General features: G+C 67.8%; 44 protein-coding genes (1 of these 44 cut by a window edge). 24 read left to right on the plus strand and 20 right to left on the minus strand.

Going from position 1 to position 57,671, the window contains the following annotated elements; all coding sequences use genetic code 11:
- Positions 1 to 311: 311 nt before the first annotated feature.
- The 3 genes from MYF83_RS29165 (at position 312) to MYF83_RS29175 (ending at position 3,724) form a co-directional block, all read left to right on the plus strand.
- Positions 312 to 1,172 carry a hypothetical protein gene (locus MYF83_RS29165; protein WP_248963940.1) on the plus strand — a complete coding sequence of 287 codons (861 nt, stop codon included), beginning with the start codon at positions 312 to 314 and terminating at the stop codon, positions 1,170 to 1,172.
- Positions 1,162 to 2,922: a DUF4012 domain-containing protein gene (locus MYF83_RS29170; RefSeq protein ID WP_248963941.1), complete on the plus strand. Its 1,761-nt coding sequence runs from the start codon at positions 1,162 to 1,164 to the stop codon at positions 2,920 to 2,922. The genes MYF83_RS29165 and MYF83_RS29170 overlap by 11 nt, the downstream gene beginning before the upstream one ends.
- Positions 2,923 to 3,145: 223 nt before the next feature.
- Entirely contained in the window at positions 3,146 to 3,724 is a 579-nt protein-coding gene (locus tag MYF83_RS29175) for an arsenate reductase/protein-tyrosine-phosphatase family protein (RefSeq protein ID WP_248963942.1), read from the plus strand.
- Here the strand turns inward: MYF83_RS29175 and MYF83_RS29180 are convergent.
- The 3 genes from MYF83_RS29180 to MYF83_RS29190 form a co-directional block, all read right to left on the minus strand.
- Positions 3,690 to 5,066: a tyrosine-protein kinase domain-containing protein gene (locus MYF83_RS29180; RefSeq protein ID WP_248963943.1), complete on the minus strand. Its 1,377-nt coding sequence runs from the start codon at positions 5,064 to 5,066 to the stop codon at positions 3,690 to 3,692. The genes MYF83_RS29175 and MYF83_RS29180 overlap by 35 nt on opposite strands.
- Before the next feature lie 4 nt (positions 5,067 to 5,070).
- A complete protein-coding gene (locus tag MYF83_RS29185; protein WP_248963944.1) occupies positions 5,071 to 6,042 on the minus strand; it encodes an MraY family glycosyltransferase in 972 nt (323 codons plus the stop codon).
- 62 nt (positions 6,043 to 6,104) lie between these two features.
- Positions 6,105 to 7,121, minus strand: a complete 1,017-nt coding sequence (locus tag MYF83_RS29190) for a GDP-mannose 4,6-dehydratase (protein WP_248963945.1) — start codon at positions 7,119 to 7,121, stop codon at positions 6,105 to 6,107.
- Positions 7,122 to 7,412: 291 nt separating this feature from the next.
- On the opposite strand from MYF83_RS29190, the gene MYF83_RS29195 reads away from it, so the two are divergent.
- From MYF83_RS29195 to MYF83_RS29215, 5 genes are all read left to right on the plus strand, one after another.
- Positions 7,413 to 8,381: an NAD-dependent epimerase/dehydratase family protein gene (locus MYF83_RS29195; protein ID WP_248963946.1), complete on the plus strand. Its 969-nt coding sequence runs from the start codon at positions 7,413 to 7,415 to the stop codon at positions 8,379 to 8,381.
- A gap of 86 nt (positions 8,382 to 8,467) precedes the next feature.
- Positions 8,468 to 9,856 (plus strand): O-antigen ligase family protein, encoded by a 1,389-nt coding sequence (locus tag MYF83_RS29200; RefSeq protein ID WP_248963947.1) that lies wholly within the window; start codon positions 8,468 to 8,470, stop codon positions 9,854 to 9,856.
- A gap of 10 nt (positions 9,857 to 9,866) precedes the next feature.
- Positions 9,867 to 11,048 (plus strand): glycosyltransferase, encoded by a 1,182-nt coding sequence (locus MYF83_RS29205; protein WP_248963948.1) that lies wholly within the window; start codon positions 9,867 to 9,869, stop codon positions 11,046 to 11,048.
- A complete protein-coding gene (locus MYF83_RS43945; RefSeq protein ID WP_248963949.1) occupies positions 11,045 to 12,352 on the plus strand; it encodes a lipopolysaccharide biosynthesis protein in 1,308 nt (435 codons plus the stop codon). Before MYF83_RS29205 ends, MYF83_RS43945 begins: the two co-directional genes overlap by 4 nt.
- A gap of 9 nt (positions 12,353 to 12,361) precedes the next feature.
- A complete protein-coding gene (locus tag MYF83_RS29215) occupies positions 12,362 to 13,345 on the plus strand; it encodes a glycosyltransferase family 2 protein (protein ID WP_248963950.1) in 984 nt (327 codons plus the stop codon).
- Here the strand turns inward: MYF83_RS29215 and MYF83_RS29220 are convergent.
- The 4 genes from MYF83_RS29220 to MYF83_RS29235 form a co-directional block, all read right to left on the minus strand.
- The gene (locus MYF83_RS29220; RefSeq protein ID WP_248963951.1) at positions 13,308 to 13,715 is read right to left on the minus strand and encodes a glycosyltransferase family protein; all 408 of its coding nucleotides are present in this window, start codon (positions 13,713 to 13,715) and stop codon (positions 13,308 to 13,310) included. The two genes, MYF83_RS29215 and MYF83_RS29220, sit on opposite strands and share 38 nt — an antisense overlap.
- 146 nt (positions 13,716 to 13,861) lie before the next feature.
- The gene (asnB, locus tag MYF83_RS29225; RefSeq protein WP_248963952.1) at positions 13,862 to 15,718 is read right to left on the minus strand and encodes an asparagine synthase (glutamine-hydrolyzing); all 1,857 of its coding nucleotides are present in this window, start codon (positions 15,716 to 15,718) and stop codon (positions 13,862 to 13,864) included.
- Between the two features lie 47 nt (positions 15,719 to 15,765).
- Positions 15,766 to 16,905 carry a glycosyltransferase gene (locus tag MYF83_RS29230; protein WP_248963953.1) on the minus strand — a complete coding sequence of 380 codons (1,140 nt, stop codon included), beginning with the start codon at positions 16,903 to 16,905 and terminating at the stop codon, positions 15,766 to 15,768.
- A gap of 435 nt (positions 16,906 to 17,340) precedes the next feature.
- A complete protein-coding gene (locus tag MYF83_RS29235; RefSeq protein WP_248963954.1) occupies positions 17,341 to 19,488 on the minus strand; it encodes a hypothetical protein in 2,148 nt (715 codons plus the stop codon).
- 1,059 nt (positions 19,489 to 20,547) lie between these two features.
- On the opposite strand from MYF83_RS29235, the gene MYF83_RS29240 reads away from it, so the two are divergent.
- The 4 genes from MYF83_RS29240 to MYF83_RS29255 all read left to right on the plus strand — a co-directional run bounded on the left by MYF83_RS29240 (position 20,548) and on the right by MYF83_RS29255 (position 26,417).
- On the plus strand, positions 20,548 to 21,807 hold the full coding sequence (locus tag MYF83_RS29240; protein WP_248963955.1) for a nucleotide sugar dehydrogenase: 1,260 nt from the start codon (positions 20,548 to 20,550) through the stop codon (positions 21,805 to 21,807).
- Positions 21,808 to 22,062: 255 nt separating this feature from the next.
- On the plus strand, positions 22,063 to 23,025 hold the full coding sequence (locus MYF83_RS29245; protein ID WP_248963956.1) for an ice-binding family protein: 963 nt from the start codon (positions 22,063 to 22,065) through the stop codon (positions 23,023 to 23,025).
- Positions 23,026 to 23,743: 718 nt separating this feature from the next.
- On the plus strand, positions 23,744 to 24,076 hold the full coding sequence (locus MYF83_RS29250) for a hypothetical protein (RefSeq protein ID WP_248963957.1): 333 nt from the start codon (positions 23,744 to 23,746) through the stop codon (positions 24,074 to 24,076).
- A gap of 193 nt (positions 24,077 to 24,269) precedes the next feature.
- A complete protein-coding gene (locus MYF83_RS29255) occupies positions 24,270 to 26,417 on the plus strand; it encodes a DUF4082 domain-containing protein (protein ID WP_248963958.1) in 2,148 nt (715 codons plus the stop codon).
- A 134-nt stretch (positions 26,418 to 26,551) separates the two neighbouring features.
- On the opposite strand, the gene MYF83_RS29260 is transcribed toward MYF83_RS29255, so the two are convergent.
- Positions 26,552 to 30,052 (minus strand): DUF4082 domain-containing protein, encoded by a 3,501-nt coding sequence (locus MYF83_RS29260; RefSeq protein ID WP_248963959.1) that lies wholly within the window; start codon positions 30,050 to 30,052, stop codon positions 26,552 to 26,554.
- A gap of 531 nt (positions 30,053 to 30,583) precedes the next feature.
- Between MYF83_RS29260 and rffA the strand changes: the two genes are divergently transcribed.
- Both rffA and MYF83_RS29270 read left to right on the plus strand, forming a co-directional pair.
- Positions 30,584 to 31,744 (plus strand): dTDP-4-amino-4,6-dideoxygalactose transaminase, encoded by a 1,161-nt coding sequence (gene rffA / locus MYF83_RS29265; protein ID WP_372500271.1) that lies wholly within the window; start codon positions 30,584 to 30,586, stop codon positions 31,742 to 31,744.
- Positions 31,744 to 32,526, plus strand: coding sequence for a GNAT family N-acetyltransferase (locus MYF83_RS29270; RefSeq protein ID WP_248963961.1), 783 nt, complete (start codon positions 31,744 to 31,746; stop codon positions 32,524 to 32,526). The genes rffA and MYF83_RS29270 overlap by 1 nt, the downstream gene beginning before the upstream one ends.
- Positions 32,527 to 32,547: 21 nt before the next feature.
- Here the strand turns inward: MYF83_RS29270 and MYF83_RS29275 are convergent, their stop codons facing one another.
- Positions 32,548 to 33,483, minus strand: a complete 936-nt coding sequence (locus MYF83_RS29275; RefSeq protein ID WP_248963962.1) for a glycosyltransferase family 2 protein — start codon at positions 33,481 to 33,483, stop codon at positions 32,548 to 32,550.
- A gap of 89 nt (positions 33,484 to 33,572) precedes the next feature.
- Between MYF83_RS29275 and MYF83_RS29280 the strand changes: the two genes are divergently transcribed.
- The 3 genes from MYF83_RS29280 to rfbB are packed head-to-tail and all read left to right on the plus strand — an operon-like array spanning position 33,573 to position 36,129.
- Positions 33,573 to 34,091 (plus strand): GtrA family protein, encoded by a 519-nt coding sequence (locus MYF83_RS29280; protein WP_248963963.1) that lies wholly within the window; start codon positions 33,573 to 33,575, stop codon positions 34,089 to 34,091.
- The gene (locus tag MYF83_RS29285; protein WP_248963964.1) at positions 34,088 to 35,155 is read left to right on the plus strand and encodes a glucose-1-phosphate thymidylyltransferase; all 1,068 of its coding nucleotides are present in this window, start codon (positions 34,088 to 34,090) and stop codon (positions 35,153 to 35,155) included. Before MYF83_RS29280 ends, MYF83_RS29285 begins: the two co-directional genes overlap by 4 nt.
- Entirely contained in the window at positions 35,152 to 36,129 is a 978-nt protein-coding gene (gene rfbB, locus MYF83_RS29290; RefSeq protein WP_248963965.1) for a dTDP-glucose 4,6-dehydratase, read from the plus strand. Before MYF83_RS29285 ends, rfbB begins: the two co-directional genes overlap by 4 nt.
- Positions 36,130 to 36,231: 102 nt before the next feature.
- Here rfbB and MYF83_RS29295 read toward each other — a convergent pair whose 3' ends face one another.
- The 3 genes from MYF83_RS29295 to MYF83_RS29305 form a co-directional block, all read right to left on the minus strand.
- The gene (locus tag MYF83_RS29295; protein WP_248963966.1) at positions 36,232 to 37,167 is read right to left on the minus strand and encodes an FkbM family methyltransferase; all 936 of its coding nucleotides are present in this window, start codon (positions 37,165 to 37,167) and stop codon (positions 36,232 to 36,234) included.
- A 181-nt stretch (positions 37,168 to 37,348) separates the two neighbouring features.
- Complete coding sequence (locus tag MYF83_RS29300; RefSeq protein ID WP_248963967.1) at positions 37,349 to 37,960, minus strand: dTDP-4-dehydrorhamnose 3,5-epimerase family protein; 612 nt, start codon at positions 37,958 to 37,960, stop codon at positions 37,349 to 37,351.
- A 239-nt stretch (positions 37,961 to 38,199) separates the two neighbouring features.
- Positions 38,200 to 38,949, minus strand: a complete 750-nt coding sequence (locus MYF83_RS29305; RefSeq protein ID WP_248963968.1) for an SDR family NAD(P)-dependent oxidoreductase — start codon at positions 38,947 to 38,949, stop codon at positions 38,200 to 38,202.
- A gap of 497 nt (positions 38,950 to 39,446) precedes the next feature.
- Here MYF83_RS29305 and MYF83_RS29310 point away from each other — a divergent pair, with 497 nt between their 5' ends.
- A complete protein-coding gene (locus MYF83_RS29310; RefSeq protein ID WP_248963969.1) occupies positions 39,447 to 39,680 on the plus strand; it encodes a hypothetical protein in 234 nt (77 codons plus the stop codon).
- Between the two features lie 176 nt (positions 39,681 to 39,856).
- Here the strand turns inward: MYF83_RS29310 and MYF83_RS29315 are convergent, their stop codons facing one another.
- On the minus strand, positions 39,857 to 43,192 hold the full coding sequence (locus MYF83_RS29315; RefSeq protein ID WP_248963970.1) for an ATP-binding protein: 3,336 nt from the start codon (positions 43,190 to 43,192) through the stop codon (positions 39,857 to 39,859).
- Between the two features lie 155 nt (positions 43,193 to 43,347).
- Here MYF83_RS29315 and MYF83_RS29320 point away from each other — a divergent pair, with 155 nt between their 5' ends.
- Positions 43,348 to 44,715, plus strand: a complete 1,368-nt coding sequence (locus tag MYF83_RS29320; RefSeq protein WP_248963971.1) for an FAD-binding oxidoreductase — start codon at positions 43,348 to 43,350, stop codon at positions 44,713 to 44,715.
- A 222-nt stretch (positions 44,716 to 44,937) separates the two neighbouring features.
- Here MYF83_RS29320 and MYF83_RS29325 read toward each other — a convergent pair whose 3' ends face one another.
- Positions 44,938 to 45,909: a pirin family protein gene (locus tag MYF83_RS29325; protein ID WP_248963972.1), complete on the minus strand. Its 972-nt coding sequence runs from the start codon at positions 45,907 to 45,909 to the stop codon at positions 44,938 to 44,940.
- A 244-nt stretch (positions 45,910 to 46,153) separates the two neighbouring features.
- Between MYF83_RS29325 and MYF83_RS29330 the strand changes: the two genes are divergently transcribed.
- On the plus strand, positions 46,154 to 46,837 hold the full coding sequence (locus MYF83_RS29330) for a hypothetical protein (RefSeq protein ID WP_248963973.1): 684 nt from the start codon (positions 46,154 to 46,156) through the stop codon (positions 46,835 to 46,837).
- Positions 46,838 to 46,854: 17 nt separating this feature from the next.
- Positions 46,855 to 50,067: an AAA family ATPase gene (locus MYF83_RS29335; RefSeq protein WP_248963974.1), complete on the plus strand. Its 3,213-nt coding sequence runs from the start codon at positions 46,855 to 46,857 to the stop codon at positions 50,065 to 50,067.
- Between the two features lie 117 nt (positions 50,068 to 50,184).
- Here the strand turns inward: MYF83_RS29335 and MYF83_RS29340 are convergent, their stop codons facing one another.
- The 5 genes from MYF83_RS29340 to MYF83_RS29360 all read right to left on the minus strand — a co-directional run bounded on the left by MYF83_RS29340 (position 50,185) and on the right by MYF83_RS29360 (position 54,699).
- Entirely contained in the window at positions 50,185 to 51,726 is a 1,542-nt protein-coding gene (locus MYF83_RS29340) for an aldehyde dehydrogenase family protein (protein ID WP_248963975.1), read from the minus strand.
- Between the two features lie 159 nt (positions 51,727 to 51,885).
- The gene (locus tag MYF83_RS29345) at positions 51,886 to 52,077 is read right to left on the minus strand and encodes a CHRD domain-containing protein (RefSeq protein ID WP_248963976.1); all 192 of its coding nucleotides are present in this window, start codon (positions 52,075 to 52,077) and stop codon (positions 51,886 to 51,888) included.
- Between the two features lie 499 nt (positions 52,078 to 52,576).
- Positions 52,577 to 53,185 (minus strand): cupin domain-containing protein, encoded by a 609-nt coding sequence (locus MYF83_RS29350; RefSeq protein WP_308201514.1) that lies wholly within the window; start codon positions 53,183 to 53,185, stop codon positions 52,577 to 52,579.
- 98 nt (positions 53,186 to 53,283) lie between these two features.
- Complete coding sequence (locus MYF83_RS29355) at positions 53,284 to 53,853, minus strand: MFS transporter (protein ID WP_248963977.1); 570 nt, start codon at positions 53,851 to 53,853, stop codon at positions 53,284 to 53,286.
- Positions 53,854 to 53,892: 39 nt separating this feature from the next.
- The gene (locus MYF83_RS29360) at positions 53,893 to 54,699 is read right to left on the minus strand and encodes an MFS transporter (protein WP_248963978.1); all 807 of its coding nucleotides are present in this window, start codon (positions 54,697 to 54,699) and stop codon (positions 53,893 to 53,895) included.
- A gap of 292 nt (positions 54,700 to 54,991) precedes the next feature.
- Between MYF83_RS29360 and MYF83_RS29365 the strand changes: the two genes are divergently transcribed.
- A complete protein-coding gene (locus MYF83_RS29365; protein ID WP_248963979.1) occupies positions 54,992 to 55,129 on the plus strand; it encodes a hypothetical protein in 138 nt (45 codons plus the stop codon).
- Entirely contained in the window at positions 55,126 to 55,938 is an 813-nt protein-coding gene (locus MYF83_RS29370) for a site-specific integrase (RefSeq protein ID WP_248963980.1), read from the plus strand. Before MYF83_RS29365 ends, MYF83_RS29370 begins: the two co-directional genes overlap by 4 nt.
- Positions 55,939 to 56,352: 414 nt before the next feature.
- On the opposite strand, the gene MYF83_RS29375 is transcribed toward MYF83_RS29370, so the two are convergent.
- Positions 56,353 to 56,706: a VOC family protein gene (locus tag MYF83_RS29375; RefSeq protein WP_248963981.1), complete on the minus strand. Its 354-nt coding sequence runs from the start codon at positions 56,704 to 56,706 to the stop codon at positions 56,353 to 56,355.
- Positions 56,707 to 57,340: 634 nt separating this feature from the next.
- Between MYF83_RS29375 and MYF83_RS29380 the strand changes: the two genes are divergently transcribed.
- On the plus strand, positions 57,341 to 57,671 hold the start of the coding sequence (locus MYF83_RS29380) for an SWIM zinc finger family protein (RefSeq protein WP_248963982.1). It continues 1,412 nt past the right edge of the window; the window shows 331 of its 1,743 coding nt (coding positions 1-331); the start codon lies at positions 57,341 to 57,343; the stop codon falls past the right edge of the window.

Genomic DNA, 57,671 nt, shown 5'->3' on the forward strand with positions numbered 1-57,671 from the left:
GGCCGATAACTCAGAACTCCCTTCCCAACGAGAGACCCCCGCCGTGCACCCCTCCCACGGCGGGGGTCTCTCCATTGGTCAAGTCGGCGAAAACCGTCCCCGATCTTTGGGTAATTCGCGTGCGCCGGGCGGCGGCCATTCGGCTCAAGTGGATACAACGGTATCCATCGACATGTCGCTCGGTAGCCGGGCGATGTTTCTCATGGCCCGAATCATTGTCCATCGGGGAGTCCTGAATGGCTCGGAAATATACGATACCTATTCTTCTGGCGGCGACGCTCGCTAGCGGAGCCGCGACGAGTACGGTCGCGATGGCGGCCGTGGACACCCAGGCGCTGCGGTCGGCCGGGTACCGGCTGCCCGCTCAGCCGGACACCACGCCGCCGACCGCGCCGACCAACCTTCGCCTGTCCGAGCGTGGCCACTGGTGGATCACGCTGGCCTGGGACCCCTCCAAGGACGGGCCCGACTACCCGGTGCATCCGGGTGTGGTCGCCTACGACATCTACCGCAGCGGATCGCCGTTCCGGCTGATCGCGAGCGTTCCGGCCAACGTCCTGACGTACACCGACAGAGTGTCGATCTGCGAGACGGTGTCCTACTACGTCCGGGCGAGGGACGCGGCGGGAAACGTGTCGCCGCCCAGTAATGTCGTGAATCGTCCCGGTCGGGAGAAGTGCGACCATAAAGACGAGCACGACAAGCAGGACAAGCACGAAAAGCAAGACGAAACAGATGTGGTGACCACCGAGCCTGAGTCGTTGAACAAAGTCGATAAATTCGACAGGTACGACAAGTCGGACAACCATCATTCCGACGACGACGACGAGATCATCAAGGCCGACAGGTTCCTCCACCTCGAGAATGCGAACGACCACGGCGGCGGTCACCACAACTCGGACCGTGACCACCACTACGGCGGCCACGACTTCGGCGGGCACGAAGGCGGGCCCGGGGGCGAGGAATCCGGGGCGGAGGCGTCCGGCGGCCACAAGGGTGGTGGGCACGCGGGCGGCGGTCACGAGGCCGGCGGGCAGCAGGCGGCCAGGAGCCTGCCCTTCACGGGCGCGCCCGTGGCAGCGGTGGCCGGAGTGGGCAGCGCCCTGCTCGTCGCCGGAGCCGCCGGTGTCCTGATCTCGGTCCGGCGCCGCCGAACCACTGGTGCGCGCTAGACGACGACGCCGGGTCGTCGCCGGTTCGCTCGCCTCCGTGGTCGTCCTGGCGTCGTCCGCGGGATGGTCGGTGCATCGGGGCCTCGGCGTCCGCGACCACCTGCAGGCGACCAGGGACGCCCTGGTGCATCTCCGCGCGGTGATGAGCGCCCGTGACCTCGACCGGATCCGCGTGACGCTGGCCGACGCCCACCGTCACGCGGCCGAGGCACGGCGCCTCACCAGCGGGCCGGACTGGTCGCTGCTGACCCATCTGCCCGTGGTCGGAGACGGCGCCACGACCGTGCGGGGCCTGGCCGAGTCCGCCGCCGAGATCACCGACGTGCTGACCGGCGTCCAGGGTACCGGCACGTCACTCCTCACGGCGGGGTCGGGCTCCACCGACGACGTACATCAGCTCCTGGACGGTCTGAAGGCGGCGGCACCGGTTCTCGACGGTGCCACCGCCCGGCTCACGCGAGCGCACGGCGACCTGATGGCCACCCCGGCTCGCACCGGGGTGGCCTCCGTGGACCAGGCACGGGCCGCGGCCCTGTACGAGCTGGACCGGCTGCGCCGCTGGATCGGCGGTGCGGCCACCGCCGCGAACCTGATCCCGCCGATGCTGGGCAACGACGGCCCCCGCCGCTACTTCCTGGCCTTCCAGACCAACGCAGAATCGCGGGGAACCGGCGGCCTCGTCGGCGCCTTCGGCATCCTTTCAGCCGACCACGGCCGCATCCACGTCACGCGGCTGGCCGCCAACAACGGCCTGGGCACCAGCGCCCGCCCCGTCATCGACCACGGCCTGGAGTTCCGCGCCCGGTACGGCCCGGCCGCGACCCGGCTGCTCTCCGCTTCCAACGTCTCCCCGCACTTTCCCTACGCCGCGAAGACCTGGGCCGCTCTGTGGCAACGCCAGAGCGGCCGGCGGCTGGACGGCGCCATCGCGCTCGACCCGGTCGCCCTGTCCTACCTGCTCGGCCTGATCGGGCCGGTCACCCTCCCCGGCGGCGAGAAGGTCAGCGCCACGAACGTCGTCGATCTGACCGAGCGCGCCGCCTACGCCCGCTTCCCCGATCCCCTGGAGCGCAAGCGGTACCTCATCTCGATCGCCACGACCGTCAGCGAGGCGCTGCCCAAGTCCTTCGACGAGCCTTCCCGGATGCTGCCCGTGCTCAAGCCCATGCTGGAGGAGCGCAGGGTCCAGATCTGGAGCCGCCATGACGCCGAGGAACGGCGCCTGTCGGCCACCGTGCTCGGCGGCGTGCTGCCGCGCCGGCCCGGGCCGTACGCGGCGCTGGTGGTCAACAACTCGGCCGGCGGCAAGCTCGACTACTACCTGAACCGCTCCCTCGAGTACGAGCTCGGCCCCTGCCAGGACGGGCGGCGGTCCACGACGGTGCGAGTGCGGCTCACCAACGACGTGCCGAGCGAGCCGCTACCCTCCTACGTCACCGGCAGGCTGGACGACCCCGGGCACCCTCATCCTGTCGGGTCCAACCTGTTGTGGGTGTCGCTGTACGCCGGGGTGGGGGCCGAGATCAGGTCGGCGTCGCTCGACGGCCACCGGCTTTCGGTCATCAGCGAGGTCGAGCGCTCGCATCCGGTGTACTCCACCCTGCTGGAGCTCGGCCCGAGGCAGTCCAGGACGCTGGAGTTCGGCCTGGTGGAGCCCGCCTCCGGAGCCTCACCGGTGGTTCCGGTGCAGCCTCTGGCCCGTCCCCAGTACACCCGGGTCGTCCCGGACCGGCACGGCTGCAACCCCTGACATGCTCTAACGCCGGTACCGGCAGAAAAGCTTAAAGAGAAGCGCGTCGTGAGCGGTCCCCCGTTGAAGCCGATCTACCGTTGCCTTCATGGAGCGTTCGCCAGAATTCGCAGAAACCGGTCGGGTTGTGCAGATCCCGCCGTCAGAGGGCCAGACGCATGCTCCGTCAGGACGGCCACACGTACGAGTGGTGTCTGCGGCACGGCATGACACGCCTTTCCGCATGTTGTTCGTGTGCACGGGCAACCTCTGCCGCTCTCCGATCGCCGAGCGCCTGACCCGCGCCGCACTCGCCCGTCACTCGGCCATCGTGGTGGAAAGCGCCGGCACCCACGTGAGGCCAGGGGAGAGGATGACCTCCAAGGCGGTCCGCGCTCTGGAGAAGGCGGGGGTGCGGGCAGCGGATTCCGTGGCGCGGCAGCTCACCTCCCAGATGATCCGGGAGGCCGATCTCCTCCTGGTGGCCACACGGGCGCACCGGGCGTGGGTGGTCTCCGAGTGCCCGCGAGCCGTGGGACGGGTGTTCACCATCGCCGAGTTCGGCGCCCTGGCCGATGTCGTCTCCGCGGTCGAGGTCACCTGTCACGATGATCTCGTAAGGCGGGCCAGCACGCTGGTCACCGAGGTGCAGGCTCTCCGCGGGCTGGTCCAGGTGGACCAGCCCGACATCCCTGACCCCTACGGTGGTTCAGCACGTGCCTACCGGGCGACCGTCCGGCGCGTCCAGGCGGCGCTGGCGTCCCCGATCGCGATACTGACCGCCGAGGTCACACGCCGACCAGAGGTGCCGGCTGCTCGTTGACGTCTGTTCGGTACTCGCCGTATCCGTAGACTTCGCCTGACTTGTGGGGGACGAAGTTCAGCACGGCTCCGACCAGGTGCGCGTTGACGGACGACAGCAGCTCTCCGGCTCGGGTGACGTTCTCCCGCCGGGTCTTGCCGCACTTCGCGACGAGCAGTACGTCATCGCAGGTCGCCGCGAGAGCGGCGGCGTCGGTGACGGGAAGCAGCGGCGCGGTGTCGATGATCACGATGTCGTAGTCGGCGGTGAGCCCATTGATCAACTTGCGCATTTCCTGCGAACCGAGCAGCTCGCTCGGGTTCGGGGGAATCTTGCCGCTCGGCAGTACAGATAGCCTCGGCTCGCCCCAGCTCTGCACGGCGTCCGGCAGCTCCACGTCGCCGACCAGCACGTCGGTGAGACCCACCGCCCCCTCGATCCCGAGGTAGGCCGGCACATGTGGCCGGCGCAGGTCGCCGTCCACCAGGATCACCCGCCATCCCGCGTGCGCGAACGTGATGGCGAGGTTGGTGGCGACCGACGTCTTGCCCTCACTGGGCAGGCAGCTGGTGACCACGAGCGATCGCGGCTTGTGGTCGACGCTGACGAAGCGCAGATTCGTGCGCAGCGAGCGGAACGCCTCTGACCTGGACGATTGCCCATCGTGGCGAAGGATCAGAGGGTAACGTCGCGCATCGCGCTCGTACCCGATCACTCCGAGAACCGGGCTGTTCGACAGCCTGCGCAGCTCTTCTATCGACGTGACGGCGGTGTCCAGAACCTTGCGGACGGCGATCGCGCAGGCGGCGACCATCAGTGCGATGAGGAGGGCGATCGCCAGGTTGAGGAGCGGCCGGGGGCTCACCGGCTTCTTCGGGACTCCTGCCTGGTCCACCACGGTGACCTTGACGGTGGCCGGGCTGTTGGGAGTGACCCGCTCCATCTGGTCTATCAAGCGGGTGAACGCGGTCCCGAGGGCGTTGGCCAGCCGCGCGGCACGGGCGGGGTCGCCGTCGGTCACCGTGGCCTGGAGGATCACCGTGTCCGGCACGGCTTCCGCCGTGACGTTCGCCAGCAGCCGCCGGATCTCGTCCTCCCCTGAGGCGACACGGCTGACCAGCTTCCGGCTGGTCAGCAGCCTGGCATAGGACTTCACCCTCTGCGCCGACAGCAATGCGGCCTGGTAGGCGGTGGCGGTGCTGGTCTCCTTGTCGTGGGCCGACACGAGCATGGACACAGTGGCCGCGTAGCGTGGCGGCGTCTTCGCGGTGATCACGAGCGCCGTGGCCGCCGCGAGGACCATCGAGAGCAGGATGAGCAGCCAGTTACTACGTGCAAGTCGTAGGTAGTAGAGCAGATCCACCGGATCAGCGCCTTTCGCGGATTTTTGATGGGTGGTTGGGGCGCAGGGCGGACGAATAGACATGCACCCTCTGTGCCAGGCCAATGAGTACGAAGGCCACGCCGACCGTGGCGATGGTCAGGGTGAGCACCGGCGTCCACCGCAGGGCGCTCAGGAGACCCAGCGTGCCGGCGACGGCGGCGACGGCGGCGAGAGTGAGGGCTGTCAGCCTTGTGCTCAAACCGAGGTGGCGCAGGCGGTGTGACAGGTGGTCGGTGCCGCCGCTCAGCAGCGGACGGCCCGCCCGCTTTCGCGACACGAGCACCACACCCGTGTCGACGATCGCGACGAAGGTGGGCAGGATGAGTCCGGCGATCCCTGTCTCGGCACTCGTGCCGGTGACGAGCAAGGCGGCAGACGACGCCATGACGAATCCGATGAACAGTGACCCGGCATCGCCCATGAAAACCCTTGCCGGCGCCCAGTTGTGCCGCAGGAAACCCAGGCTGGCGAGGGCGAGCGTGACCAGGAGCAGTGCGAGCGTGGACTTGCCCTGCAGGGAGGCGGTCGCCGCGAGGCACGCGGCGCTGACCGTCGCGATGGCCCCGAGGGAGCCGTCCATGTTGTCGAGCAGGTTGAAGGAGTTGGTGATCACGATGATCCACAGTGCGGTGATGGGACCGTCCAGCCATCCCCCTGTGATCGACGCCTCGACTCCGCTCAGCACCACTCCGCCCGCCGCCATCGTTTCGACTGTCAGCCGGACGTGCAGCGACGACGGTGATAGATCGTCGATCAGGCCCAGTACGGCCACTGCCGTGGCGGCGAGGATGATCGCGATGCATTGGCGATCGTCGAAGCCTGCCAGCACCACTATGGGGAGCGTCGTGCCGAGCACGATCGCGACACCTCCCAAGTAGGGGACAGGCTGTGCGTGAGCCTTGTGGCCGCCCGGGCGATCGGTGATGTCCCAGAGCAGCGCGAGCCGCCCCAGCACTCCGGTGGCTCCCGTGGCCAGCAGGAAGGCGGCCGCTGCCGCGATGAGGACGGTGCTTCCGTTCACCGCTGTGACGCTGCCAGTTCGGCGCGGGCTTCCGCGATCGTCTCGGTCAGGACATCGTCCAGCGACCGCCGCGGCGTCCATCCAGTGAGCGCGTGGATCTTGGAGGTGTCGGGGACCCGCCGGACCATGTCCTCGAAGCCCGGGGCATAGGCCTCGTGATAGGGGATCATGTCGATGGCGGACGTGGAGCCGGTGTGCTCGATGACCAGCTTCGCCAACTCCAGGATGCTCACCTCGTCGGCGGAGCCGACGTTGAAGGTCTGTCCAAGCGCCGCGTCGTCGTCGAGCAACCGGAGCAACGCGTCGACGACGTCCGCGACGTGAGCGAAGCAGCGGGTTTGCGTCCCGTCTCCGAAGACCGTGAGGGCCGTGCCCCGGAGTGCCTGCCGCACAAGGCGCGGGATGACCATGCCATAGGCGGGGCTTTGTCGTGGTCCCACGGTGTTGAACAGCCTGACGGTGATCGTGGGGAGGTCGCGTTCCCTGTGATAGGCGTTGGCGAGGATCTCGTCGACGGCCTTGGCCGTGCTGTAGGCCCAGCGCGCCACGGACGGGTTGCCCAGAACTCGGTCGGCGTCTTCTCTCAACGGTCCGGCGGAGTTCTTACCGTAAATCTCGCTGGTGCTGGCGAGCAGGATCTTCTTTCGATAGCGATGGGCCGCTTCGATGACGATTTCTGAGCCACGGATGTTGGTGACCAGTGACTTCAGCGGTTCCTCGACGATCAGCTTGACGCCGACGGCCGCCGCCAGATGCACGACGACGTCACACTGGCGCATCAGTTCGCCGACGACGAATTCGTCGAGAATCGAACCCTGGACGAAGTGGAGACGAGGATGGTGGTGCACATGGGACAGGTTCTCTATGCGTCCCGTGGAGAGATTGTCCAGGATTGTCACCGAATCGCCCCGGCCAAGTAGGGCGTCCACGAGATGTGAACCGACAAACCCGCTACCGCCGGTGATCAAATATGTCGCGCCACTAACAGTCAACGTGACTCCTCTCCCGGACACTCAGGACCGTTCGGTCGGCGTGTCGCATATGGGGGACAGCGGAACATTATTGATAGCCGATTGCTACCCCGCTAAGGCAACGCGCTGTCTTGTATAGACTTGGCGTGCATTTTCATCGGTGCTGGCGGTACGAAGCCATGTATTCCACGAAAAGGATGACAAGGGGTATGTCCGCGCCGTAGCAAAGTGGCGTACATATGGCGGACCGAGTTCGTGTCCTTCTCGCTACGCTCCGCGCACTACCGGTAGCGTCCTGTCAAACGACCTTGCTGTAGTGGTGGGGGGACATGCGTGAAGGTCTTGGTAACCGGTGGAGCAGGCTTCATTGGCTCGAATCTCTGTCGCGCGCTCGCCGCGCATCCGAAGTTCGACCGGGTGATCGCTCTGGATGATCTCAGCTCCGGCTCGATGGACAACCTCACCGAGACCGAGACGGAGCTGGTCATCGGCAGCATCCTTGATCGGGAGGTTCTGACCAAGCTCGTGGCCGAGGCCGACGCCGTGGTCCATCTGGCCGCGCGCCCGTCCGTGGCACGGTCCGTCGCCGCACCGCTGGACAGCCACGAGATCAACGTCAATGGGACGCTGTACGTCCTGGAGGCCTGCCGCAGTGCCGGCGCCCACGTGATCGTGGCCTCGTCGTCCTCGGTGTACGGCGCGGCGTCGGCGCCGGTGAAGGACGAGGCTCTCCCGACCTTCCCCCTCAGCCCGTACGGGGCGAGCAAGCTGGCCGCGGAAGCCTACGCGCTCGCCTACGCCGCCAGCTTCGGCGTCGACGTGCTGGCCTTCCGCTTCTTCAACGTCTACGGACCGATGCAGCCGGCAGGCCATGCCTACGCCGCGGTGGTCCCGGCGTTCGTCTCCGCGGCGCTGAGCGGGGAGTCCTTGCACGTTCACGGGGACGGTCGCCAGTCGCGCGACTTCACTTACGTGGGCACCGTCGTCAACGTCATCGTGGACGCGCTCGTCCGCAGGCTGGTCTCCCCCTCGCCGGTCAACCTGGCCTACGGGACCTCCGTCACGGTTCTGGAGTTGGCCCACATGGTCGGCCGGATGGTCGACCGGCCCGTCGCCATCGTGAACGAACCCGCCCGCGTCGGCGACATCCGCCATTCTCGGGCGGGCAACGACAGACTGCTGGAACTCTTTCCCCGGAACGTGCCGGTCCCCCTCGAAGCGGGCCTCGAACGGACTGTCGCGTGGTTCAGGAGAACAACTGCCTTGTTGGCTGAACCCGTCCGCTCCCGAACAGAGAATTGACGGCATTGGTGAAAGAAGACTGGGGAGATCGTAACTTCAGACCGCGAGCGATGTTCGGCGGCTTGACCCGGAGCGATGTCCTGCTAGTGCTGCTGACCACCGCCGTGGCCGCGGTCGCATTGGTCGTTTTGAGGCAGCGTGATCATCTGCTGATGGTTGTTCCGTTCATCGCGTTCGCGGTGTTCGCGTTCGCCGCTCCACGGGCTGCGGCGCTGTCGCTTCTTCCGATCGGCGTTCTTGTCCCAATGGTCTTCGAAGTGGGCATCCCCGGCAATTGGGTGCTGCCCGAGGTCACTGCCTCCACTGCCACCGTATGTGTGGTCCTGGTCGCCTGTAGTCTGGGTTTGCGATTGCTGTACGGGAGATTGCGACTGAGCGTCGAGCATGTACCTGTCGCCGCACTCGGCGCACTCATCCTCATCGGCTATCTTGCCCCGCCGGTCGTCGTCGAGTGGGGGCACTGGAGTGGCAGTGATCGTCATTTTCCGGGTCTTCTCGTCTGCCTGGTGATGCTCGCCGTTGTCATGGTGACCAAGCCCAAGCCGGCGCATCTGCTCAACGTCTTCATCTGGAGTGCGGTCGCGGTCGCGGTGTTCGCTTTCGTGCACGGTTCTGACGGCGGCGGCCGTCTGCGCACCGTCGCATACCTTTCAACATGCCTTGGGATGCTTGAGGGGCCGGCCGTGGTGGCGTGCCTGGCCCTGGCCCGTGCCCGCCGTGCCGCGCGTTGGCTGGTACCCGCGGCCATCTGTTTTGCCTGCGTATTCGCTTCACAGTCACGGGCCGGAATACTGGCCACGGCGGTCGGCGCTGTCTTCGTTCTCGTGGCCGGACGTCCCACGCTTTTTCGCATCGCCCTCTTGAGCGTGGCCGGTGCCGCGCTTGGACTGGTCCTGAAGTTCGGAGTGGGCGTAGGAGAACTACTGGCTCCATGGCGAGATGAGTCCGGGATCGCTTCCAGCGACGTCCAGCGCTTCGAAATCCTGCAGTTCTCCCTCCGCCTCATCACGGAGCACCCGCTTCGGGGCGTCGGATACGGGAATCTTGTCCAGCTGATCGATTACACGCCCAGATACGGTGAGCGAAGCGGTGCCCACAACGACTATCTGCGCATCGCCGCGGAAAACGGCATCCCGGCGCTCGTCGTGTTCCTGGTCATTCTTTATCGAGCGGTCAGGCCGCACAGAGAGGGTGATCTCGGAGCCGTACGGGCCGTCGTCGTTTCGAGCATGGTCTGGATCAGCACGGAGGTGAACCTGCCTCACCCCGCTTGGTCTGCCTTCTTCTGGATCTCATTGGCCTGCCTGCTCGCCGCGCGCCGCTCCGGTGAGGGCGAGATCAAGGCGGATCACAGCGCTGATTCCGGGGCGCGGGCTCGCTGTTCTGAATTCGTTCGACAGGCGACGCCGGCCGGCGAACCTGTCCTGATCGCCGGTGCGGATTTGAGGAAATCGGATGCGATGTGTCGGGAATAGGATCCGCGTGATGCGGATCATCGCTCGGATGAACGTGGGCGGTCCCGCCCGCCAGGTCTCCAGTCTGTGCCGCCATCTGGACCCGGCGCGATTCGAGCAGCGACTCTATGCGGGCCAGGTACAGGAGGGCGAGGCCGACTACCTGGATCTGTGCGGGTCCGATCTCGAGGCCCGGGTGGTCCGAGGACTCGGCCGGTCGGTTCACCTGCTGGACGATCTTGGGGCGCTCGTCTGGTTGATCAGGGAGATGCGCCGGTTCAAGCCGCATATCGTGCACACACATACCGCCAAGGCCGGCGCGCTCGGGCGGTCGGCAGCGATCCTCGCGGGTATCCCCGCTCTGGTCCACACCTTCCACGGGCATCTGCTCAACGGATATTTCTCCCCGGCCAAGACCAGGCTCGTCATCGGAGTGGAAAGGGCGCTCGCCACGCGTGCCGAGCGGCTTCTCTCTGTGGGCACCCAGGTTCGCGACGACCTCATCCACCATGGCATCGGGCGACCCGATCAGTACGTCCTCATGCCGCCGGGCACCACGGTCGGCGGCATACCGGACAGAAGCGCCGCACGGCGAACACTGGGCCTCCCCGCGGACCCTCCGGTGGTGGCCTACGTCGGCCGGGTCACCCAGATCAAGCGTCCCGACCGCTTCCTCGCGGTGGCACGGGCGGTTCTCGCGGCCCGAAGGGACACCCATTTCGTGGTCTGCGGGGAAGGCAACCTGACGGCCTTGCTGCACGAATCGGTGGCCGAGTTCGGCGGGGCCCTGCACATTCTGGGCTGGCGACCCGATACGGAGACGGTCTACGCGGCGTCCGATCTGGTGTTGCTGACCTCCGACAACGAGGGAATGCCCCTGTCCCTCATCGAGGCCGGCATGGCCGGGGTTCCTGCCGTGGCCACCAGGGTGGGCAGCGTGGAAGAGGTGGTCGACCACGGTCATACGGGAATGCTGGCCGCCGCGGACGTCGCGGAGTTGACCGATTGCGTACTTCGGCTGCTGGACGATGAGCCCTTGCGCGAAGCCATGGGAGTGGCGGCCAGGGACTGGACGGCCCGGCGTTTCACTGTGGAACGTCTGGTGGCCGACACCGAGGCGGTCTACACCGAAATCGCACGAGCTCATGGGTGGTGGCCCGGCGAAGCGACGGCTGCCGCGAGGCCGGCGCGCTCTCACGACGGCAAGCGGTGACCGGCTGGGGCACGGCGGCGCTCGGCACCCTGTTCGCGCGTGCCGTCACATTGCTGATGACCATGTGCAGCGGCGTGCTTCTCGCCAGGCAACTCGCTCCCTCCGGGCGGGGAACGTATTACGTCTTCCTCTCCATCGCGATCACCTCGTGCTTCCTGGGGAACCTGTCCGGCGACCAGGCGATGGTGTCACGCTGGGAACATTCCGCGGAGCGCCCGGCGCTGCGGGCGAACAGCCTGTTCCTCGGACCAGTCCTCGGCTCCCTCACGGCCCTCACCGCGGGAGTCGTCGCGGTCAGCGTCGGCGACTTCAGGAGCGCCACCTCCTCAGAGCTCGTCCTCCTGGTCGTCGTGCTGCTAGCCGTGCCCGTCATCGTGACCTGCACGTATATGTCGGGCGCCCTTGGCCTCGAGGGCCGTATCAAGCTGGTGACCTGGGGCACCTTCGGCGGATCGGCCGCGCAGTGTGTTCTGCTGGCATTCTGCTCGGTCACGGGATCGCTGACCATCGGCAAGGCCGTGTCCATATGGGTGCTCTCCGTGACGGTCACGCTCGTCCTGTTCATGCGGGTCGGCCGATTCAGCACCGCGCGCCGCGATCTGAGCCTCGCCGTCCGCACGGTGACGATCGGCTTGCGAAATCATCTCGGCCTCGTCGCGACGCAGATCCTGCTGCGCGTCGATGTGCTGATGTTGAACGCCGCGACCTCTTCCTACGCCGCGGGGCTGTTCTCCGTCGCGGTCACCCTGGTCGACCTGGTGACCGTGGCGACCGTTTCGCTCTCCTTGGTCGGGCTCTCCCGGCAGGCGAACGAGGACCTTGAGGACGCCGCCCGTATCACCGCGACCGCGACCCGCCTCGCCGGATTGGTCGGCGTGGTCTCGATGGCGGCACTGTGCATGACCGCACCCATGTTGATTCCCATCGTCTACGGATCCGAATTCCGAGACAGTGTGATCCCTCTGTTCGGGCTGGCTCCCGGTGTCCTGGTCTATGCGGTCACCCGGCCGATGTGGACGCACATCCTGCGCCTCAACAGGCCGGGGATGGCGACGGGCATTTCCTTGCTGGCATTCGTGCTGAATGTCGGGCTCAACCTGGCATTGATCCCCGTGCTCGGAGTGCTGGGGTGTGCGGTCGCATCCTCCGTTGCTTTCGCCTTCTTCGGTCTGATGCAGACGGTCTGGTTTCTCCGGGCCACCGGACTTCCCGTCTCCCGCGTTGTTCCGGGGATCGAGGAGCTGCGAGGGGTTCGCCGCGTCCTCGAACGCGTCAGACATCGCCTTGTTCAAGCGAAGATGTGAGGTATCGCGATGAAGATCACTGTGCTAACGCCCACGTACAACCGTGCCCATTCGCTTCCCCGTCTCTACGAGAGTCTCACCCGGCAGAATGCCGACTTCGAATGGGTCGTCGTGGACGACGGTTCGACCGACGGGACGCAAGACCTCGTCACCGAGTTGAGCAGGCAGGCTCCCTTCCCGCTGAGCTACCTTCGCCAGGAGGCGAACGCGGGAAAGCACGTGGCGGTGAACCGGGGGATGCGAGCGGCCACAGGTGAGCTCGTGGGGGTCGTGGATTCCGACGACTGGCTACTGCAGGACGCGCTCGCCACGGTGTGCGGCGCCTGGACGGAGATCCCCGCGGAGTCGCGGGATCGATTCTGCGGCGTGGCCGGTCGCTGCGTGACAGAGCACGGTGTGGTCGGTCCGCCGTTCGCGGACGGCCTGCCGCACCTGGAGGGCACGTATTACGACCTGTTGTTCAGGCACAGGCGTCACGAGGAGTATCTGCGGTTCGACCGTCTGGATCTCCTCCGGCTCCATCCCTTTCCGGAGTCGCCGAGTCCACGGTTCATCCCGGAGAGCATGGTGTGGCGGAAGGTCGGCCGCGATCACCTGCTTCGCTACCTCGACCATCCGATCCGGTTCTACCACCTCGACGGAGCCGACAGGTTGAGCGATCGGCCGTTCGGCGAACTGGCTGCCGGCCGTCGTATCTTCTACAAGGTCACCCTGAACGAGGACCTGGACTACTGGCCGCAGGCACGCGACAGGTTCATGAAGTGGTCCGCGCAGTACGTCCGCTCCAGCCTGCACATGGGAATCACACCGGGCCGCCAGCTGAGAGACCTGGACAACGCGCGCGCGAGGCTTTTGACGATCGCCGCGCTGCCGGTCGGATTCGCCCTCTTCCTTGCCGACCGGCGTCGACGTGCTCGGCACGCGTTCCGGGCACCCGCCCGCTCCCAGCGCGCTCTCAGCGACGGCGCCGCAGCCGGTCGGGCAGCCCGGTGACGCCCCAGACGGTGACCCGCCGCAGCGCCTCGGCGACGATGGATCGGCTCATCTTGCTGGCCCCGACGGTCCGCTCGACGAACGTGATGGGCACCTCGGCGATCCGCAGGCCCTGCCGTACCGTGCGGAGGGTCAGGTCCACCTGGAAGCAGTAGCCCTGGGACTCCACGCTCTCCAGGCCGATCTTGCGGAGCGTGGTGGCCCGGTAGGCGCGGTAGCCGGCCGTGGCGTCGCGGATCGGGATGCCCAGCATCAGCCGGGCGTAGGTGTTGGCGCCGCGGGACAGCAGCTCCCGCGAGGAGGGCCAGTTGACGACCTTGACGCCGGGCACCCAGCGGGAGCCGATGGTCAGGTCGGCGCCGTCGGTCACGGCGGCCGGCAGCTTGTGCGTGAAACGCCTGTGGAGCTGGTGTAAGACCTCAAAGGAGAGAGTCCTCTCTGGCGGGCGACCGGCGGTGAAGCAGGAAACCCGGCCCGCGAGGGTTGGAATCCCCCTCGTTCACGAGGGGGAGGAGGTCAAGTCAGGGGAGCGGGACAGCCGGTCTCGGTCGTCACGGGACGGTCGAGCACCGCCTGCGCCCGATGCCAGAGTTCGAACTGGAGGAGAGACCATAGCCGGACGCTGTGGTCGGCTCCGTCGATGTGACGCCGCAGGAGGTCCTGGACCGCCGATGGGCGGAACAGGCCTCTCCCGCGGGCGGTGTCGTCGGTGAGCATGTCGAAGGCCAGCTCACGCAGCTCACCTCTGAGCCAGGCGGCCAGCGGCACGCCGAAACCCTGCTTGGGATAGTTCACTATTTCCTCGGGCAGCCAGGGAGCGACCGCTCGTTTGAGCAGCAGCTTGGTTCGAACGTTGCGGACCTTCAGCCCGATGGGGAGGCCCGCCGCCCATTCCATGAGGTGATGGTCGAGAAACGGGGAGCGGGTCTCCAGCGAGTTGGCCATGGCTGTGATGTCGACCTTGACCAGCAGGTCCCCCGGGAGATAGGTGGCGATGTCGACGTCCAGAACCCGGCCGAGATCGGTTCCCGCCGATGAGTGCTCGAAGATCTCCTCGAGCAGCCGGTAACTGTCGGTCTCCGCCAGCAGCTCTCGGAGCTCGTCACTGTAGATCGCGAGCTTCTGCTCGGGTGTGAAGCCGGAGATCAGGCGGGCGTAGCGTCGTGACGGGTGCTCCGCGGCGAACTGCATCAGCCGTCCGAGCTGTCGGGCCGGCGATCCGCTGGTGGTTCGCTCCGCGATCATGTCGCCGATCCGGGCGGTTGCCACCGCCAGCGCATGAGGCATCGCCGGAATCCATCGGGCCTTCCCCATCAGAACGTAGCGCTGGTACCCGCCGAAACACTCGTCCCCGCCGTCTCCGTTGAGCGCGACGGTGACATGTTCCCGGCTCAGTTGCGCCACGTAGAAACTGGGGACAGCCGAGGAGTCGGCGAATGGCTCGTCGAAGTGCCATGCGATGCGCGGCAGGATGTCGAGCAGGCTCGATGTGACGACGAGTTCGTGGTGGTCGGTGCCGTACCGCTCGGCCACCAACCGCGCTTTGTGGCGCTCGTCGTAACGGCTGTCCTCGAAGCCGATGCAGAATGTGCGGACCCGTCCAGGGCTCTGCATGGCCATGGCCGCCACTACTGCGGACGAGTCGACCCCGCCCGACAGGAATGCGCCAATGGGGCGCTCACTCACCATTCGGATCCGGGTGGCCTCCAGGAGCAGCTCACGCAGTCGCTCCTCCTCCGCACCTTCGTCCACCACGGGTCGTGGGGTACTGTCCAGACCCCAGTAGCGGCGCACGGAGACCTTCCCCTGCTCCCAGACCAGCAGGTGTCCAGGTGGAAGCTTCTGTACCCCCTTGTAGATGGACCAGGGTGCGGGGACGTACTGGTAGGTCAAATAGTGGTGCAAGGCCACCGGATCGACCTCGCGGCGCAGGTTCGGATCCTGGGCCAGGGATTTCAGCTCTGACCCGAACCAGATCGAGGTGTTGTCCGAGCGCCAGTAGAGAGGCTTCTTCCCCACCCGGTCCCGTGCCAGGACCAACCGCTCTCGTTGGCGATCCCAGATGGCGAAGGCGAACATTCCCCTGAGCCTGTGGACCATCTCGGTGCCGTGCTCCTCGTAGAGGTGGACCAGGCACTCGGAATCACCCGTCCCGCGCAGCCGGTGCCCTCGCCGGGAAAGGTCCTGTCGCAACTCGGCGAAGTTGTAGATCTCACCGTTGAAGACGGCCACAACCTGTCCGTCCTCGCTGTACACGGGCTGTTCCCCCGAGGCCAGATCGATGATCGCCAGTCGGCGCATGCCGAGCGCCGCGTGTTCGTCGAAATGGAAACCGTCGCCGTCCGGGCCTCGGTGCAGGATCACCTCGCACATGTGGCGCACAAGCCCCGGATCGGGACGCGAGGTAGATGCGATCCCGGCTATCCCGCACATCGGTCCTCCATCAATCGGCGATACAAATCGGTGTGCTCCTCGACCATGCATGCCACGTCGAGGTTCTTGAGGGCCCAGCCACGGGCTTCCGCGCCCAGCGAAGCGGCAAGATCTGGATCGTTCAGTACACGGGCGATCCCATCCGCGAGAGCTGTCGGGTTCGAGGCGGGTACGAGCACACCACGGCCATCGAGGAGTTCGGGTGTGCCGCCGACAGCGGTGGCGACGACCGGACGGCCCATGGCCATCGCCTCCATGACGGCGTTGCTCAGACCCTCGGAGAGTGAGGGGAGGACCACCACGTCAGCGCGTGCCAGAAACCTTTCGGGAGCTGTTATGCGTCCTACGAAACGGGCGTCGACGTGCAGCGCCTTGGCCTGTGCTTCGAGACGGGGACGCTCCGGACCATCGCCGATGAGCACCAGTGTGGCTGGCCGACCCCGTCGGGAGAGCTCCGCGGCGGCGTCGATGAGAAAGGAGTGCCCCTTCTGGCGCTTGAGGTTGGCCACGCAAAGAATGACGGGAAGAGTGGTGTCGACGTCCTCGGGCTCCACGTGATCGAAGTAGTGGGTCGGAAGACCGTTGTAAATCACGGTCAGCTTGCGTGCCGGGACTCGCTCGACCGTGTGGGCGTCATCCCGGACCGCCCAGGCGTTGGCGACGACGTGGTCGGTGATCCGGGTCATGGCTCTCTCGACGGCGAAGATCCACCGGCGGCCGGACTTGTAATCGCTCTGGCTACGTCGTCCGGCCACCACCACCGGCACCCCTGCCAACCTCGCCGCGGGCGGGCCCACGATGTAACTCCTGAAGAGAAACGCGTGCAGTACATCCGGTCTGAGGTGGTGCAACAGTCTGACCAGCCGTGCGAAGGCCCAAAGGTTCCGCCACAGGACTCCCGGGCTGAAGTGTCCACGGGCGAAGCCGAGACGACGCACTTCGATCCCGGCGTCGCGGAGCTCCCCTTCGTAAGGGCCGCCTCCGGTCAGCAGAAGGACGGACACCTCGATGCCTCTGTCGCGCAGCCCGCTCGCCAGTAGGAACAGTTGCTTCTCGGTGCCCCCGAGCTCCAATTCCCCGATGAGGAGCACGACGCGCCGAAGATCGGCTCGTTCTCTTGTCGCCACGAAAAGAAACCCCTTCGTTTGACCAGGCACTGCTGCAATTCGCTAGAGGTCACCCAAAATTGATACGGTCACCCACCGTGCGCCGGGCAGAGTGCACCAAGAAGCGATCACTGCCAGATGGCCGATGGAGACTGCACCCTGTATTGGCGGTGATCACGCAATTGTGCGGAAGCCCCTCGACGTTTTCCTTGAAACGCCGGCCTTCTCTGATGTCCCCATGGCAGCGACTGGCAGGAGTCCATCGTAGACCGCCGAAACCGCAGTCCGTGACATCCTCGCCGAGATGCGCGTGGCGCCATTGCTGTCTCATCACGTGTCCGGCTCATTTCTTGTGCCCGGCTTTGCGTGCCGACTTGGCAGACGGCATCAAATTGCGTCAAAGGTGTACAGGTATTGTTTCCGGAAACAGGGATGAGGGTTGGTGCGGACGGTCCGTCAGGACCGCGTGCCGTCCGGGACCCGGTAAATCGCGTAGTCGCCGTAACGAAGCCGGAAGTCCGCGAACTCGTCGATCCTTGTTCCCGGGCTTAGCTGACGCTCGTCGGCGAGCAGCCAGCGCACACCGTAGAGCTCTCGCAACCGCTTGATCGCGGCCGCCGAGGGGGTGCGGAAGACGGCCTCGTTCAATCGCAGGCGTTGTTGATCCCAGAACGGGCGTTGTTCGACGAGTTCGCCGGGGCGCGACAGGTCGAGGTTCGTCGCCGTGAACGCCCACCCTTCGACCAGCACGCGCCGTTCGGTCAGCGCCGCCACCCAGAAGTGGCGAGCGTCGCACGGGCTCTCGTACCCCCATCGGCAGTGCGCGTTGGTGGCGATCAGGTCGTCGGGGCGGGAGTGGTCCCGTAGCCACCGCGCGGCGGTGAGGGCACCCCGGGGGACTTGGTCCAGGTCGACTTGGCGACTCTCGTAGAGGCCGGGGGCGTGACGCGCGACCAAGGAGACGCGGGCCTGCCAGGCGGCGACCGGCCCGGCGCCCACCGCCATCGCGACCAGGAGAGCAAAGGGACGAGGGCGCCGCTTGAACGAGAGCACCACGCCGGTCGCGAGAACGCCGACGGCGGCCAGGGCCAGGTACGGCAGGTACAGGTCGGTGTCCGTCCGGCCAGGACGGAGCGGCACCTCGACGTGGCATAGGAGGCGGATCACGTAGGCGACCGCCGCTCCGGCGCAGGCCGCGCATACGGCCGCCAGGGCCGACACTCTTTCCCGCCTCGCCAGGACGAGGAACCCGTTGGCCGAGAGGATGGCCAGATAGGGGAAGGCCCCTTTGAGGAAGTACGCCTGGTTCAGGGAATGGGTGCTGCCGAGCAGGAGCACCGCGCCGCTGGCCGCGGCACTCATGCCGAGCATGAGGACCACAGCCGGGCGCAGCAGCAGCCTGGGCCTGCGGAGCAGACCGAGGATGCCGCACCACACGACGGCCCAGCTCATCAGGTACAGCAGCGTGACGCCGGCCGTCGAGGACGCCGGTGGGGTGGCCTGCTCGCCCATGCCCGTCAGCGCTCCCCAGGTCGAGCGCACCATTGACAGAGGGTCGACGGCGAGTCCCTGCCGCACGCGGCCGAACAGCACGAACTGCGCGTAGCCGAGACACGCGAGGGCCATCCCCATCGCGACGAACGCGGGCCGGGGCAGCCTGCGCCGCCTTGCCGCTTCGACCGCGGCCACGGCCGCCAGCCCGGCGAGTAGCACGGGAAGGTAGGTGGCCTTGGCCCCCATGACCGCGGCCAGGAATATCGCCAGCAGCGCCCACGTGGTGATCCCGGTTCGCCGGCGCTCGAGAAGGTCGATCAGCAGGAGGACGACCGGGGCGAACATCATGGCCCCGAAGGTCGTGGTGGGGCTGATCCAGGGCACCTGCGGGGAGCCCGTCCAGAGCAGCAGCCCGTTCGCGTTGGCGTAGAGGCTGGGAATCGCCACGAAGAGCGTGCCCGCGACGGCCAGTAGTGCGCCCGCCCAGGAACCGATGACACGCTGCCCGACCATCCCGATGAGGACGACGAACGCGGCGAGCACCGGCAGCAGGCTGAGGCGGAACAGCAGCACCAGCGGTTCCACGCCGGTGATCCAGCTCGAGGCGGCGTAGTGCGCGTAAACGAACCAGTGGTAGTAAAGATGCTCGCTGGCCACCATGGGCACTCTGGGCGGCATGTGGTGTTTCAACTCGCCCAGCAGCGCGAGGCTGTACGACAGGTCCAGATTGGACGTCCCGGCTTCCGGCCAGGTGAGGGCGCTGACCCGGAAGAACATGAGGGCACTGGAGCCGATCAGGTACACGAGCATCAACGCGAGGAACCACGACCACCACAGGGGCGCGCGGAGGTGGGTCTGGCCCTTCCAGTGCGTTCGCAGCCGGGGGTGCGCGAGAAAGGCCACGTAGATGGTGACCGGCCATATCAGGACGAGCAGCGGCGTCCCGACGGCACGGGCCGCGATGTAGGCGAAGATCTCTATCGCGTAACCCAGTGCCAGGCCGAGCGCGATCTCCTCTGCGAGCGTACGCGCGCCGCCGTAAAGTGCGCGGACGAGCAGCAGTCCTGGAAGGGTGAGACACAGCACGACGTAGGCCCCGAAGAAGGCCATGTCTCTGATGGAAACCCCGTAGTGTCCCAGAACAGCCAGGGCGAGGACCGTCACCGACACTGCGGGCAACCAGCCGGACGAGACGAAACGCCGTCGACGCCGAAGGCTCATTTCAGGCTGCTGGTCGATTTCGGATGGTCTGAGGCCTTCCGCGACTTTGAGCGGGCTGAGCGGGGAATCCGCATGCGATGGAGTCTTGGCCATGCGTGCAAGTCTGGCCACGCCATCTCATTACGCAGGCTCGGACGTGGGTGCCTGCCGATGTCCTTGCCGGTCTTTTACGTCGGCGGAGACCCATCCTTCTTAACAACAGACTGACCGCGACGCCCCGTATCCCAAATAGACGTCCACGCCGGATACGAGAGGGCTCTCCCAACCTTGGTCAATAGCCGGCTCGGCGCTATGCGTCGATTATTGTCGGGAGCCGATCAGCGCGGAGCGAAGGACGGATGGACATGCCCATGGAGATTCGAGGCATGCTCAAAATGATCTGGGGCCATCCGGAGAATCGAGTGCATCGGGGAAGGACATTCGATGGCATGCGTCCCGGCGGCTCCACTACCGCTCCCCTTGAAAATTCTTACCGCTGCGCGCGCCCCCATCACCCTTGCGATCACCGCCGCGGTGCTGCTGCGCTCGACTGCCATGCTCGGATTCCAGCAGGCATTCTGGCACGGGATTCCGGTGGCTACATCGCCCACGCACTGCGAATCACACCCAACCCCGTGAGACCTATCGGCTATTCCGTGTTCCTCCGGATGCTCCTGCCCTTTCATAGCAGCGCACTCGTTCCTGGGGCTCGCCATCGGAATGCATGGCCCTTGCCCTCACCGCGGTCCCGTCCGTGCGGCGCGGCAATACGAGTGTTTGTGGGGCCCTTCGTGCAGATCCCGGACCTTCTTTGCGAACTGTCGCGAACTGAAAACGCTTTTCGCCCGCTCCCGCAACCACTTGTCGAAGTCCAAAGCAGGACACGCCTGTTCTGCGGCGGGTGATCCATTTCTCGCCGCCGAAGTTCTACAGTCACATCCATCTCATCGAGAAGCAACGGGGGCCAGCATGGGAGAGAGACTAGTCGTCGTCGGACAGGGTTATGTGGGCCTGCCTTTGGCGATGCGGGCCGTGGAGGCCGGTTTCCACGTCGTGGGGATCGACGTGGACGAGTGGCGGGTCAAGCGGCTCAACGCCGCCGAGTCCTACGTCGAAGACGTCGGCGACGACGTGCTGGCCGCCGCCCATCGTTCCGGTCGCTACCTGGCCAGCGCCGACTACGCCGACGCGGAGGCGTTCGATGTCTGCGTGATCACCGTTCCCACTCCGCTTCGTGAAGGCGTTCCCGATCTCCGTCACATCGGTTCGGCGGGGGAGTCCGTCGCCCCGCTCCTGCGGCCCGGCGCGACGGTCATCCTGGAGTCCACCACCTATCCCGGCACCACCGAGGAATTTCTTCGCCCCCTGCTCGAGGAGAGGTCCGGGCTGCGCACGCCCGAAGACTTCTTCCTCGGGTACAGCCCGGAACGAATCGACCCGGGGAACGCGCAGTGGCGCCTGGAGAACACGCCGAAGGTGGTGTCCGGGATCGACGAGGCCTCCCTGGAGAGGATCCAGGCGTTCTACCGGCGGATCGTCCGGGACGTCGTTCCCGTCTCCTCGCTGCAGGTGGCGGAGTTGTGCAAGCTCCTCGAGAACACGTTCAGGCACGTCAACATCGCTTTGGTGAACGAGCTTTCCATCTTCGCTCAGCAACTCAAGATAGACGTCTGGGAGGCCATCGACGCGGCCTCCACCAAGCCGTTCGGCTACATGCGCTTCACTCCGGGGCCAGGGGTGGGCGGCCACTGCCTGCCCATCGACCCGTCGTACCTGTCGTGGCGGGTCAAGCGGAGCCTTGGGCACAACTTCCGGTTCGTGGAGCTGGCGAACGATATCAACGACCACATGCCGGATCACGTCGTGCAGCGGCTCGCCCTCGCGCTGAACCAGCGGCGCAAGCCGATCAAGGGCAGCCGGATGCTCGTGCTCGGACTGGCTTACAAGAAGAACGCGGGAGATTGCCGTGAATCGCCGGCGATCGAGGTCGTCAAGGCCCTCTGCAAACTGGGCGCGGAGGTGCGGGCCGTGGATCCGTACGTGGACGCCTTCCAGCTTCCGGCCGAGATCGACGCGGTCAGGCTGACGGATGCGCAGCTGGCCTGGGCGGACGCCGTCGTCGTCCTCACCGACCACGATTGCTTCGACTACGACCTGGTGGGGCGAGTGAGCGATTTCGTGTTCGACGCACGCAATCGCTGTCGCGGCGCCAACGTCGAATGCCTGTGAGCCGAGCCGGCCGGCTACGCCGTCCTGGCACGCCCGAGAATTCCATCGTCCGGCAAGGGATAACTGATGATGAATGTCGGTCGCTCTCGTGTTCTACGGTTCACCGCGACCCTTTCCATACTCTTCGTGGCCGGTGTGCCCATCGCTCACGGCGGTGCACGCGCTGTGGTGCCGCCGGTCGGTGGTGCACGCGCTGTGGTGCCGCCGGTCGGTGGTGCACGCGCTGTGGTGCCGCCGGTCGGCGGTGCACGCGCTGTGGTGCGGCCGGTCGGGTTCGGCTATGCCCGCGACTGCACGGTCATGGCGGGAACCGCCGTCATGAACCGCGGCGGGGGCACCACCACGATCACCGGCGACGTCAGCATCAGCCCCGGGACCACGGTGAGCGGGTTCCCGCCCGGCCAGGTGCGGGGAAGCATCGACCGCGACAACGCCGAGGCGAGGAACGAGAAGGCCGCCGCGGTCGCCGCCTACAACGACGCCGCGGGCCGGACGCCCACGGCCACGCTGGCGCCGCAGCTGGGTGGGAGGACGTTGCCCTCAGGTGTCTACGACACCCCTGGCGGCGTCTTCGAGCTGGCCGGGACCCTCACCCTCGACGCCGAGGGGAACAAGGACGCCGTCTTCATCTTCCAGGCCGACTCCGCCCTGAACACGGCGAGGGTCAGCAATATCGACCTGGTGAACGGCGCCCAGCCGGACAACGTCGTCTGGCAGGTCGGCGGCTCCGCGACCCTCGGAAGGTACTCGACCTTCAGGGGGAACATCCTGGCGAACCGCGCCGTCGCGGTGACCACGGGGACCGCCTTCTACGGTCGTGCCATGGCCCTCAACGACATGGTGATGCTCGAGGGCACGACCTACCTGCCCGCCACCCGTGTCACCTGGCCCAACAACCCCGCCACCGCCACGACCCTGACCTCGTCCCCCAACCCCTCCCGCAAGGGCGAGCCGGTGACCTTCGTCGCCACGGTGACCGGGAACTACCTCGGTTTCCCGCCCTCCAACGAGGTGCTGTTCCGGGACGGCGACACGGTCGTCGGCTCGGCGACGATCGACGCGGCGGGCCAGGCGACGTTCACGACCTCCGGCCTCACCAGGGGAGGGCACCAGATCACCGCCGTATATGTGGACGGCGGCACCGCCGTGAACGAGGACTGGGCCCAATTCGCGCCCAGCACATCGGCCGTAGTCACTCAGGTCGTGATGAATCGGTGATGAACGGACTGAATGGACGCCTTTTGGATTGAGGTGTCATCTGTTTGCCTCCATCGCAACCGCGGCCACGCGTTATCACTTGATGAAGGGGTATCTCCTGCTCACGCCGTGAATTAATGCGCGGCAGGAATACGCCCATTCTCACCGCCGGGGAGCCCAAGTGATTTCTCGTCTGCTGGCCCGGGTGCTGGCGTTGAGCGTCGCCTGCGGGGCTCTGGGACTGCCGGCCGGGGAGGCGGTGGCCGACACGCCCGCCAAGACGGTGAAATTGGACGCGGCGCCGGCGCATGCGAAACGCGTCGCGATCTCGTCTCCCCTTCGCCGGCATTGTCACCGCGGACACTGCGAATGCCGGAAAGGCCGCTGCCACGGGAAGCAGCACTGGGGGAAAAGGTATGGATCACGCCGGGGTGGGGCTTCCGGCGGGAAGAGGATGAGGATCGACTACGCACATCGGGTGAAGGTGCTCGGTTCGCACAGGTCAGACGGTCTTCACGGTACGGAAGGACTCCGCGAGGTTTCCCGCTCGCACGGCCGCGCGGCCCCGGCGGGTCCTCCCGGCCCGGCGGGCCCTCCCGGCCCTTTCGGACTCCCCGGACCGGCGGGGCCGGGTGGTCCACCCGGTCCGGCAGGCCCACCCGGGCCCACCGGTCCCTCCGGGCCGGCGGGCGCTCCCGGGGCGCGGGGCCTGACCGGGGCGGTGTCGAGTGTCGGCTCGGTGCTCATCACATTGCTGTTCGCGCCATTCGACACGAACTTCATCGCATACGCCCCAGGCGACGGCACGACCTGGATCCAGGACCCCCGCACGCCCGTGCCGGGCTCCTGGCACAAACTCGACTCGGTGCCCGGCTATCCGGCCGGTGTCGTCGGAGTCTCGCTGACCGAGGCCGCCGTGCCGTTCAACACCCTGCTGGTCACGGTGTCGACGTCCGGTGGCGTTCTCGCGCAGACAAAGTGCACACTCACGGCGCCTCCGCCTCCTCCGGGCGCGGCGTGGGCGGCGGCCTACTGCGGAGCCTTCAAGGTGATCACCCCGCCATCCGGCTGAGGGCGGCACGTGCGTCCGGTGGTCGCCTCGACTTCGATATCAGCAATTAATACGTGATCACATGAATTGCCGTGATATTGCCGCTTTGTGGGATATTCGGTATCCGGCCGATAATTGTGGCCACTGTCAGTAGCGGACTGCGGACTTCCGGTCTTGAGTCTAACTCAATCGCGTTTCATCAGAGGTCATCGCAATGAACAGGCATAGGCCCGCCACCGATCATCAACGCGACCGTCTTTTTGCGAACAAATCCAACAAGCCGGGCGTAAGCTCTCGTGGATCCTTTATACGGCCGGCCCGTGTCGAGCCCGGCCACGTGTCGGAGCATGGCATCCCATGGCGACGCGCCCGCCGCTCTCGTCGTCTCGTGATGGCCCTCGCCGGCATCCTGGCCGCGGGTGCCGTCGTGGGAAGCCCAGGCAGCGCGCACGCCGATCAGGCGCCGGTGGACCTCGGCGACGCGGCGCCCTTCGGTGTCCTGGCCGGGTCCTCGGTGACGAACTCCGGTCTCACCTCGGTCCTGGGAGACCTGGGAGTGAGCCCGGGAAGCACGCTGACGGGCTTCCCTCCCGGCACGGTCAGCGGAACGATCCACGCGGGCGACGCCCCGGCGGCAACGGCCAAGGCCGACCTGGTCGACGCCTACAACGACGTCGCGGGCCGGACACCGGTCGTCACGATCCCGCCCGGGCTCGGAGGGACGACGAGAACCCCCGGTGTCTACACCGCGGCGGGCGGCTCCTTCGGGATAACCGGGACGCTCACCCTGGATGCTCAAGGCGACCCGGAGGCAGTCTTCATATTCAAGGCGTCAACGCTCACCACGGCCAATGTCAGCAACATGAACCTGGTGGGCGGAGCCCAGGCGGACAACGTGTTCTTCCACCTCACCGGCACCGCCAATCTGGGCACGTTCTGCACGTTCCGCGGCAACGTCCTGGCTCAGGCGTCGGTAACGGTCAGCAGCGGCGCAGCCGTCAATGGGAGGGTGTTCGCCCTCAACGACGGGATCGCCCTCCAGGGCACCGGCTCCCCGCCGGCAACCCGCATCACCGTGCCCAACGACCCGCCGACCACCACGGCCCTGACGGCCACGCCCAATCCTTCCACGGAAGGGCAGTCGGTCACCTTCACCGCCACGGTCACCCCCGTCAACGGCTCCACCGTCCCGCAAGGTCCTGTGGTGTTCAAGGACGGCTCGACCATCATCGGCTCGGACAACGTCGACGACTCGGGACACGCGACGTTCGCCACATCGAGCCTCGCCGCGGGACAGCACCCGATCACCGCCGTCTACCTGGGCGGCGACACTCCCGAGAATGAGGGCATCGTCCATTTCGCGCCCAGCACGTCCAACACGGTGGTCCAGGTGGTCTCGGCCGCCCTCTGGGACAACTCCACGACTCCGGCCGAGGTCTCCGTCGCCGAGTCGATCCCCGTCGTGCTCGGGGTGAAGTTCCAGGCGACCACGAGCGGGACGATCAGAGGCATCCGCTTCTACAAGAGCGCGCAGAACACCGGCACCCACACCGGAAGCCTGTGGACCAGCGGCGGCGCGTTGCTGGCGAGCGGCACCTTCACCGGCGAGACGCCCTCCGGGTGGCAGCAGCTGAACTTCTCGACACCCGTGTCGATCACCGCGGGCACCACCTACGTCGCCTCTTATCAAACGACAGCGGGACACTTTTCCCGGAACTTGCAGTACTTTGCCGGCCAATACACGAACAGTCCCCTCATCGCGCCCGCCTCTGGCGCGGTAGGCGGTAACGGCGTGTATGTCTACAGCGCGGCGAACGCGTTCCCCTCGAATAGCGCCCAAGCCACCAACTATTGGGTCGACGTGCTGTTCGCCCCTTCGGACTCCCTGTGGGACGACTCGGTGACTCCGACCCAGACGTCTGTCCCCGAGTCCTACCCGGTCGTGCTGGGGGTGAAGTTCCAGGCGGCCACGAGCGGGACGATCAGGGGAATCCGGTTCTACAAGAGCGTGCAGAACACCGGCACTCACACCGGAAGCCTGTGGACCAGCGGCGGCACGCTGCTCGCGACCGGGACCTTCACCGGCGAGACCGCCTCCGGCTGGCAGCAGCTGAACTTTTCGACACCGGTGTCGATCACCGCGGGCACCACCTATGTCGCCTCTTATCAAACGACAACGGGACACTGGTCCCGCACACTGCAGTACTTTGCCGGCAAGCACCAGAGCGGATCGCTCACCGCGCTCGCGGATGGTGAGCAAGGGGGCAACGGCGTGTACATCTATGGCTGGTCCAACGCCTTCCCGACGAGCACTTCGCGAGCCACCAATTACTGGGTCGACGTCGCTTTCGATATCGCTTGACGCGCTCCCCGGGCCGAGGCCCGGGGATTCCGCCTGCGGTCATGCGGCACTTCGGTGGCTTCCTGTCTCATCGACCGTGCCCGCTGGTGGGCCATCCGCATCCTAATTCGACCCGTCATCCCGCGGCCACGTCCCTAATTGGTGTCGAACAGCACGTCCACCCAGTAGTTGGTGGCTCGCGAAGTGCCCGTCGGGAACCCGTTCGCCGCGGTGTAGACATAGACGCCGTTACCGCCTGACGCGCCTGTGGCGGGGGCGATCAGCGGATTGTTCGTGTACTGGGTGGTGAAGTAATCGAGGGTCCGGGACCAGTGGCCCCCTGTCGTATACGAGGCGACATAGGTGGTGCCCGCGGTGATCGACACAGGTGTCGAGAAGTACATCTGCTGCCAGCCGGACGGCGTCTCGCCGGCGAAGGTCCCGGTGGCCAGTAGCGTGCCGTCGCTGGTCCATAGGCTCCCGGTGTGGGTGCCGGTGTTCTCAAGGCTCTTGTAGAACCGGATGCCCCTGATCGTCCCGTTCGTGGTGGCCTGGAACTTCGCCCCCAGCACGACCGGGTTGGACTCGGGGAGGGCCAGTTGGGCGGGGGTCGCGGAGTTGTCCCACAGAGAGTTCGAAGGGGCGAAGACGACGTCGACCCAGTAGTTGCTCGCCCGGACGCTGTTGGAGGGGAACGCGTTCCCCGCGTTGTAGACGTACACCCCGTTACCGCCTACCGCTCCGGTGGCGGGTGCGATGAGCGGACTGTTCGTGTATTGGTTGGTGAAGTAATCCAGGTTGCGGGACCAGCGTCCGCCTGTCGTGTACGAGGCGACGTAGGTGGTCCCAGCGTTGATCGGCACGGGTGTCGTGAAGTTCAGCTGCTGCCAACCGGAGGCCGTCTCACCGGTGAAGGTCCCGGTGGCGAGCAGTGTGCCGCCGCTGGTCCACAGGGTTCCAATGTGGGTGCCGGTGTTCTGCGCGCTCTTGTAGAACCGGACGCCGGTGATCGTGCCGCTCGTGGTGGCCTGGAACTTCACGCCGAGCACGACGGGGATCGACTCGGACACGGACGGCTCGGCAGGAATGGCGTCGTTGCTCCATAGGCTGCTGTACGGCGTGAACACCACGTCGACCCAGTAATTGCTGGCGCGGGAGGAGCTGGTCGGGAAGCCGCTGGTGGCGCCATACCGATATACGCCGTTACCTCCAGACGTGCTGGTGGAGGGCGCGACGAGCGGGCTGTTCACCACCGTGGTGGTGAAATAGTCGAGATTGACGGCCCATCCGCCGTTCGGTGCGAAGTAGGAGGCGACGTAGGTCGTGTTGATGCTCACCGGAACGGGGTTGGAGAAATCGACCTGCTGCCAACCGGTACCGGTTTCGTTGGTGAAGGTCGCCGTGGCCAGGAGTTGCCCGGTCGAGGTCCAGAGGCTGCCGGTGTGCGTTCCGGTGTTGAGCGAGCCCTTGTAGAACCTGATTCCCCGGATGGTGCCCGCGCTCGTGGTCTGGAACTTCACTCCCAGCTCGACCGGGGCCTGTTCGTTCCGCGAGGTGACCGCCGGCACAGTCGTGGGCGGCCAGATCGTGCAGGGACATTTCGCGCTGACGTTGACGGTGATCGAGGTCGGCGGGGCCTGCAGGTTGCCGATGTCGTCGACCGCCCTGGTCATGATCGTGATCGGGCCGGTCGTGGTCGGCGTCCAGGCGAACTGCCAGGAGGAGCGGCCGACCGCCTGGGACCACGTCACGCCGCCGTTGGTGGAGACCTCCACGGCGGCCACGACGCCGCCGCCGGTGTCCGCCGCGGTTCCCTGGATGGTGACGGTGGCCCCACTCTGGACCGAGCCCTGGTTCAGGGGATTGCTGATCGCCGACGTCGGGGGAGCGGTGTCGGTCGAGGGAGTGGCCGGAACCAGGCCCGGCTGCAGGCTCGCCGGCTGGGCTCGCATGTCGGCGAGAAGGTTGACCGTCATCTGCTGCATGGTGATGTTCGTGGGAGTGGCCAGTCCGTCATGAACGGAATCCAGGCCCCATGCCCACTGGACGGTTCCGCTGCCGAAGACGAGCGCACCGCTCGGGGCCTTGTACAGCGTCAGGCTGTGCGTCGCAGTGCCCGCGCCGTAGGTGCTGCCGAAGTCGAGCAGGAACTTGGTCGGTTCGAAGATGGTCGTGCGCGAGTACCTGACGAGCCCCGGGGGTGAGGTCGCGTTGTTCGGCGCTTCGTCCCACTCGTACCCGAGGATCCCCTGGGGGAAGGTCACGATCTGGCCCGGCTGCAGGCTGGCGACGGCCGTGTTGCGCCAGATCCTCATGGTGGAGAACTCGGCCGAAACGCTCATCGTGTCGGCCACATAGCCGTTGACCATGAAGAAGGTCCCCGTCAGAGCGTTCTCCGGCCTGCCGCCGTTCGACGGCGGGGAGAAACGAGGGTCACGCCAGGTGCCGGTCCACTGCGGACTGGGGTCGATCTTGGCGTTGGCAAGGGTCTCCTTGTAGCAGACCAGAGTCCTGAACGGGACGCCGGCCCCGTCGATGCTGTCCTCCCATCTGGTCTTCCAGAAGACCTGGTTCCCTGAGAAGAAGGCCAGGTTGACACCGGCGTCTCGAGCGTTCTCCACGTTTGTTCGCATCTCGTTCGACCAGTATTCGTCATGGCCGGACGACAGGAAGATCTTGTGCTCGAGGATCTCCGGCCCTCGCGTGGCCGTGTCGACGTTCGTGGTGTAGCTCACGTCGTAGGCATTGGCTTCGAGCCATCTGACCATGGGGTACTCGGCGTTGAAGAACCAGGTTTCCACACCGCCGAAACAGCAGGAGCAGCAACGGTCGGTGAACGGGCGGTTGTAGCTGACCTTGTAGGCGCGGCCCGCCGGATTTCCGCGATAAAGGCTGTTGCTGCCGTAATAGTTGTATGCGGCCCAGGTGGCGTCAGAGGTCTGCACGAGGACGTCCGAGTTGCCGGTGTCGTCCCGGACCACGAATATGACCTGACTGGCACCCTGCGCGTCGTCCCGCACCAGTTTGGCGATGAAGACCCCTGAGACGGTGTCGGCGGGCACCGCCCAAGAGGCGGAGATCGCCCAGTTGCCGCAATCGACAAGGCCGGTGGACGCGTCGCTCAAGCAGTCCGGCTGCGTCTGCGGCAAGAGGGCAGAAGGGGTGATCGTCGTCACCTTGGTGGCGCCGCTACCGCCGTAGTAGCCGAGGCGATAGATGTCCAGGTGATAAGCCGTCGAGGGAGTGTTCACCTTGAACTGAACGGTTTCCCCCTTGTTGACGCTTATCTGGGTGGCATAGCCCTGGATGGCAGGGTCGCCCGCCCCCACCACGTCCCACTCGCTGGGCGGACTGCCTGGTTTCTGATTTTCCAGGCAGATCTCGGAAGTGGGCGGACAGGTCGCACGGCCGGCCCGCGACTTCCTCGGCCCGTGCGGTCTCTTGGAGTCGTGCGGTCTCTTGGAGTCATGCGGTCTCCTCGAGTTGTGTGCCCTCCGTGTGGCGTTCAGTTGCCCCTTGCCGGAGGTCGTGACGACCTCCGGGCCCCGGTGCGCGGCATGGGCACCCGCGAGGGGCGTCCGCGCCTCCGCGGACCCGAGCAGGCTGAGCATGGCCGCGATGCTCACTCCGAACGCCATCAGCGCGACCCGGAACATGCGCCGCCGCCTTGGGGCGGAGGGCACCTCGCAGGAGCGTGTGGTCGCTTCAGAATCCGTCGCGAGTCCGGAACAACTCGATGCTGAATCTTGGGGATGCGGAGAGAGCATGCGTGCGAGTGTGGCCATGCCGACGCCATGGGCATGCCTGAACGTGCACGTTCGACCATCTTCTTGCCGTCTCTTTATGCAGGCCGAGAACTCGGCCCCTCGCTTTTTCGTGAGTTGAATCGACCGGCGGTGAATGCTTTATTCTCTCGCATGTTCGGGTTGGCGTGCGCCCTGGCGCGATTGAACGTAAGCCGCCGCCGGGCAATACGGCCAACGGCCGTTTTCGGGAACCCTTGGTAAAAAGCGGCTCCATATGCCACCGCGGCGACGATGACGGTGCACGACGTAAAAGAGTGCGGCAACGTCGCTCACCCGGCGCGGCCGGCCGTCCACAGAGCCTCGATGACGTATGCCTTGCACAAGGATTTGCCAAAGGGCCGGACATTCACTGCCGGGCGCAGAGCGCCTCTGGTGTTGATTATGGCTGTGAGTACAACTGATCTGACTCCGATTCCCTTTCATCGGCCGCATGTCGCGGAAAACCAGCTCGCCTATGTCACCGAGGCCATGCATTCGGGATGGACCTCCGGCTACGGGCCCTTCAATGAGAAGGCCACCCGGCTTCTCCGGGAGGTGACCGGTGCGCGACACGCGGTGCTCAGCACCTCGGGCACCACGGCGCTCGACCTGCTGGCGCTCGTGTTCGATCCCCGGCCAGGCGACGAGGTGATCGTGCCGTCCTACACCTTCGTGTCGTCGGCGAACGCCTGGGTGCTGCGCGGGGCGGTCCCGGTGTTCGTCGACTGCCGGCCCGACACTCTGAACCTGGACGAAGAGCTGGTCGAGGCCGCGATCACCGACCGGACCCGGGCGATCCTGGTCGTCCACTACGCCGGTATCGCCTGCGAAATGGACAAGATCACCGAGATCGCGGAGCGGCATGGCCTCGCGGTCATCGAGGACAACGCGCACGGGCTGGGCGGGTTCTACCGGGATCGTCCGCTTGGCTCGTTCGGCGCGATGGCGGCGCTGAGCTTTCACGCGACGAAGAACGTGCAGTGCGGTGAGGGCGGCGCGGTGCTGCTGGCCGAGTCCGAACTCGCGGAACGAGCCGAGATCGTCCGAGAGAAGGGCACCAACCGCAAGCAGTTCTTCCGCGGCCAGGTGGACATGTACCGGTGGGTCGACATCGGTTCGGCCTTCGTGCCGTCTGAGATCCTCGCGGCCCAGCTGGTCGCCCAGCTGGAGTCGTTCGACAAGATCCAGTTCCGGCGGCACTCCGTGTGGCGTGGCTACCACGAAGGCCTGGCGGACTGGGCGGACGACCAAGGTGTTTCCCGGCCGGTCGTCCCGGAGGGGTGCGCCCACCCGGCGCACCTGTACTACCTGATGCTTCCGGACATGGCGAACCGGCAGGCACTGATCGCCCACCTCAAGGAGCGGGGCGTACAGGCGATCTTCCACTACTCCCCGCTGCATTCCTCGCCGGCCGGCATGCGGTATGGGCGGACGGCACCGGGCGGATGCCCGGTCTCGGAGAGCATCGCCGACCGAATGGTCCGGTTGCCGCTCTACTCCGACCTGGACGAGCGTGACCAGGAGCGAGTGATCGACGCCGTCACGAGCTATCGGGTGACCTGATGGCCTGGCGCGACCTGATGACCGCGCCGGCCTCAGGGACGAAGGAGTCTCCGCTGGAGTCCGCCCGTTTCGGGTGTTCGATCGAGCGGCTCACCGTCTCCGGCGAGAGCGGATCGTCGTTTTCGCCGGTCCGTGCGGCCATCCTGGGGTCGGATGCCGATGTGATCATCCTCCGGTATCCGGCGGAGCGGATCGACTGGTTCGCGAAGATGACCGATCTTGGCCGGACCACCCTGCTGGCGGACTCCCTTGTCTACTGGCGCCTCGCCGTGGGGCGGGGCCGAGGGGCGGAGCCATCGGGGGATCTGTGGGCGTCGGAGCTGAGGGATCCGGCCATGGTGGAGGCCCTGGTCCTCGAGGTCTTCGCCCGGTACGAGAGCCACTACCTGGCCAATCCGCTGTTCGACGCGGCCGAGTTGCCGGCGGGCTATGCGGAATGGGCACGCAGGTCCGCCGGCGAGGGGGGCTGCCTGGCTCTGTACGCCCGAAGCGCGGGGGAGGAGCCTCGCGTTATCGGACTGGCCACGATGCAGGATGACGGTCCCCGGACCGAGATCCTGCTCGCCGGGGTGGTCCCCGAAGTGCAGGGCCGGGGGCTCTACGCCCACGTGCTGAAGGCCGTCGAGGATCGGGCGCGCGCTCGGGGCGCGACCGAAGTCGTGATCTCCACCCAGGGACACCACACGCGAGTGCAGCGAGCCTGGGCACGGTATGGATTCGAGCCCGTGCGGACCTTTTTCACCGTTCATCTGGTCCGCGCCGGGCTCCTTCCTCCTGTTTGAGGCGCATACTCAGGGAGCAGGTCAGACGGTGACCGATGACCCGCTTCGCTCGCGAACCACGTACATCGGCCGCCCCATTCCGCTCGAGTGGAGGCGGCCGACGTACTCTCCTAGCACCCCGACGGCGATGAGCTGGGCGGACGAGAACAGCGTGATCATCGACGCGAGGCTGGTGAAGCCCACCACCGTGGTGTTTCCCACGGCGAAGTTCCATAGCACCGAGCCGCCGAGGAACAGGCCGAAGACGCCCACCATGAACCCGAGGTAGCTCGCCACGCGGAGCGGGACCGCGCTGTAGCCGAAGAGCATGTTCGCCGTATGGCGGAGCAGCATCCGCAACGTGTAGTTGGACGGCCCGTGGCGGCGCTGGTCCATGTGCACCTTGACCGAACCTACCCGCGTCGTGGCCCAGGAGAGCGCGACGTCGACCGAGGCGTGTGGCCCGGCGAATCCCTCGAAGCCGTGGCGCAGATGCGTCCTGAAGGCACGGAACGCGCTGATCATGCGGGCGGTGCGGAAGCCCAGTGCGCTGGACATGGCGGTCTTCACTGACCGGGAGGCGAGGCTGCGGAGAGCCCCGTGCTCCTCCTCGTGCGGCACGCCGTAAACCAGGTCGAGGCGGTCACCCTCGAGTGCGGCCAGCAGGAGCGGGATCTGCTCGGGCGGGTGTTGCAGATCGTCGTCCATCGTGACGACCACGTCGAACTCCGCCTCCCGGATGCCGGCGACCAGGGCGTTGTGCTGGCCGTAGTTACGGGACAGGTGGAGTGCGCGGACGGCACCGAACCGGCCGGCCAGATCCGCGGCGACCTTCCAGGTGTCGTCGGGACTTCCGTCGACGACGAGGATCACCTCGTGCGGTACGGACATGTCACGCAGGACCGCCGTGAGCCGGGTGACCAGCTCCGGGAGGCTCTGCGCAGAGCGATAACACGGGATGACCACCGACACTGACATTAGTTCTCCCGCTGATCGGTGTTTGTTTGTCGTGAGCCCATTAGAATGGTCTCTATCTGACTGTCTGACCGCGGTTCGGGGGGATCCGTATGGTCGAAGCGGAAAGCCGAACCGCTCCCGGCGAAGACTCATATCTCAACGAGCATGATTTCACCCCGGCCCTTGGCCGACACCTCATCACATACCTGATGGGTGGCGCTCTCACGGCCCTGCTGTACTACGCCATTCTTGTCGCGGGATTACTCACTCTTGGCAAGGTGGTTCCCTATCTATACGTGGTTGTTGTCAGCAATTTCGCTACCGTGGTGATTGTCTACCCCTGGTACAGGCTGGTGGTCTTCCGTGGTGCCGGCGGGTCCTGGCTGGCGGGCTATCTCCGGTTCTATGCGGTAGGGCTGACCGGCCTGGTGACGTCACTTGTCGGACTGCCGATCCTCGTGGAATTGGCCGGCGTTCCGATTCTGGTGGCGCAGGTTCTGTTGATAGTCGCAAGCGTGCCGCTGAATTACGCGCTATATCGGATATGGACTTTTCGTGATCGTGCCGGTGGCCGGTTCCGGCGAACCGGGCGCGATCTCCGACGAGGTGGAAGGATCGATGAGCGATGAAGGCCCTCGTGCTGGCGGGCGGGAAAGGAACGAGGTTGCGCCCGCTGACCCACACCTCTGCCAAGCAGCTGGTTCCGGTCGCCAACAAGCCGGTGCTCTTCTACGGGCTGGAAGCGATTCGGGACGCGGGAATCAGGAGTGTGGGCGTGGTCATCGGCGACACGGGCGCCGAGGTCCGGGAGGCGGTGGGAGACGGTTCGAGGTTCGGCCTCGATGTGACCTACATCCCCCAGGAGGCTCCTCTCGGGCTGGCGCACTGCGTCCTGATCGCCAGGGAGTTCCTCCGCGACGACCCCTTCGTGATGTACCTCGGGGACAACTTCCTGGTGGGCGGGATATCCGGTCTGGTGGACGCCTTCCACGCGGGACGCTGCGACGCCCGGATCCTGCTGACCAAGGTCGCTGAGCCGCAGTTCTACGGAGTCGCGGAGATCGGGCCGCAAGGTGAGATCCGCGGCTTGCAGGAGAAGCCGGAGTGTCCACGCAGTGATCTCGCGATCGTCGGCGTGTACACCTTCTCGCCGGCCATCCATGAGGCGGTCCGGGCGATCAGGCCCTCCATGCGGGGGGAGCTGGAGATCACGGATGCGATCCAGTGGCTCATCGACAACGGCTTTCGTGTCAATTCGCACCTGGTCAGTGGCTACTGGAAGGACACCGGGCGGCTGCGGGACATCCTTGAGTGCAACCGCATCGTCCTTGAGCAGATCGAGCCTGAGGTCGCAGGCACGGTCGATGGCCTGAGCGAGGTCACCGGGCGGATCATCGTGGAGCGGGGCGCTGTGGTGGAGAACTCACTGCTTCGCGGGCCGATCGTCGTGGGGGCGGACACCAAGATCATTTCGTCGTACGTCGGCCCCTTCACCTCGATCGGCCGAGGCTGCGTCGTGCAGAACGCCGAGATCGAGTATTCGATCGTTCTCGACGGCTCCTCCGTGGATGGCGTCTCGCGGATCGCGCACTCCCTGATCGGGCGTAACGTCGAGGTGAGCCGCGCGGCCGGTGTGTCGAACACGCATGAACTCATGGTGGGCGATCACAGCAAGATACAGGTGAAGGCATGAGCATTCTCGTCACCGGCGGCGCCGGCTTCATCGGATCCCACTACGTGCGATCGCTCCTGGGCGGTTCGTACCCGGGATATGAGGACGCGCGCGTCACCGTTCTCGACAAGCTCACCTACGCGGGAAACCTCGCGAATCTGGTGCCGGTGGCCGACCACCCGGGATACTCGTTCGTCCACGGCGACATCACGGATCCGGAGCTTCTGGCGAAAGTCGTTCCCGGGCACGACGTGGTGGTGAACTTCGCGGCCGAGACACATGTCGACCGATCGATCGCAGGAGCGGCCGATTTCGTGACGACGAACGTGCTCGGGAGCCAGCGGCTCCTTCAGGCCGCGCTGGAAGCGGGCGTCCGCACGTTCGTCCAGGTCTCCACGGACGAGGTGTACGGGTCGGTCTCAGAGGGGGCGTGGACCGAGGATGAGCCGCTGCTGCCGAATTCGCCCTACTCGGCCGCCAAGGCCGGGGGAGATCTGCTCTGCCGGGCCTACCACCGGACCTATGGTATGGACGTCCGGGTGACCCGGTGTTCCAACAACTACGGCCCTTACCAGTACCCGGAGAAGGTCATCCCGCTCTTCGTCACGAACCTGCTGGACGGCGTGAGGGTTCCGTTGTACGGGGACGGGCTCAACGTCCGGGAGTGGCTCCACGTCGACGACCACTGCCGGGGCATCCAGTTGGTGCTGGACAAGGGGTCGGCCGGTGAGGTCTACAACATCGGCGGCGGGGCCGAGCTGACCAACCGGGAGCTGACCGAACGGCTGCTCGCGGCGCTCGGTGCCGGATGGGAGATGGTCGATCCGGTGCCCGATCGGCCCGGTCACGACCGCCGTTACGCGGTGGACAGCGGCAAGATCCGGTCGATCGGCTACGAGCCCCAGGTCGACTTCGACCGGGGCCTCGCCGAGGTCGTGCACTGGTATCGCGATCACCAGGCGTGGTGGCGCCCGCTGAGGAAGATCGGGAAATAACGCCGAGGACCGGCGCCAGGCCCGAGATCGGCGGCCGACGGGATGCCAGATGGCCCAGACGAATCATCACGACGCTGAGCCTTCTGGTATCCGGTAGGCCGCCTACCGGCGATCGCGCTGCTCCGCGTTCTCCGGCAGCCACGTGCTCAGTGCGGCCAAGTGCTCGGGTCGTGTCACCGCGAGAAGATCGGTGCAGTACAGGCGCCGCGATGGGTCGGCGTCCATCAGGGCGGAGAGGCTTTCCGCGTCGCAGGGGATGAGCCTGCGGTGAAGGTGGTCGATGAGGAACAACCGCGGGCCATGGGCGGTGAGGAGATCGAGGAACTCGCCCGTCGAAAAGCCACAGCCGGCGAGCTGGGCGGGTTGGAACTCCACGAACACGGCCGGTCGGTGGCGGGCGAGAGTGGCGCGGACCCCGCGAAGGGCGTGGCCGTCGTAGCCTTCTACGTCGATCTTCATGAGGTCGGGAGCCGGGGCGTCGTGGCGGCGTTCGAGATACTCGTCCAGGGAGACCATGGGTACCGTGATGCTGCCCCGGCTCGACGGTTCGCCGACCGCGGCCGCGGAGTGCGTGCCGGACTGACGGTCGCTGAGGTGCAAGAGCAACTCGCCGACGCGGTCACCGACCGCCACGGCCTCGACGTGGATCCGCGTGCTCAGGCCGTTGGCCGCGGCGTTGCGGTGCAGGAAGCGGAGGTTCTCCGGAACCGGTTCGAACGCGAGGACCTGGGCGCCGGCCGGTGCGATGGCAGCCGCGACACAGGAGTAGATGCCGATGTTGGCACCCATGTCGACGATACCGTGGCTGATCGCGGCGATGCGGCTGAACAGGTCAAGCTCGAATTCCTCGTAGTATCCGGCCACCACCGCGGGAACGATCGTCTGGTCCCAGGCGGGCCCGCTGATCTGAAGGTCGCGGAAGTCGGCCGTGACCGCCTCGGCGCTCGGCGTGGACCCGAATCGGTAAGTGAGCCAGTACAGCCGGTCGACGAGTGGGAACCGGCGGGCATGGGTGCCGCCGAAGAGGCGCCTCACCATGCGTGACTTGTGCACTGCCCGGGCGGCGAGAATGGCATTGTTGGAAAGTCGCCTTCGGATGGAGAGCGAACCGTTTCTGGGCAAAGGTTTTCACCTACCGTTATGGAGTCCAGGGGCACACTGGCGAGAACCGGGCAACAGTTGCGCGGATCGGCCACATACCGCAGATCGAATCGCCTGCTCAGGCTGAGGGGCGTGCCGCTTCGCGAAGCCGGGCGTAATAGGCCACGCATTCGTCGTACTGGGGCAGCAATCCCATCTCTTCGGCCTCTTCCAGCAGCGGCGCCGCGGCGTCCTTCGGGGACAGCATGGGCTCGAGGTCATCAGGCCAGGCGATGCCCAGCCGTAGGTCGAGGGGATGTATCCCATGTTCCCTGTTCGGAGTGTAAGGTTCCGAGCAGATGTAGATCACCGTCGCCTGGTCGGTGAGTGCCATGAACGCATGGCCCAGTCCGCCGCTGATGTAGAGCCCGCACCTCGACCGATCGTCCAGTTCGATGGCCTCCCACTCGCCGAAGGTCGGCGATCCCACGCGGATGTCGACCACAACGTCCAGCACCGCGCCGCTCATGCAGGTGATGTATTTGGCCTGACTCGGCGGCACGTCGGCGAAATGCACGCCACGCAGAACGCCCTGCCGCGAGACGGAACAGTTCGCCTGGGCCAGGTTCAGCTCGTGGCCGACGGCTGCGGACAGCAGGTCCGCCCGGAACCACTCCAGAAACGTTCCCCGCTCGTCCCCATGGAGGGCCGGGGCGAACAGATAGGCGTCGCGGATGCTCAGTTCTTTCACCAGGCAAGCGTGCCAGCATTGAGTTCATCGAGCTATCGAATGATGCCAGGACACGCCGCGGCTAATGCTGACGGCCGAAAGTTGGGCGCACGTCCCCTTCGCCAGGAAACGGGCATCTGGAAAGACCGCCCGCTGGGCATGCCGTCGTCACGCATAGTGCGGCATTTCTGGTGTCACGAGGTTCCCGCGGAGACTCCAGTACTTTCCCAGCAGCCCGGATCTACGACCCGTGATCCGGTTCAGCGGCCGATGATGGCGGAGACCCGGGCGACCACGCCGCGGGGGACGTACCGCGCCACCGCGACGATCATCTTGTACCGCGGGTCGGGCACGCTGACCGGAAGGCCGCGGGCGAAGTCGCGCATGGCGGCGTCCACCACGCGGTCGGCCGACAGCCACAGGAACCCCGGGATGGCCGAGGTGTCGATCGAGGCCCGGTCGTGGAACTCGGTGCGCACGAAACCCGGGCACAGGGCCATGACCCGCACCCGCCGCTCGGGGATCTGGGTGGCGAGCGACTCGCTGAAGTTCACCACCCAGGCCTTGGACGCGCTGTAGGTGCCGTGCGCGAAGAACGCCGCCACCGACGCGACGTTGATCACCCCGCCGCGGCCCCGCGCGCGGATGGCGGGCAGCGCGGCCATGGTGAGCCGCAGCACGGCCTCGCAGTGCACGCGCAGCATGGTGACCTCGTCGGCGACGGGGACCTCCAGGGCCGCGGCCGACCGGCCGAACCCGGCGTTGTTCACCAGCAGGTCGACCCCCTCGCGCAGCCGGTCCTCCACCGCGGAGACGCCCTTGTCCACGGAGAGGTCGGCGGGGAGCGTCTCGCAGGCCACGCCGTACCGGCGGTGCAGCGTGGCCGCCGTGGCCGCGAGGCGCTTCTCGTCGCGGGCGACCAGGACCAGGGAGAACCCGTCGGCGGCCAGCCTTCGGGCGAAGGCGGCGCCGATGCCGGCGGTCGCGCCCGTGATCAGTGCGGTAGGCATGCAGGAAGACTAGCGAGAAGCGCGCCCCGGTCGTTGGTCACCCGGCGGCAGTCCCTGATCCTGGCCGCTTCCGGTGGCGAGCGCTCATCACCACCACCAGCAGCGCCATGGACATGAACGGCTCGACCAGACAGGCGAACACCCCACGAGGGCGGCCAAGACTGCCGCGTTGAGCCGCCTGGATCTCAAGAGCAGCGGCGCGTTGTGCCGGCGCCCCGTCACAGTCGCTTGCTCTACCGATCCGACGTGGGGCGTGAGCGCCGGTCGCGGTGGTTTGGTCAACTGGGCCAGAGTCGGACCCACCGGCGCCGCATCTGACGGCTGCTCATGTTAGAGCCGTCGGCCCAACCACCGTGGCGGCCGATCCTCTCCAGGGCGGCGCCAGCGCGGCGGGCGGCCGTGGCGAAGTGCGCTTAAGGTCGAGGGCGGCCGGACCGAACCGGCTGTCGTCGCCGGCTTCCCCCATTGCTGTCCGAACTGGACGTAGGATTTCGCACGTGCTGATTTCGACCCTGCCGGACCTGCCCGGCCGCGCCTTCGAGGTGCGCGGATTCGTGTATGCACAAGCCGCCCTCGGCGCGCTCGGCGGCGGAAACACCCAGAAAATGGTGCAGCAGCTGATCGAGCAGGCCGGGCGGTTCGGCGCGGACGCTATCGTCGACGTCAAGACGGTGATCGGCGGCGACAGCGGCCACTGCTTGATGACCGGCACCGCGGTCAAGCTGCTATGAAGAAGGTCGCGTTCGTGCTCGGCGGGGGCGGAGTCCTTGGCGCGCAAGTGGGCATGCTGCAAGCCTTTAAGAGCGGCCTGGTCTAGGGCGTAGCCGACTAGGCCGCGGGCACTCGCCCGCTGCGTCGCCATCCTCGACGAGGTGCTGGGCAGCTCCGCGTTCGCTGGGCGGCGCCTTCAGCTGAGCCTGGCGAGGAGACGCTCGCTCACGGTCGACCAGTAGCCGAGCCCCAGCCGCAGGTGGGTCTGGTGCGCGCGCTCGGCGTGTTGCCTGGCGAGGGCGCGATCGCCCATGGCGTCGGCCAGTTCCGCCAGCACCATATGGGTCGATCCCCAGCAGGCTATGCCGCTCCCACAGACGACCAGGCCATCCGCGTACGGTGCGATCTTGTCATAGACCTCGGCGGGATCGGGCAGGCCCAGCCGGGCACCCACGTGGCCCCACACCACGGTCAAAAAGTCGGCCGACCAGTCGTCGTGGACCGCGCTGCCCCAGCGGCCGACCAGTTCGCGAGCCAGGGCGAGGTCGCCCACCTCGACCGTGGCCAGGACCGCGAGCGGGCGCAGCGGGACCATGTCGGGGTCGCTCGCCCGGGCGCACAGATCATCGACGATCTCCGGGATCCGGCCCTGCGCCCTGCGGCTGGTGAACAGCGTCACCCACTTCTGCATGTCGGCACCCCAGATGGTGGTCGTGCTCAGCAGGCCGCCGGCCTCGTCCGCGATCCGCTCCGCCTCGTCCCACCGGCCGTGCAGGGTGGCGTACGCCGCCTCGCCGACGTGCACCATGGCGTGCAGCTCTGGACGCCGGACCTCCCGCAGGACCCGCTCGGCGCGGGCGTGCTCGCGTTCCCACCTGTCCAGGTCGCCCTCCCTGAGCGATACGGTCATGCTCACCAAGAGCGCCACCGCCTCCATGAGGGGCGTCAGGCCGGGCATGCCGAGCATCTCGTCGATCGTGACGCGCCGCTCCTTCTCGCCTCCCGGGAACCACCTGGCCAGCGCGTAGTTGTTGAGCATCTGGAAGAGCAGTTCCGCATCGCCCACCTGCCGGGCGATCCGGACCGCCTCGGCCGTCAGGCGTTCCGCCTCCGCGCGCCGGCCGTAGTACACCTCCATGGCGAGGGTGCCGAGCAGGGTGGCACGCTCGGCGTCGCCGAGCGGCTCCTCCAGCAGCTTCTCCAGGAGCGCCACGATGCGCTCCTCCACGACCCCGTACCGCCGCCAGTTCCAGATGGCCAGGCTGCCGAAGATCGAGACGGCCTCTACGACCGCCTTCCGGTCGCCGAGCCGCGAGCCCAGTTCGATGGCCTCGTCCAGCACGACCTGGCCGCGATCCATGTCACAGACGACGCGCAGCGCCTGGCCCAGACTGATGAGCAGCCGGCAGCGCCGGGCGATGTCCCCGGGCTCCAGCGCGGCCAGCGCCTGGTCCCACAGCGCGACGGCCTCATCATGGGCGCGCTGCGCGGCGGCCTGCCGCGCGGCCCTGACCGAGTAGTCGACGGCCTTGGCGGCCCCGCCGATCCGGGCCGCCCGAGCGAAGTGATGCGCGATGATCGGCAGCTGGGACGGATCGTCCGCGCGTGGCAGCGATTCGAGCGCCTCCCCGGCCCGGAGGTGCAACCGGGCCTGACGCAGCCGGCCGAGGTCGTTGTAGAGCGCGTCGCGGACGAGGGCGTGGGAGAACCGGTAGTCGAAGCCGTCCGGGGTCTCCACCAGCAGCCCGGTGGCGACGGCGGGTTCGAGGCTGGAGATCACCTCCTCCACCGAGCCCCTGGTGAGCGCCACCAGCACATCAAGGCTCACCTCCCGGCCGAGGACCGCCGCCGAGTGGAGCAGGTCCCGGGTGCGGGACGGCAGCCTGGCCACCCGCCGGCCGATCACCTCGCGGATCCCCTCGGGCATGCCGAGCGATGCCGCGTCCAGCCGTTGCTCGCTGCCCAGCAGCCGCAGCAGCTCACCCAGGAAGAACGGGTTGCCGCCGGTCCGCTCGTGCAGTCGCGCGGCGAGCGCGGGGTCGGGCAGGTCGTGCTGCCGGAGGAAGGTCAGCACGTCCTCCGCCGAGAACGGCGGCAGCGTGAGCCGCTCGGTCCGCGGCTGCCGGGCCAGCTCGGCCAGGGTGTCGCGTAGTTGCTCGGGGTCCTTGCCGGGTTCGGGCCGCAGGGTGGCCAGCACCAGCACGGACTTGCGATGCAGCTCGCCCGCGACGAAGGCCAGCAGCCGCAGCGACGCGGCGTCGGCGGCGTGCAGGTCGTCGAACACCACGAAGGTCGGGCCGCCGGTGCCGGTCAGCGCGTGCAGGACGCGGGCGTGCAGTTCAAACAGGGCCGTCTCGGGGTCGGCGGCCGAATCGGCACTCTCCCCGGCGAGCAACGCCGCCACGTCGGAGGTCTCCCCGCCCAGCTCGCGCAGCGCCTGCCGCCATGGCCAGAACGCTGGGGCGGCCTCGCTTTCCACGCACCTGCCCCACACCACGTGGATGCCTAGTGCCTCGGCCTCCTCGGTGGCGGCCTGGGCGAGCCGGGTCTTGCCGATCCCGGCCTCGCCGGTCACCAGTATGGCTCCGCCGCGGCCGCGCCGTACCTCGCCGAGCCGTTCGCAGATGCGGGCGAACTGCGCCTCACGGGCGATCAGCGGCTGGGCGGAGGGCTGGCGCGGCTCGTCGGTCACCCCGGTCACCGGAGTCACTGCGGGGTTCTCCGCCGAGGCCACGACGATGGTCTGGCGGGACGGCGCGTCCAGCGCCGCCGACTGGTCGAAGACCGCCCGCTCCAGCCGGCGCAGCTCCGGCCCCGGCTCCAGGCCCAGTTCCGCCGCGAGCATCCCGCGCACCTTGCGCAGCGCGGCCAGCGCGTCCACCTGCCGTCCGGCACGGTACAGGGCCAGCACCAGCAGGCACCAGAACCGTTCCCGGTAGGGGTAGGCGTCGACGAGCCGCTCCAGGTCGGCGACGCACGAACCGCTGTCGCCGATCGCCAGCCGCGCCTCGAACAGGTCCTCGGTCGCGGACGCGCGCAGTTCGTGCATCTGCGCGATCACCGGCCGGGCGAACTCGTACTCCGCGAACTCCGCCAGCGGTTCGCCACGCCACAGCGCCAGCGCCCGGTCCAGCACCTTCAGCACCGTGCCGTACTGCGACTCGGCGAGCGCGCGCCGGCCCTCGTCCGCACAGGCCGTGAACCGCACCAGATCCACCTGCCCGGGCGGCACGGCGAGCGAATACCCCGGCTCCCGGGTCAGCAACACCTGGGCCGGCGTGCGCGGCGGCCGGTCGGGCTCCAGCACCCTGCGGAGGTGCGAGATGTACGCCTGGAGCGTTCCCGTGGCGTTCGGCGGCGTCTCATCCGCCCACAGTTCACCGATCAGACGGTCCAGGGAAACGGTGCGGCCAGGTTCCAGCGCCAACAGGGCCAGGACGGCCCGCTGCTTGCGCGGCCCGAGATTCACCCGGTCGCTGTCGCCCCGGCCGACCTCGAATGGCCCGAACAGCCGGAAGAACAGCGAGTTCATCAGTTCCCTCGGTTTCCTCCGGGCCTTCGGTCATGGCGCAGCCTCGCCACCCGGCTTGAAGCCCGCTTGTGCCGACGCCAAGTCATGCCCAGGGACCGTACAAGCGTGCTGATCCATCGTACTGATCACACCAATTTTCTCAAGGAGCGATACAAATGATCGAATCCACTGCCCTCGCCGCCGACCTGCGGCGTGCCGTGCGCGGCCGGGTTCTGGTGCGCGGCGACGAAGGTTTCGACATCGCCCGGGCGCCCTGGGACGGGGCGATCGACCAGCGGGTCATCGCGGTCGTCGAGGCCGAGGACGCGGCCGACGCGGCGGCGGTCGTCGGCTGCGCGCGGCTCGCCGGGGTCGCGGTCGCCACCCAGCCCGAGGGGCACGCCCCGTCCGCCTTCGAGGACGCGATCCTGCTGCGCACGGGGCGCCTGCGTGGCGTCGAGATCCGGCCGGAACAGCGGGTGGCCCGCGTGGAGGCGGGCGTCCGGTGGGGAGAGGTGCTCACCGCGTCCGGCAAGCACGACCTCACCGGCCTCGCCGGGAGCACGGCGGTGGTCAGCGCCACCGGATTCACCCTCGGCGGCGGCCTGAGCTGGTTCGGGCGCCGGTACGGCATCGCCGCCAACAGCGTCCGCTCTCTTGACGTGGTGGACGCCGAGGGTGCCCGCGCCAGGGTCACCGCCGACTCCGACCCCGAACTGTTCTGGGCGCTGCGCGGCGGCGACTTCGCCCTCGTCACCGCCATGGAGTTCGACCTGCACCCCGCCCCCGAACTGTACGGCGGGCGGATCCTCTGGCCGGCCGCGCAGGCCGAACAGGTCCTGTCCGCGTTCCGCGGCACCACCGCCGAGGCTCCGGACGAGCTCAGCGTCTGGTTCACCCTGCTGCAGTTCCCGCCCTTCCCCGAACTGCCGGAACCGCTGCGCGGCCTGTCGGCGGTGGCGATCGACGTCACCTGGCTGGGCCGCGAAGCCGAGGGCCGGGCGCTGCTCCACCGCTTCGACCGGATACCCGGTGCGATCCTGGACACCCGCGGCCGGATGCCCGTGGCCGAGCTGGGCGCCATCTGCGCCGAGCCCACCGATCCCACGCCGGCGCTGTTCCACGGCGAGCTGCTGACCGGCCTCGGCGACGACGCCGCGGCCTCCCTGCTCGCGGCCACCCTGCCCACAGCCGCCGGCACCATCGCCCCGCTGGTCTCGGTGCAGATACGCCACCTCGGCGGCGCCATCGGGCGCCCGGCCGGCAACCCGGGCGCCTGCGGGCACATCGCCGAGCCGTACCTGCTGGGCCTGCTCGGCGTTCTGCCCGTTCCGGAACTGGCCGAGCCGATCAAGGAACGGCAGGCCTCGATCGCCAGGGCGCTGATGCCGTACACCACCGGCCGCAAGCCGTTCACGTTCCTCAAGCACGAGGAGCGGGCAGCGGCCGCGTTCCCCGGTGACACGCTGGCCCGGCTGCGCGACATCAAGCGCCGCCGCGACCCGAACGGCGTCTTCCACAGCAACCACCCGGTGCTGGGCTAGCACGGGGTGCCTCCAGGGGAGCTGACTTAAGGGTCAGGGGGTGCCTCATTGGGGGGCCGCATCTGCCCAGCTCAGCGGGTCCCTCGAAGGGATCCGCACCCAAGCTTCTTCGACGCCGGGCCTGGGTGCATGGCAGCTCCTGATCCGGAGGTAGCCGCACACACGCGAACGAGCCCCGTCCATGTCCAGACGGGGCTCGTTCGCATGTGGTCCTTGCGAGCCCTACAGTCCGCCCTCAGACATCCCATGCACTGCCGGGATCGTGCCCAGCCGCCCCTTCTGGAAGTCCTCGAACGCTTGCTGAAGTTCTTCCCTGGTGTTCATGACGAACGGCCCGTAGTGCGCCATCGGCTCACGGATCGGCTGACCGCCGAGAAGGACGATCTCAAGATTCGGCGCATTCGAATCCTGCTGCTCATCCGCCCGAACCGTCAGGGACGAACCCGAGCCGAACACGGCCGTCTGCCCCAGGCGGATCGGCCGATGCTCCGGCCCAACGGAACCGCGCCCGGCGAGGACGTACGCGAGGGCATTGAAGTCCTCCCGCCACGGAAGCGCGATCTCCGCACCCGGCGCCAGCGTCGCGTGAATCATCGTGATCGGTGTGTGCGTGATGCCCGGCCCCTTGTGGCCGTCCAACTCGCCGGCGATGACACGCAGCAGTGCACCGCCGTCCGGAGACGTCAGCAACTGGACAGTGCCACCGCGAATGTCCTGGTAGCGCGGGGGCATCATCTTGTCCTTCGCCGGAAGGTTCACCCACAGCTGGAGCCCGTGGAAGAGACCACCCGACATGACCAGGTGCTCCGGCGGCGCCTCGATGTGGAGCAGGCCGGACCCGGCCGTCATCCACTGGGTGTCGCCGTTGGTGATGGTGCCGCCGCCGCCGTTGGAGTCCTGGTGGTCGAAGATGCCGTCGATGATGTAGGTGACGGTCTCGAAGCCGCGGTGCGGGTGCCACGGGGTCCCTTTCGGCTCCCCAGGCTGATAGTCCACTTCACCCATCTGATCCATCATGATGAACGGATCCAGGTGCCGGTAGTTGATCCCGGCGAACGCCCGGCGAACGGGGAAACCCTCACCTTCGAAACCGCTCGGGGCGGTCGTCACGGCGCGCACGGGGCGAGCTACGGCATCCGCCGACGCGGCCACGCGCGGCAGGGTCAAGGGGTTGTCGACGGTTACAGCAGGCATGGGTGCCCTCCTTCTGCAGGCGGCGGGTGCCGCCCGGGACGACGATACTCCGCACAACAGAAGTTGATGATTCAACTATTCCCGGTCCGGCTCACGCGCCGATGTGTAACAAGACGAGCTAACTTTCCGGCAAGATTTGGTCAAGATTTCCCCAGTCGCCGGAGGGGAGGAGCCTCAGAAAAGCGGGCACAACAACCATGATGACCCGCAAAGCGGAGGTATGGCCCCTGTGGAAAGAGCGCGGGTGGGGTCACGGCTGATCATGCTGGCGGCCACGGCTGTTGCCATGATCGTCTGCCTGACCGGCTGTGGTGGTTCCGATTTCACCTACGTGATGGGCAGTGACGGGCAGAGCTACTTCAAGGTGCCCGCGTCCTGGCAGAAGGTCGACCAGAAGGCACTGGACAAAGTGATCTTCGGCGACATGAGCTCCGCGACCGCTCAGGCGCGAAAACAGCTTTCGTGGACCGTCGGATACGACGGGTTCAGCAAGCCGTCCGCCGATCACTTCCTGGACGCCGGAGAGTCCGACGAGCCGTTCGCCTTCGCGATGGTGATGACCCTCACCGAGACCCAGCGCGACAGCGTCTCCCTGGACGCGCTTCGGAACATGCTGCTGCCGGTCGCGGTCAGCGCCGACGTGCGCGAGCAGCTTGAGGCGTCTTCCCCCTACCCCATGACAGGCTTCGAGCTCCTCGCCGACGAGGTGCTGCCACCCGAGAACGGCGTGCGGGGCGTCCACGTGGTCTACAACTTCAAGGTCCTCGGAGGCTCCGTGCAGACCTTCGACCAGACCGCCTACCTCGCCGCCGACGGCACTCGCGTATCGGTCCTCCTCATCCGCTGCTCGGCCACGTGCTACCAGAACCGTGCCGGGGAGCTCGACAGGATCGCGCAGTCCTTCAAGGTCAAGCGAATTCCCGGGTGACCGGGTGAGGAGCCCCGATGACACACGCCTCCGCCCCTGAGCAGCCCACGGGACTGCGCGCCCCCGACTCCGGTCCGGTCTCCGCCGGCCGGGTCACCATGCCGTTCTGGGACCGGATCAAGTTCCTGCTCATCCTGACGCTGGCGTTCTTCGTGCTGGTATGGCATGAGATGTCGACGTTCGAGGGCATCATGCCGTTCGGCGACGCCGTACGGGACACGGCGGCGGGTCGCGGCGGCTCGATCATCGCGGTCCTGATGGGCCTGGAGGCCCTGCGGCAGGTCCACTTCCTGGTGAGCGAGCGGTCGGCGCGCTACCACCACTTCTGGACCACCAAGGTCTTCGGCGGCTTCGACCGCTGGAGCCGCCGCCGGTTCAGCGACTGGAACCGCTACCGCATCGCCAGGGCGCTGAAGTGGCTGTTCTGGATCGCCGTTCTGGCGCTCGTGCTCGGCCAGATCCTCGACGTCTCCCCGGCGCTCGCACTGTTCCAGGCGCCCGCCCTCCTGTGGCAGGTGCTCCCGTACGGGCTGCAGCTCGCCTTCGGGTTCTTCTTCGTCATCGTCCAGTTCGTCGGGCTCTTCTGGTTCATGTCCAGGGGCGGCGTCGAGACCTACTTCCCCGACGACATCAAGACCCGCTTCTCCGACGTGTGGGGACAGGACCATGTCGTCGAGCGCGTCAAGGAGAACATCGTCTTCCTGGAGAAGCCCGACGAGATCGAGGCCAAGGGCGGCTACGTGCCGAGCGGCCTGCTCCTGTGGGGGCCTCCCGGCACCGGCAAGACCCTGATGGCCGAGGCCGTCGCCGGCGAGACCGGGCGGCCGTACGTCTTCGTCGACCCCGGCGCCTTCATCAACATGTTCATGGGCATCGGCATCCTGAAGGTGAAGTCCCTGTTCCGCAAGCTGAGGAAACTCGCCCTGCGGTACGGCGGCGTCATCGTCTTCTTCGACGAGGCCGACTCGCTCGGCCGGCGCGGCGCGCTCGCCCAGCAGGGACCGCCCGGCGGAGGCGGCTTCTCGGCCGGTGCGCCCTTCTCCACCGGCGGCTGCCACGGGTTCGGCTACCTGTCGAGCCATACGCGCGCCGAGCTGACCCGGCAGGCGCTCGGCCCGTCCCGCGTCGAGGAGCCCGAACCCGGCCGTGACCGCGTCGTCATGGGCGGAATGGGCATGGGGGCCAGCGGCGACCAGGGCACCCTCCAGGCGCTGCTGACCGAGCTGTCCGGGCTCAAGAAGCCGCGCGGCTTCCTCAACCGCTACGTGCGCAGGCTCCTCGGCATGCGGCCCAAGCCGCCGCCGAAATACCGCATCCTCGTCATGATGGCCACCAACATGCCGAACTCGCTCGACGAGGCGCTGCTGCGGCCCGGCCGCATCGACCGCATCTACAAGGTCGGCTACCCGTCCAAGGCCGGGCGCGTCCGCACCTACCAGGGATACTTCGACAAGGTCCGCCACGAGCTCACCCGCGAGCACCTCGACAAGCTCGCCACGATCACGCCGTACGCCACGGGCGCCACCATCAAGGACCTGGTCAACGAGTCGCTGATCACCGCCATCCGCGGCGGGCGCGACGTCATCACCTGGGCGGACGTCATGACCGCCAAGCGGCTGAAGCAGCTCGGGCCGCCCGAGGACGTCGAGTACATCGAGCGGGAACGCCACGCCGTGGCCGTGCACGAGGCCTGCCACGCCGTGGCCGCCTACCGCACCCGCCAGCACCTCGAGATCGACCTCGCCACCATCGAGAAGGGCGCCGACTACCTCGGCATGGTCTCCAGCATCAAGCCGGAGGACCAGTTCACCCGGTGGCGCAGCGAGTACGAGGCCGACATCATGGTCTCGCTCGCCTCCCTCGCGGGGGAGCGCATGTTCTTCGGCCAGGACAACTCCTCGGGCGTCTCCGGAGACCTGGAGAGCGCCACCATGGTGACCGGCCTCATGGAGGCGTACTGGGGCATGGGCGTCGGCGTCGCCTCGCTCCCCGCGCTGCAACAGCTCGGCATCCGGGACGGCAAGGCGGCCCCGAGACCCGGCGGGAGCGGCGGCATCGGCTACACGCAGGAGCCGGGCGGGCGCCGCGACCACCTCACCCCCGACATGCTCGCCGAGCGCATCGAGTTCAACCTCGCCAGGCTGCTGAAGAAGACCGAGGACCTGCTGAAGGAGAACCGCCGCGAGGTGCTGTGCGTGGCGCACGCCCTCGAACAGCACAAGACCCTCAACGGCGACGACGTGATCGCCGTGATCGACGGCACGCGGGGGCCGCTGGTCGACGGCTCGATGTACGCCTCGGATGACTTCTACGAGGAGCTGGAGGCCTACCACGAGGTCGCCGCGGACGCCCACCGCACGCACAGCCACGTGGTCTCGCCGCTGCCCCGGCCGCGCCCGGCCGAGCTGCCCGTCCCGGTCATCGCCGGCCAGGTCCTCTCCCACCCCGGCGCCCCTGCCGGGACCGCACCGCTCTCGCCGGGCGCCGGCACGCAGGCGCCCTCGCTCCTGCCCCCGCCGACCGGCGCGACGGCGCCCTTGCTGTCACCCCCGCACCCGTCCGGCCCCAACGGCCCCGGCGCGGCGAACGGCCCGGGCGCTGCGAACGGCCCGGGGCTCGCCACTGGCCCGGGGCCCACCAACGGCTCGGGGGCCGGCAACGGGGCGGGTTCCAGGTCGCCCGACGGCCCGGCGACCCTGCTCCCCGGCGACGCGGGGGCCGTGATCCTCAACGGTCCCGCCTCGGCGGCGCTCGCCCACCAGGCGGAGAACCCCTCTCCCGACGCGGGCGGCTCGCCGGAGTTCATCCCCTGGAGCCCCGACCGTCCCCGGCCCGAGGAGGCACCGCCGCCGGCGCTGCCAGGCCCGGCGCCAGCCGGCCGCCGCTCCTTCCGCCCCGTCGTGATCGCGCTCGGGGCCGCCGCCGCGCTGGTCGCGTTCGTGCTCGCCGGGGTCGCCGTGTTCGGCGGCACGCCCGCCACCGGCGCGGAGGCCACCGCCACGTCGTCGGCCAACGTCGTCGCCGGGCTGCTCGTCCTGCTGGCGCTGCTCGTCGTCGGCGGTGGGGTCGCCATCGTCATCCTGCGAGCCCAGCACGCGGGACGGGCCAGAGCCGAGGAGGCCAGGGACCGGGCCATCGAGCGGGCGCAACTGCTCGCGGCCGCCATGGAGCCCGAGACCGCGATGCGCCTACTCGGATACGACGGCCGCGAGGGCAGGAAGGGAACCTGACCTTCCGGTCCGTGGAGGAGCCTGACCTTCGTTCGTGGACGGCCGGAGGGGGCCTGACCTTCTGGTTCGTGGACGGCCGGAAGGGGGCGTGGCCTTCCGGCCCGGGACGGCGGCGCCCTAGAGGCGGAAGTCCAGGTCGGGGATGATCTCGGCGACGTCCATCTGCGCCTTCTGCAGACGGCCAGAATAGTCCCAGTTCATCGCCTGCCAGCGGGTGAACTGGTCGAGAACCCACTGGCCCGACTGCCGGCTGCCGTTCCCCGACTTGCCGTTGCCGCCGAACGGCAGATGCGCCTCGGCGCCCGAGGTGGAGTTGTTGACGCTGACCATGCCGGCTCCGATGCCCGCCCGGAACCGGAACGCCGCCTTGGGATCGGTGGTGTAGATCGAGGACGAGAGCCCGTAGCCGGGCCGGTTGGCCAGCTCGATGGCCTCGTCCAGGCTGCCGAACGCGGTGACGCCGACGATCGGCCCAAAGGTCTCCTCCAGGAACAGCCGATCACCCGGGCGCACGCCGTCCACCACCACCGGGTGGTAGTACAGGCCGCCCTCGCCGTCGAAGCCGCCCCGGGGATTGTCCCGCGTGATCCGGCCCGTCGGGCCGGTGACCACCGTGTGGTACGGCTCGATCCAGTCCAGGTAGGCCTCGTAGCGTTCGGCGAACCGGTGGTCGAGCATCGGGCCGTAGAGGACGTCGCCCGCGGGATCACCGACCGTCGCCTCCCGCACGGCCCGGGCGTACCGGGCGAGGAACTCCTCGCGCACCGACCGGTGCACCAGCACCGTACCGAGCGACGTGCAGCGCTGCCCCGCCGTGCCGAACCCCGAGAACAGCGCGCCCTCCACCGCCAGGTCGAGGTCGGCGTCGGGCATGACGACCATCGGGTTCTTGCCGCCCAGCTCCAGGCAGGGCGACTGGAGATGCCGCCCGCACAACTCGCCGATCTCGCGGCCGACGGCGGTCGAGCCGGTGAAGCCGACCTTCTGCACGGTGCCCTCCGCGAGCGCCTCCCCGAGCCCGGCGAAGGTCGCGGGCCCGCCGGCGAACACCAGGTTGAGCACCCCGTCGGGCAGTCCGGCCGCGGCGAACAGGCGGTACAGGGCGTGCGCGGAGGCCGAGGCGTACTCGGCGGGCTTCCACACCACGCTGTTGCCGCACAGCAGGGCCGGGACGAGGTACCAGCTCGGCACCGCGACGGGGAAGTTGCCCGCGGTGATCACCGCGGCCACCCCGACCGGGACCCGGAAGGTGAACAGGCTCTTGTCGGGCATCTCCGACGGCACCGTCTGGCCGTACAGCCGCCGTCCCTCGCCGAGGAAGAAGTCGCAGGTGTCGACGATCTCCCGCACCTCGCCCAGGGCTTCGGCGTACGGCTTGCCGATCTCCTCGGTCACCAGCCGCGCCAGGGACTCGGCGTTCGCCTCGACCAGCCGGCCGATGGAGGCGATCACCCGCCCCCTGACCGGCGCCGGAACACGCGCCCACTCGCGCTGGGCCGCGGAGGCCACGCTGCACGCCCAGGCGAAGGTCGCCTCACCGGCGAGCCGGACTCTGGCCACGGTCTCGGCGGTCCTGGCGGGATTGACCGAGTCGTAGGTCGTGGCGTTGGCGTCCTCGGCGGGCTTTCCACCGACGACGGAGACGATCTGGCGGGTCACCGTTGACCTCCTCGCATGGGCGCTTGCCATGCATTCTCCCGCCTGAGCTGCGATTCCCCAACACGGCCACCGGGCCGTCCCACGCGTGGCGTGCCCGCCGCGGGGATCTCCCCGCGACGGGCATGGTGGTTCAGGCGGTCGCGCCCGGAGACGCCGAGGTCACCAGGAGCCGTGCGCGGAGCGGAGCCGGCCGCGGACGGCGCCGTCGCCGAACTTCGTGGTGTGCAGGTTGGTGTACCAGTTCTTCGGCGTCCGCGCGATGCCTCTGGCGATGTCCCTCTTCACCGGTGCGACGCCCGCGATGCCGTTCCCGATGCCGGTGAGGCGGCCGTGCGGACACCGGTGGGCCATGCGGTGGCCGGCGCCGCCTGAGCGGCGGAAGGCGCGAGGGCCGCGACGGCCAGGCCGGCGGCCAGGACGACGCCGGGGAGAGCGAGGGTCTGCTTCATTTTGATGAACCTCTCATCGATGTCATTACGTCGGTCGCGTTGCTGCCCCCTTCATTCGCATCCCGGGCCCGGCCGGATGGGGCGTTAAGTGTGCACATTTACCTGTTCAGAACGCGTCTGGGATGCGTTGGAACGAGCTAGAATGCCGCCCCGCACACGGCTCCGGCCGGGCTCGACACGGCATACCGAAACAGCTTTGAGGTGCCGCCGATGAACTGCGACAGCTCGGAAACCGACGAAGCCGAACCCGGGAACGGACGATTCGAAAGCCCGCGAAGTTTCAGCGGAAGTCAGATGGCTGGGAAGCCGGCGAGGTGGAAGCCGGGGTCGCACGACTCGAAGGCGGGGAAGTTTCAGCCGAAGTCAGATAGCCCTGAAGTCGGCGAAGTCGAAGCCGAGTGTCAGATGGCCCTGAAGTCGGCGAAGTCGAAGCCGGGGGAGACCACGCAGCTCACCAGGACGCCTTCCGCCCCGGCCGGGCGGGCCGCCTGCCACGTGCCCGCGGGCACGAGAGCCTGCGGCACCTCGCCGTCCTCCACGCCGGGACCGAGTGTGATCGCCTGCTCGTGGCCCGGCCGGTCGCCGGTGCCGCCCAGCAGGAGGGTCAGCGGGCCGCCCCGGTGCCAGAACCACACCTCGTCCGAGCGGACGACGTGCCAGACCGACTCCTCACCGGGCTGGAGCAGAAAGTAGATGCCCGTCGCGCTCTGCCGCGTCCCGCCGTATCCGGCCGGTTCGAAGCCCGCCGACGTCCGCCAGGTCTCGCGGTACCACCCGCCCTCAGGGTGGGGGAGCAGGCCGAGCGCGTCGGCCACAGCGGGACGCTCCTGCAGCGCGACGAACCTCCCCGACACGTCCCTGCGCAGGAACCTCAGCCGTCCGTCGTCGTCCACGGCGACGACCGCTTCGGCCTCGGTGAGGCTCTCGTTCGCGACACGCAGGGCCTCACCGTCGTCCGCGGCGGGGAGCGAAGGCCCGTCCGGGTACGCGGAGAGCGTCGTGATGAGCACGCCGCCGATCTTATGCGGGGAACGTCGTGATGAGCACGCCGCCGATCTTTCGCGGGGAACGTCGTGATGAGCACGCCGCCGATCTTTCGCGGGGAACGTCATGATGAGTACTCCGCCGATCTTTCGCGGGCGCCGCCCGCGGGGAGGTTCCGCACGTCCGGTACGGCCAGGACGACGAAGCCCGCGATGGCCTGCCAGACCGCGCCGAAGCCCAGCACCGCCGTGACGCCGGCGACGGAGGCCACCGGCCCGGCCGCGGCCAGCCCGACGGGGCCGAGGACGAACGCTCCCACGGTGGTGAGAGAGGTGATCCGCGCGAGAACCCCCGCCGGCAGGTACTGCTGGTTCGTGGTCGCGTAGAGCGTGCCGCAGACCGCGGAGCCGGCGCCGGCGACCAGCGCCGCGCCCGCGATGGCCGCAGGGGACAGACCCGCGGCGATGGCGGCCGAAGGGAGAGCCCAGCCGAACGTGGCGACCGTCGCGACCAGCAGCGGACGGCGCGGCACGCGGCCGCCCATCATGGCCAGACCGCCGCAGACGGCACCGGCGCCGTAGCAGGCCATGACCAGGCCCCAGGCCCCGGCCCCACCGAGCCGCTCCTCGGCGACGACCGGCCCCAGCACGAGGAACGGCGCCCACACGAGCAGGTTGAACAACGTGAACTGCAAGGTGGTCACCCACAGCCAGGTCCGCCCACGAAAGTGCCCTCACCCTTCCCGCATCCCCGCTCCTTCACCCGTCCCCGTCTCTGGTCGCATCCCCTCCCGCATCGCCGCTCCTTCGTTCGTCCCGGTATCTCCTCGCATCCCTGTTCCGCTCGTCCCCGCCTCTTCTCGCAGCCCCGCCCACTCCCGCACCCCCGATCGGCCGGGGAAGCCGCGCCGGCCGCGTCTCGGGACGTGATCGGAAACGCGCAGGAGGGCGAGCGCGACGACGCTCACCGCGTAGGTGCCCGAGTCCAGCGCCACGACCACGCCGGGACCCACCACCGCGACGGCGAGCCCGGCGAGCGCCGGCCCGCCCACCGACGCCATCGACTGGGCCAGCCCCGCCAGCGCGTTGGCGTCCCGCAATCCGCCCTCGTACGAGGCGCCGCCCGCAGCCACCCGGGGGATGAGGGCTCCCCGCGCCGGCATGTAGAACGCCTCCCCGATGCCCCAGACCGCGACGAGCGCGACGAACGCCCAGATGGGCGGGTGACCGAGGAGCAGCAACCCGCCGAGGACCGCCTGGGTGAGGCAACGCAGGACGTCGGAGGCCAGCATGACCCGCCGGGGCCCCAGGCGGTCGGCGATCACGCCCCCGTACGTCAGGAGCACGACCATCGGGACGATCCTCGCCGCCATGACGTACCCGAGGTCGGACCGCGTGCCCCCGCCGCCGAGCACCGCGAAGGTCACGGCCAGCGACGACATCGACGAACCGAGCATCGAGGTCGCCTCGCCGATGAAGAACAGCCGCTGGTTCCGATGGGACAACGCCACCAGCCGCCGTCGAATGAGGTTCCACGCCATGTCGCACCACCCTGACGCGCCAACCAGCCGGTTCGCAATCGCCAGGCTAAGAAAGGTTGAGTCCCTATACTGCAGGATCTCCGCACAGGCTCGCAGCGACGTATGACATCAAATCTGCTGCTCCCACCTGCCCATTTCGCCGCGCTACACTCGTTACGCACCTATCGGCAGATCCATATTTACTGCGGCATCTTGCTCCACGAGCTACCCGCAGCGTCCACTATTTACTGCGGCATACCCCCATTACCCGCACCCCAGCCGAAGCCCTCCCCACCGCAATTGAGAGGTAGGCATGACGTCACCAGTTGGGCCCACCGAGTACGCGGTGGCCAGCGATCACCGTGGCTACAAGGTCGGCATGGCGTCCCCCGCCGGGCCGGTCGAGTGCGGGGCGGCAGTAGATCAGATGGCGATGGTGAGGTGGGCGTGACGTCATCATCCGCGCCCGTTGAGTACGCGGTGGCGATCGATCACTACCTGGCGACGTTGCAGCTCGGGGAGGCTTCGCGCCGGGTCTACCGCATCGCGCTCGCCACGTGGGCGTGGCCTCTCGTCTGCAGGACCCCACCGCACGGCAAGGCTCGCCGCGGCGCCGTCCCGCCCATCGTGCCGCTGGCTCTGCTGGACGACCCCGGCACCGCTCAGCGCCTGCGAGCGGCGCTGAGCGAGCGCGCCGCGACCGCGGATCCCCGCACCCTGAGCCGGGAACTCTCCATCCTGCGCGGCGCGCTCGCCTGGTGGCGCATCCAGGGCTGGATCCAGGGTGACCCGCTACAGCGGCTCCGTCCTCCGGCGGCCCCGGCTCCGACGCCCACGGTGCTCTCTCCCGAACAGATGGCGCTGATCTTCGAGCTGCCGGCCGGTCTCCGTGAACAGACGTGCTGGCGCCTGCTGTACGAGACGGCCGCGCCGGTGGAACGCGTTCTCGCCCTCGACGTGGACGACCTCGACCTGGCCCGACGGCGGGTACGCGGCACCCCGGCGATGCGCTGGGGCGCAGGAACGGCACGGCTCCTGCCACTGCTCCTGCTCGGCCGGACCAGCGGCCCCCTCCTGCTGACGCAACGGCGGGCGGGGCCCGCCACTCCGCCACGTGATAGATGCTCCGTGAGCGGCCGGGCACGGCTCTCCTACCGGCGCGCCGCCGAACTGTTCACCGCCGCCACCAGCAGCCTGGATCCAGACGGCCACGGCTGGACGCTACGCCACCTACGATCAGCAGGCCTCGCCCACCACTGACGCCCGCCCCAGCGCCTGGGCGGCGAACGCGGTGCCCGCACCGAGCTCACCGAACCCATCAGGGCACCCGTGAGGCCCGCCAGGCCACCCCGCAAGCCAAGCACACCGAACACCGACCGCCACCTGCTCTGAGCAGGCACCGCCACCTGCTCTGAGCAGGCCAGGCCCCTCTGGGCTGACACGCCATTTGTGCGGACCTGGGCCGTCTCGGTCGCTGTGTCGGCTAGGCGGACATGGACCCCGTTGGACGGTGTATCGGCTGGAAAGGCGGACCTGTCAGGTTGGCGCGGGGGTGGGCAGGTCCGGACGCCGTCGGACCATGTATCGCCTCACAGTCCTGGCTCTCTCAGATGGCGCGGGAAGGGCAGGTCCAGAAACCATCGGACCGTGTGTCGCCTGACAGTTCCGGCTCTCTCAGGTGACGCGTGGGCCGAGCACGCAGAACTCGTTGCCCTCGGGGTCGGCCAGCACGACCCAGGGTTGGGCGCCCTGGCCCACGTCGGCCGGCCGAGCGCCGAGCGCGAGCAACCGGTCGACCTCGGCCTGCTGCTCCTGCGGCCGGAAGTCCAGGTGCAGCCGGTTCTTGCCCTTCTTCTCCTCGGGCACGCGGACGAAGATGATCCCGGGCAGGATGTCGGGGGCCACCCGGATCTCGTACTCCTCCGCCGAATCGTTGACGACGACCCAGCCGAGCGCCTTGGTCCACCACTCGCCGAGCGCCACCGGATCGGCGGCGTCGATCACTACTTGCTCCCAGATCAGACTCATGGTCCACCCGTACCCACCGCACAGCCCGTATTCCTACCTCGACTCACTACGGCTTCAGCACGAATGATCCGGCCCACCCGCTTTCTGCCGGAATGACCCGGACCACACCGGCTTCGGCGCGAAGTGTTCCGGCCCACCCGGCTTCGGCGGGGGTGTTCCGGACCGCATGGCTTCGGTCTGGCTGCTCCGCGCCGCACGGGCTTCGACCCGGCCACCTTGGCCTCCGGCGATTCGCTCGCACTGTTCGCTCGCACTGTGCGGATGTGGTGACCAGTGGTCTGCGCTGGGTGGCCTCCCTTCTGCTCGGTGTGGTGCTGTCGCAGGGCGCCGTGGCGGTGAGTAGGTGTACGGCGATGCCGGCACCCTCGTACGGCGGGCAAGCCAGCGGACGTTCGTGGACACCTCTAGCTCTTTCATGAGCCCTTTCTCGTGCTCTTTCCGCTGCGAGCCGGGGTCCGCCAGGCCGGTTGGTCGCCATGGTGAGCGGCGTGTGCGGTCGGGGTCCGCGCGCCTGCGTGAGGACGGAATTTTGTCGGAGGCCGTCGCTAGTGTGCCGGTCGTGATCGAACGTTGGAGCCGTGATCAAGTGCTCGCGCTCGCCCCCGACGCCTCTTCCCAAAAGGGTGCGCAGAGCGTGAGCACGCCGGCGAAGTGGTCGGCGATGGGGGTCATGCCCGAGGTGCTCTGGGGCGAGTGCAAGGGCAGTGGCACCAAGCCGTATCTCGCGTGCGTCGACCTTGGCGACCCCGCCTACCGGTGCAGCTGCCCGAGCCGCAAGTTCCCCTGCAAGCACGCTCTCGGTCTCCTCTTGCTGTGGTCGGCCGACAGTGTGCCGTCGGCCGAGTCCTCTCCTGCCTGGGTCGCCGAGTGGCTTCAGCAGCGCCGCGCCCGCGCCGTCAAGGCCGCCGCGACCTCTGACGGCGCGTCCCCTGACGGCGCCCCTTCCGACCATGACGCTTCTGACG

This window comes from Sphaerisporangium perillae (genome assembly GCF_023276435.1).
GTDB classification, from domain to species: Bacteria; Actinomycetota; Actinomycetes; order Streptosporangiales; family Streptosporangiaceae; genus Sphaerisporangium; species Sphaerisporangium perillae.

Bases quoted from the DNA above. Each gene is read 5' to 3' on its own strand.
- rfbB (WP_248963965.1), top strand. From the start codon at position 35,152: ATGAGCATTCTCGTCACCGGCGGCGCCGGCTTCATCGGATCCCACTAC.
- MYF83_RS29335 (WP_248963974.1), top strand. From the start codon at position 46,855: ATGACACACGCCTCCGCCCCTGAGCAGCCCACGGGACTGCGCGCCCCC.
- MYF83_RS29325 (WP_248963972.1), bottom strand. From the start codon at position 45,909: ATGCCTGCTGTAACCGTCGACAACCCCTTGACCCTGCCGCGCGTGGCC.
- MYF83_RS29240 (WP_248963955.1), top strand. From the start codon at position 20,548: ATGGGAGAGAGACTAGTCGTCGTCGGACAGGGTTATGTGGGCCTGCCT.
- MYF83_RS29280 (WP_248963963.1), top strand. From the start codon at position 33,573: ATGGTCGAAGCGGAAAGCCGAACCGCTCCCGGCGAAGACTCATATCTC.
- MYF83_RS29320 (WP_248963971.1), top strand. From the start codon at position 43,348: ATGATCGAATCCACTGCCCTCGCCGCCGACCTGCGGCGTGCCGTGCGC.
- MYF83_RS29270 (WP_248963961.1), top strand. From the start codon at position 31,744: ATGGCCTGGCGCGACCTGATGACCGCGCCGGCCTCAGGGACGAAGGAG.
- MYF83_RS29285 (WP_248963964.1), top strand. From the start codon at position 34,088: ATGAAGGCCCTCGTGCTGGCGGGCGGGAAAGGAACGAGGTTGCGCCCG.
- MYF83_RS29165 (WP_248963940.1), top strand. From the start codon at position 312: ATGGCGGCCGTGGACACCCAGGCGCTGCGGTCGGCCGGGTACCGGCTG.
- MYF83_RS29295 (WP_248963966.1), bottom strand. From the start codon at position 37,167: ATGGTGAGGCGCCTCTTCGGCGGCACCCATGCCCGCCGGTTCCCACTC.
- MYF83_RS29275 (WP_248963962.1), bottom strand. From the start codon at position 33,483: ATGTCAGTGTCGGTGGTCATCCCGTGTTATCGCTCTGCGCAGAGCCTC.
- MYF83_RS29305 (WP_248963968.1), bottom strand. From the start codon at position 38,949: ATGCCTACCGCACTGATCACGGGCGCGACCGCCGGCATCGGCGCCGCC.
- asnB (WP_248963952.1), bottom strand. From the start codon at position 15,718: ATGTGCGAGGTGATCCTGCACCGAGGCCCGGACGGCGACGGTTTCCAT.
- MYF83_RS29255 (WP_248963958.1), top strand. From the start codon at position 24,270: ATGAACAGGCATAGGCCCGCCACCGATCATCAACGCGACCGTCTTTTT.
- rffA (WP_372500271.1), top strand. From the start codon at position 30,584: ATGGCTGTGAGTACAACTGATCTGACTCCGATTCCCTTTCATCGGCCG.
- MYF83_RS29315 (WP_248963970.1), bottom strand. From the start codon at position 43,192: ATGAACTCGCTGTTCTTCCGGCTGTTCGGGCCATTCGAGGTCGGCCGG.
- MYF83_RS29205 (WP_248963948.1), top strand. From the start codon at position 9,867: ATGCGGATCATCGCTCGGATGAACGTGGGCGGTCCCGCCCGCCAGGTC.
- MYF83_RS29375 (WP_248963981.1), bottom strand. From the start codon at position 56,706: ATGAGTCTGATCTGGGAGCAAGTAGTGATCGACGCCGCCGATCCGGTG.
- MYF83_RS29365 (WP_248963979.1), top strand. From the start codon at position 54,992: ATGACGTCACCAGTTGGGCCCACCGAGTACGCGGTGGCCAGCGATCAC.
- MYF83_RS29175 (WP_248963942.1), top strand. From the start codon at position 3,146: ATGTTGTTCGTGTGCACGGGCAACCTCTGCCGCTCTCCGATCGCCGAG.
- MYF83_RS29235 (WP_248963954.1), bottom strand. From the start codon at position 19,488: ATGGCCTTCTTCGGGGCCTACGTCGTGCTGTGTCTCACCCTTCCAGGA.
- MYF83_RS29360 (WP_248963978.1), bottom strand. From the start codon at position 54,699: ATGGCGTGGAACCTCATTCGACGGCGGCTGGTGGCGTTGTCCCATCGG.
- MYF83_RS29215 (WP_248963950.1), top strand. From the start codon at position 12,362: ATGAAGATCACTGTGCTAACGCCCACGTACAACCGTGCCCATTCGCTT.
- MYF83_RS29345 (WP_248963976.1), bottom strand. From the start codon at position 52,077: ATGGCCCACCGGTGTCCGCACGGCCGCCTCACCGGCATCGGGAACGGC.
- MYF83_RS29260 (WP_248963959.1), bottom strand. From the start codon at position 30,052: ATGTTCCGGGTCGCGCTGATGGCGTTCGGAGTGAGCATCGCGGCCATG.